Annotated in this window: 52 protein-coding genes (2 of these 52 running past the window's edge); 13 read left to right on the top strand and 39 right to left on the bottom strand. The window is 66.3% G+C overall.

Features of this window, described 5'->3' with window-relative positions:
• Together IFT58_RS14455 and hemF are read left to right on the top strand one after the other, a co-directional pair.
• Window positions 1-412: the 3' end of a hypothetical protein gene (locus tag IFT58_RS14455; protein WP_192095683.1), read on the top strand. The gene continues 872 nt to the left of window position 1, outside the view; only the last 412 of its 1284 coding nucleotides appear in the window; its start codon lies off the left edge, out of view; it ends in the stop codon at window positions 410-412.
• 310 nt (window positions 413-722) lie between these two features.
• Window positions 723-1619 (top strand): oxygen-dependent coproporphyrinogen oxidase, encoded by an 897-nt coding sequence (gene hemF, locus IFT58_RS14450; RefSeq protein WP_192095682.1) that lies wholly within the window; start codon window positions 723-725, stop codon window positions 1617-1619.
• Window positions 1620-2065: 446 nt separating this feature from the next.
• On the opposite strand, the gene polA is transcribed toward hemF, so the two are convergent.
• Window positions 2066-4840, bottom strand: coding sequence for a DNA polymerase I (polA, locus tag IFT58_RS14445; protein WP_192095681.1), 2775 nt, complete (start codon window positions 4838-4840; stop codon window positions 2066-2068).
• A gap of 97 nt (window positions 4841-4937) precedes the next feature.
• On the opposite strand from polA, the gene IFT58_RS14440 reads away from it, so the two are divergent.
• The 4 genes from IFT58_RS14440 to IFT58_RS14425 all read left to right on the top strand — a co-directional run bounded on the left by IFT58_RS14440 (window position 4938) and on the right by IFT58_RS14425 (window position 6962).
• Window positions 4938-5225 carry a DUF2782 domain-containing protein gene (locus tag IFT58_RS14440; RefSeq protein WP_188327383.1) on the top strand — a complete coding sequence of 96 codons (288 nt, stop codon included), beginning with the start codon at window positions 4938-4940 and terminating at the stop codon, window positions 5223-5225.
• Between the two features lie 16 nt (window positions 5226-5241).
• Window positions 5242-5484, top strand: coding sequence for a hypothetical protein (locus IFT58_RS14435; RefSeq protein WP_188325422.1), 243 nt, complete (start codon window positions 5242-5244; stop codon window positions 5482-5484).
• A 69-nt stretch (window positions 5485-5553) separates the two neighbouring features.
• On the top strand, window positions 5554-6045 hold the full coding sequence (locus IFT58_RS14430; RefSeq protein WP_192082322.1) for a helix-turn-helix domain-containing protein: 492 nt from the start codon (window positions 5554-5556) through the stop codon (window positions 6043-6045).
• A gap of 26 nt (window positions 6046-6071) precedes the next feature.
• Window positions 6072-6962 (top strand): type II CAAX endopeptidase family protein, encoded by an 891-nt coding sequence (locus tag IFT58_RS14425; protein WP_192082320.1) that lies wholly within the window; start codon window positions 6072-6074, stop codon window positions 6960-6962.
• A 37-nt stretch (window positions 6963-6999) separates the two neighbouring features.
• On the opposite strand, the gene IFT58_RS14420 is transcribed toward IFT58_RS14425, so the two are convergent.
• On the bottom strand, window positions 7000-7446 hold the full coding sequence (locus tag IFT58_RS14420) for a universal stress protein (RefSeq protein WP_188325425.1): 447 nt from the start codon (window positions 7444-7446) through the stop codon (window positions 7000-7002).
• A 130-nt stretch (window positions 7447-7576) separates the two neighbouring features.
• On the opposite strand from IFT58_RS14420, the gene IFT58_RS14415 reads away from it, so the two are divergent.
• Complete coding sequence (locus IFT58_RS14415; protein WP_192095680.1) at window positions 7577-8290, top strand: ThuA domain-containing protein; 714 nt, start codon at window positions 7577-7579, stop codon at window positions 8288-8290.
• A 7-nt stretch (window positions 8291-8297) separates the two neighbouring features.
• Here IFT58_RS14415 and IFT58_RS14410 read toward each other — a convergent pair whose 3' ends face one another.
• The 6 genes from IFT58_RS14410 to rpmB all read right to left on the bottom strand — a co-directional run bounded on the left by IFT58_RS14410 (window position 8298) and on the right by rpmB (window position 17089).
• The gene (locus tag IFT58_RS14410) at window positions 8298-11297 is read right to left on the bottom strand and encodes a hypothetical protein (RefSeq protein ID WP_192095679.1); all 3000 of its coding nucleotides are present in this window, start codon (window positions 11295-11297) and stop codon (window positions 8298-8300) included.
• A gap of 213 nt (window positions 11298-11510) precedes the next feature.
• Window positions 11511-13700, bottom strand: a complete 2190-nt coding sequence (gene uvrD / locus IFT58_RS14405; protein WP_192095678.1) for a DNA helicase II — start codon at window positions 13698-13700, stop codon at window positions 11511-11513.
• 9 nt (window positions 13701-13709) lie between these two features.
• On the bottom strand, window positions 13710-15113 hold the full coding sequence (locus IFT58_RS14400) for an FAD/NAD(P)-binding protein (RefSeq protein ID WP_192095677.1): 1404 nt from the start codon (window positions 15111-15113) through the stop codon (window positions 13710-13712).
• 34 nt (window positions 15114-15147) lie between these two features.
• On the bottom strand, window positions 15148-16566 hold the full coding sequence (gene cls / locus IFT58_RS14395; RefSeq protein WP_192095742.1) for a cardiolipin synthase: 1419 nt from the start codon (window positions 16564-16566) through the stop codon (window positions 15148-15150).
• 111 nt (window positions 16567-16677) lie between these two features.
• Window positions 16678-16842, bottom strand: coding sequence for a 50S ribosomal protein L33 (gene rpmG / locus IFT58_RS14390; RefSeq protein WP_042613882.1), 165 nt, complete (start codon window positions 16840-16842; stop codon window positions 16678-16680).
• A gap of 10 nt (window positions 16843-16852) precedes the next feature.
• Complete coding sequence (gene rpmB, locus IFT58_RS14385; protein ID WP_005411638.1) at window positions 16853-17089, bottom strand: 50S ribosomal protein L28; 237 nt, start codon at window positions 17087-17089, stop codon at window positions 16853-16855.
• A gap of 271 nt (window positions 17090-17360) precedes the next feature.
• On the opposite strand from rpmB, the gene IFT58_RS14380 reads away from it, so the two are divergent.
• Complete coding sequence (locus IFT58_RS14380; RefSeq protein WP_192095675.1) at window positions 17361-18584, top strand: glycosyltransferase; 1224 nt, start codon at window positions 17361-17363, stop codon at window positions 18582-18584.
• A gap of 328 nt (window positions 18585-18912) precedes the next feature.
• On the opposite strand, the gene IFT58_RS14375 is transcribed toward IFT58_RS14380, so the two are convergent.
• From IFT58_RS14375 to IFT58_RS14365, 3 genes are all read right to left on the bottom strand, one after another.
• On the bottom strand, window positions 18913-19785 hold the full coding sequence (locus IFT58_RS14375) for a hypothetical protein (protein WP_192082307.1): 873 nt from the start codon (window positions 19783-19785) through the stop codon (window positions 18913-18915).
• A 2-nt stretch (window positions 19786-19787) separates the two neighbouring features.
• Entirely contained in the window at window positions 19788-21062 is a 1275-nt protein-coding gene (locus tag IFT58_RS14370; RefSeq protein ID WP_192095673.1) for an AAA family ATPase, read from the bottom strand.
• 172 nt (window positions 21063-21234) lie between these two features.
• Window positions 21235-22143 carry a LysR family transcriptional regulator gene (locus tag IFT58_RS14365; RefSeq protein ID WP_192095671.1) on the bottom strand — a complete coding sequence of 303 codons (909 nt, stop codon included), beginning with the start codon at window positions 22141-22143 and terminating at the stop codon, window positions 21235-21237.
• Between the two features lie 127 nt (window positions 22144-22270).
• Here IFT58_RS14365 and IFT58_RS14360 point away from each other — a divergent pair, with 127 nt between their 5' ends.
• On the top strand, window positions 22271-22675 hold the full coding sequence (locus IFT58_RS14360; RefSeq protein ID WP_192082299.1) for a RidA family protein: 405 nt from the start codon (window positions 22271-22273) through the stop codon (window positions 22673-22675).
• 204 nt (window positions 22676-22879) lie between these two features.
• On the opposite strand, the gene IFT58_RS14355 is transcribed toward IFT58_RS14360, so the two are convergent.
• The 14 genes from IFT58_RS14355 to IFT58_RS14290 all read right to left on the bottom strand — a co-directional run bounded on the left by IFT58_RS14355 (window position 22880) and on the right by IFT58_RS14290 (window position 37395).
• On the bottom strand, window positions 22880-26047 hold the full coding sequence (locus tag IFT58_RS14355; protein ID WP_192095740.1) for a CusA/CzcA family heavy metal efflux RND transporter: 3168 nt from the start codon (window positions 26045-26047) through the stop codon (window positions 22880-22882).
• Window positions 26048-26075: 28 nt separating this feature from the next.
• Window positions 26076-27053 (bottom strand): efflux RND transporter periplasmic adaptor subunit, encoded by a 978-nt coding sequence (locus tag IFT58_RS14350; protein WP_192095669.1) that lies wholly within the window; start codon window positions 27051-27053, stop codon window positions 26076-26078.
• Window positions 27050-28321, bottom strand: a complete 1272-nt coding sequence (locus tag IFT58_RS14345; RefSeq protein ID WP_192095667.1) for a TolC family protein — start codon at window positions 28319-28321, stop codon at window positions 27050-27052. The genes IFT58_RS14350 and IFT58_RS14345 overlap by 4 nt, the downstream gene beginning before the upstream one ends.
• Window positions 28322-28379: 58 nt before the next feature.
• Complete coding sequence (locus IFT58_RS14340) at window positions 28380-28757, bottom strand: hypothetical protein (RefSeq protein WP_188325436.1); 378 nt, start codon at window positions 28755-28757, stop codon at window positions 28380-28382.
• Window positions 28758-28815: 58 nt separating this feature from the next.
• Window positions 28816-29430, bottom strand: a complete 615-nt coding sequence (locus tag IFT58_RS14335) for a hypothetical protein (RefSeq protein ID WP_192095665.1) — start codon at window positions 29428-29430, stop codon at window positions 28816-28818.
• 67 nt (window positions 29431-29497) lie between these two features.
• On the bottom strand, window positions 29498-31273 hold the full coding sequence (locus tag IFT58_RS14330) for a DUF885 family protein (RefSeq protein WP_192095663.1): 1776 nt from the start codon (window positions 31271-31273) through the stop codon (window positions 29498-29500).
• Window positions 31274-31418: 145 nt separating this feature from the next.
• Window positions 31419-31760 carry a lipid-A-disaccharide synthase N-terminal domain-containing protein gene (locus tag IFT58_RS14325; protein WP_188325439.1) on the bottom strand — a complete coding sequence of 114 codons (342 nt, stop codon included), beginning with the start codon at window positions 31758-31760 and terminating at the stop codon, window positions 31419-31421.
• Window positions 31760-32482, bottom strand: coding sequence for a glycosyltransferase family 2 protein (locus tag IFT58_RS14320; RefSeq protein WP_192082289.1), 723 nt, complete (start codon window positions 32480-32482; stop codon window positions 31760-31762). Before IFT58_RS14320 ends, IFT58_RS14325 begins: the two co-directional genes overlap by 1 nt.
• Window positions 32483-32572: 90 nt before the next feature.
• Window positions 32573-33538: an NAD-dependent epimerase/dehydratase family protein gene (locus IFT58_RS14315; protein ID WP_192082287.1), complete on the bottom strand. Its 966-nt coding sequence runs from the start codon at window positions 33536-33538 to the stop codon at window positions 32573-32575.
• Entirely contained in the window at window positions 33535-34263 is a 729-nt protein-coding gene (locus IFT58_RS14310) for a suppressor of fused domain protein (RefSeq protein ID WP_192082285.1), read from the bottom strand. Before IFT58_RS14310 ends, IFT58_RS14315 begins: the two co-directional genes overlap by 4 nt.
• 35 nt (window positions 34264-34298) lie before the next feature.
• A complete protein-coding gene (locus IFT58_RS14305; protein WP_188325443.1) occupies window positions 34299-35222 on the bottom strand; it encodes a ParB/RepB/Spo0J family partition protein in 924 nt (307 codons plus the stop codon).
• Window positions 35222-36019: a ParA family protein gene (locus IFT58_RS14300; protein ID WP_188325444.1), complete on the bottom strand. Its 798-nt coding sequence runs from the start codon at window positions 36017-36019 to the stop codon at window positions 35222-35224. The genes IFT58_RS14305 and IFT58_RS14300 overlap by 1 nt, the downstream gene beginning before the upstream one ends.
• 111 nt (window positions 36020-36130) lie before the next feature.
• Window positions 36131-36769 (bottom strand): 16S rRNA (guanine(527)-N(7))-methyltransferase RsmG, encoded by a 639-nt coding sequence (gene rsmG / locus IFT58_RS14295; protein ID WP_192095661.1) that lies wholly within the window; start codon window positions 36767-36769, stop codon window positions 36131-36133.
• Between the two features lie 38 nt (window positions 36770-36807).
• Window positions 36808-37395, bottom strand: coding sequence for a 4'-phosphopantetheinyl transferase superfamily protein (locus IFT58_RS14290; protein ID WP_223202935.1), 588 nt, complete (start codon window positions 37393-37395; stop codon window positions 36808-36810).
• Between the two features lie 96 nt (window positions 37396-37491).
• Between IFT58_RS14290 and IFT58_RS14285 the strand changes: the two genes are divergently transcribed.
• Window positions 37492-37743, top strand: a complete 252-nt coding sequence (locus tag IFT58_RS14285; protein ID WP_188325447.1) for a GlsB/YeaQ/YmgE family stress response membrane protein — start codon at window positions 37492-37494, stop codon at window positions 37741-37743.
• 73 nt (window positions 37744-37816) lie between these two features.
• Here the strand turns inward: IFT58_RS14285 and xth are convergent, their stop codons facing one another.
• The 8 genes from xth to oleC form a co-directional block, all read right to left on the bottom strand.
• Window positions 37817-38584, bottom strand: coding sequence for an exodeoxyribonuclease III (xth, locus tag IFT58_RS14280; RefSeq protein WP_192095659.1), 768 nt, complete (start codon window positions 38582-38584; stop codon window positions 37817-37819).
• Between the two features lie 43 nt (window positions 38585-38627).
• Window positions 38628-40040 carry a coniferyl aldehyde dehydrogenase gene (locus tag IFT58_RS14275; protein WP_192095658.1) on the bottom strand — a complete coding sequence of 471 codons (1413 nt, stop codon included), beginning with the start codon at window positions 40038-40040 and terminating at the stop codon, window positions 38628-38630.
• A gap of 120 nt (window positions 40041-40160) precedes the next feature.
• The gene (locus tag IFT58_RS14270; RefSeq protein WP_249405716.1) at window positions 40161-40910 is read right to left on the bottom strand and encodes a pseudouridine synthase; all 750 of its coding nucleotides are present in this window, start codon (window positions 40908-40910) and stop codon (window positions 40161-40163) included.
• Window positions 40907-42562 (bottom strand): ubiquinone biosynthesis regulatory protein kinase UbiB, encoded by a 1656-nt coding sequence (gene ubiB, locus IFT58_RS14265; RefSeq protein ID WP_188325450.1) that lies wholly within the window; start codon window positions 42560-42562, stop codon window positions 40907-40909. Before ubiB ends, IFT58_RS14270 begins: the two co-directional genes overlap by 4 nt.
• Window positions 42559-43194: an SCP2 sterol-binding domain-containing protein gene (locus tag IFT58_RS14260; RefSeq protein ID WP_192095655.1), complete on the bottom strand. Its 636-nt coding sequence runs from the start codon at window positions 43192-43194 to the stop codon at window positions 42559-42561. Before IFT58_RS14260 ends, ubiB begins: the two co-directional genes overlap by 4 nt.
• A gap of 500 nt (window positions 43195-43694) precedes the next feature.
• Window positions 43695-43850: a DUF1328 domain-containing protein gene (locus tag IFT58_RS14255; protein ID WP_083491872.1), complete on the bottom strand. Its 156-nt coding sequence runs from the start codon at window positions 43848-43850 to the stop codon at window positions 43695-43697.
• A 66-nt stretch (window positions 43851-43916) separates the two neighbouring features.
• Window positions 43917-44924 carry a 2-alkyl-3-oxoalkanoate reductase gene (gene oleD, locus IFT58_RS14250; RefSeq protein WP_192095652.1) on the bottom strand — a complete coding sequence of 336 codons (1008 nt, stop codon included), beginning with the start codon at window positions 44922-44924 and terminating at the stop codon, window positions 43917-43919.
• Complete coding sequence (oleC, locus tag IFT58_RS14245) at window positions 44921-46579, bottom strand: olefin beta-lactone synthetase (RefSeq protein ID WP_192095650.1); 1659 nt, start codon at window positions 46577-46579, stop codon at window positions 44921-44923. The genes oleD and oleC overlap by 4 nt, the downstream gene beginning before the upstream one ends.
• A gap of 104 nt (window positions 46580-46683) precedes the next feature.
• Here oleC and IFT58_RS14240 point away from each other — a divergent pair, with 104 nt between their 5' ends.
• Window positions 46684-47100 (top strand): YkgJ family cysteine cluster protein, encoded by a 417-nt coding sequence (locus tag IFT58_RS14240; RefSeq protein WP_188325453.1) that lies wholly within the window; start codon window positions 46684-46686, stop codon window positions 47098-47100.
• 64 nt (window positions 47101-47164) lie between these two features.
• Here the strand turns inward: IFT58_RS14240 and IFT58_RS14235 are convergent, their stop codons facing one another.
• The 6 genes from IFT58_RS14235 to IFT58_RS14210 form a co-directional block, all read right to left on the bottom strand.
• On the bottom strand, window positions 47165-48055 hold the full coding sequence (locus IFT58_RS14235) for an alpha/beta fold hydrolase (RefSeq protein ID WP_192082750.1): 891 nt from the start codon (window positions 48053-48055) through the stop codon (window positions 47165-47167).
• 88 nt (window positions 48056-48143) lie between these two features.
• The gene (locus tag IFT58_RS14230; RefSeq protein ID WP_274603070.1) at window positions 48144-49181 is read right to left on the bottom strand and encodes a Fic family protein; all 1038 of its coding nucleotides are present in this window, start codon (window positions 49179-49181) and stop codon (window positions 48144-48146) included.
• A gap of 214 nt (window positions 49182-49395) precedes the next feature.
• Window positions 49396-50412, bottom strand: a complete 1017-nt coding sequence (locus IFT58_RS14225; protein ID WP_188325455.1) for a 3-oxoacyl-ACP synthase III — start codon at window positions 50410-50412, stop codon at window positions 49396-49398.
• Between the two features lie 98 nt (window positions 50413-50510).
• Window positions 50511-50828, bottom strand: a complete 318-nt coding sequence (locus IFT58_RS14220) for a DUF4156 domain-containing protein (protein ID WP_188325456.1) — start codon at window positions 50826-50828, stop codon at window positions 50511-50513.
• A gap of 175 nt (window positions 50829-51003) precedes the next feature.
• Window positions 51004-52659 (bottom strand): MFS transporter, encoded by a 1656-nt coding sequence (locus tag IFT58_RS14215; RefSeq protein ID WP_192082752.1) that lies wholly within the window; start codon window positions 52657-52659, stop codon window positions 51004-51006.
• A gap of 58 nt (window positions 52660-52717) precedes the next feature.
• Window positions 52718-54139 (bottom strand): DcaP family trimeric outer membrane transporter, encoded by a 1422-nt coding sequence (locus IFT58_RS14210; RefSeq protein WP_188325459.1) that lies wholly within the window; start codon window positions 54137-54139, stop codon window positions 52718-52720.
• A 282-nt stretch (window positions 54140-54421) separates the two neighbouring features.
• On the opposite strand from IFT58_RS14210, the gene acs reads away from it, so the two are divergent.
• Window positions 54422-56365 (top strand): acetate--CoA ligase, encoded by a 1944-nt coding sequence (gene acs, locus IFT58_RS14205; RefSeq protein ID WP_192095646.1) that lies wholly within the window; start codon window positions 54422-54424, stop codon window positions 56363-56365.
• 82 nt (window positions 56366-56447) lie between these two features.
• Window position 56448, top strand: a 1-nt sliver of a protein-coding gene (locus IFT58_RS14200) for a response regulator transcription factor (RefSeq protein WP_188325461.1). Its footprint extends 665 nt past the window's final position; just 1 of its 666 coding nucleotides falls inside the window; the start codon is cut by the window's right edge — 1 of its three bases falls inside, at window position 56448; the stop codon falls past the right edge of the window.

Raw genomic sequence — 56448 nt, 5'->3', positions numbered from 1 at the left:
GGTGTTCAAGGCCGTGCCGCTGCCGCAGGACTGCCCCGGTGCGACCGCTGAGGGCGCGGCGGAGGCCTGTTGCGCGGCGGGGCGGCTGCAGGGCTGCAACGTGCTGGGGAACCAGCTGGCGCTGGATGAGCAGTGGCCGCAGGCTGCTGTTCACTACCAGACGGTATGCCGTGCCGGTGTGCGCGAAGGCTGCGAGAACCTGGTCAGCGCGCAGGACAGCAGTGCCGAGGTGGACGCGCGGGCAGCCCTGGAGCACCTGTGCAAGGCGGATGCCAGCGGCACGGCCGTGGCCTGCGACGTCCTGGCCACGACCAACTGGGACATGATCGCGATGGGCCGGATGCTGCAGGAAGCAGCCGACGACGTGGCCGAACCCGAGGCGCCTGCGCGCACCCGCAACCATAAGCGGTGAGCCACCAGCGGCGATGCGCAGGTCGGTAGCGCCGAGCCACGCTCGGCGAGCGCGCAGCGCGGCCTGCGTCGGGCACCGCAGGGCCTGAGCCACTCCGCCGAGCGCGGCTCGGCGCTACCGTCAGGATGCGGGCCTGCGTCGGGCACCGCGGGGCCTGAGCCACTCCGCCGAGCATGGCTCGGCGCTACCGTCAGGATGCGGGCCTGCGTCGGGCACCGCGAGGTCTGAGCCACTCCGCCGAGCGCGGCTCGGCGCTACCGTCAGGATGCGGGCCTGCAGGGGGTGACGGGCACCGGCTAAACTGCACGGCATGAACGAATTCGACCGCGTACGCGCCTACCTCACCGACCTGCAGGACCGCATCTGCGCCGCCATCGAGGGCGCCGACGGCCAGGCCCGATTCCAGGAAGACCAGTGGCAGCGCGCCGAGGGGGGCGGTGGCCGCACCCGTATCCTGCGCGATGGCGCGGTGTTCGAGCAGGCCGGCATCGGCTTTTCCGACGTGGCCGGCAGCCGCCTGCCGCCTTCCGCATCGGCCAACCGTCCGGAGCTGGCGGGCGCCACCTGGCGGGCCACTGGCGTGTCGCTGGTGTTCCATCCGCTCAACCCCATGGTGCCCACCACCCACGCCAACGTGCGCTTCTTCCAGGCGCAGCGTGATGGTGAGACGGTAGCCAGCTGGTTTGGCGGCGGCTTCGACCTGACGCCGTTCTACCCCTTCGACGAGGACGTGCAGCACTGGCACGGCACCGCCCGCGACCTGTGCGCGCCCTTCGGGCCGGAGCGGTATCCCGCCCACAAGCGCTGGTGCGATGAATACTTCTTCCTGCGCCATCGCAACGAGACACGTGGCGTCGGCGGGCTGTTCTTCGATGACCTGCACGGCGACTTCGAGCGGGACTTCGATTACCTGCGTGCGGTCGGTGATGGCTTCCTCGATGCCTACCTGCCGATCGTGCAGCGCCGCAAGGACACCGTGCATGGCGAGCGCGAGCGCGAGTTCCAGCTGTACCGCCGGGGCCGCTACGTGGAGTTCAACCTGGTCTACGACCGCGGCACGTTGTTCGGGCTGCAGAGCGGTGGCCGCAGCGAAAGCATCCTGATGAGCCTGCCGCCGCGCGTACGCTGGGAGTACGGGTTCGAGCCGGAGGCCGGCAGTGCCGAGGCGCGGCTGGCGGATTACCTGGTGCCGCGCGACTGGGCGTGAGGCAGGGGCGGTAGCGCGGCTGTGGCGGGTGATGGCGGGTGATGGCGGGGGGGAGACAGCTGAAGACAGCCGAAGGCAGCCAAAGACAGCCGACTGAAGTCGGCTCTACCGGTCGGCTCTACCGGTCGGCTCTACCGGTCGGCTCTACCGGTCGGCGCCATCAGTCGGCGCCACCGGTCGGTGCTGCGTACCGGAGCTGGAAATAAAAAGCCCCGCTGACCAGGGGGAGGTCAACGGGGCCGGGGAACGGGTGCTTGGGGAGGAGCCCCCGTTCCAAGATCTTCTCCAGGGGATGGGAGAGATCCACAACAGGCGTTGCGCCTGTTGATGGCTATAAAAGCACTACGAACATTGATGAATCGTGAAGGCGGCCCATTTAGCCTTTGCTGCCCCGTGCAATATTCATCGTTTAGTCAGACTGTCGGCGCAGCAGGCGTATTCAGGCTTCAATGCGCCTCGTCCCAGTTGAGTCCATGGCCCGTGTCGACCACCAGCGGAACCCGCAACTGAGCTGCTTGCGACATGTGTTTGACGACCTCGGTACGCAGCTCGTCGATGTAGCTCGCCTCGCATTCGAAGACGAGTTCATCGTGCACCTGCAGGATCATCTTCGCCGGCGCGGCCGACTCGCGAAGCCAGGTATCCACCTTCACCATCGCCTTTTTGATGATGTCCGCCGCCGTGCCCTGCATCGGCGCATTGATCGCGGCACGTTCCGCGCCTGCCCGCAGCCCCTGGTTGCGTGCGTTGATGTCGTTCAGGTACAGGCGTCGGCCGAACAGGGTTTCCACGTAGCCCTGCTCACGCGCCTGTTGCCGCATCCTCTCCATGAAATCGCGCACGCCGGGGTAGCGGCTGAAGTACAGCGCCACGTAGTCCTGCGCCTGCCCGCGGTCGATGCCCAGGTTGCGCGCCAATCCGAAGGCGCTCATGCCGTACATCAGGCCGAAGTTGATCGCCTTCGCCGCACGTCGCTCGTTGCTGGTGACCTCCTCCAGGGAACGACCGAACACTTCTGCCGCGGTGGCGCGGTGCACGTCCGCGCCCTGTTCGAATGCCCCCACCAGACCGGGGTCGCCGGACAGGTGCGCCATGATCCGCAGTTCGATCTGCGAGTAATCGGCCGCCAATAGCAGCTTGCCCTCCGGCGCGATGAACGCCCGGCGGATACGGCGGCCGTCTTCCGTGCGGATCGGGATGTTCTGCAGGTTCGGGTCCGATGAAGACAGGCGGCCCGTGGCGGCGCCTGACTGGTGATAGCTGGTGTGTACGCGGCCGGTATCGGCGTTGATCATTTCCGGCAGCTTGTCGGTGTAGGTGCTGCGCAGCTTGGCCAGTCCGCGGTACTCCAGGATCACCCGCGGCAGTTCATGCTGCTCGGCGATGGCCTCCAGTGCCTCTTCGTTGGTGCTCGGCTGGCCCTTGGGCGTCTTCACCAGCGCAGGCAGCTTCAGCTCGTCGAACAACACCGCCTGCAGCTGCTTGGGCGAATCCAGGTTGAAGCTGCGGCCGGCCAGCTCGGTGGCCTTCTGCTGGGCGGCCAGCATGCGCGTGGACAAGTCCTGGCTCTGTCGGCGCAGCTCGGCCATGTCCACCTGCACGCCATGGGCCTCGATGCGGGTCAGCACCGGTACCAGCGGCATCTCGATGTCGCGGTACACCTCGTCCAGGCTCGGCACGGCCGCCAGCTGCGGGCGCAGCGCGTGGTGCAGGCGCAAGGTCACGTCGGCGTCCTCTGCAGCGTAGCGGCTGGCTTCGTCGATCCCCACCTGCGAGAACGAAATCTGCTTGGCGCCCTTGCCGGCTACGTCTTCGAACTTGATCGTCGTGTAGCCCAGGTAGCGCTGGGCCAGCGAATCCATGTCGTGGCGGGTGGCCGTGGAGTTCAGCACGAAACTCTCCAGCATGGTGTCGTCGTGGTAGCCCTGCAACGCGATGCCGTGGCGACGCAGCACATGCAGGTCGTACTTGCCGTGCTGGCCCAGCTTCTTCTTCGATGCGTCTTCCAGCGCCGGACGCAACGCATCGAGCACCTGCTGCATCGGCAACTGCGCCGGCGCGCCAGGGTAGTCATGACCCAGCGGGATGTAGGCCGCCTTGCCCGGCTCCACGGCCAGGCTGATGCCCACCAGCCGCGCGCGCATGGCGTCCAGCGCATCGGTTTCGGTGTCGAAGCTGATCAGCTCCGCCTGCTGCAGCCGCTCCACCCAGGCCTGCAGCTGCTGTGGCTCGAGCACGGTCTCATACTCGCCGGGCACCGACAGCGACGGGTCCACGTCAGCGACTGCGGCCTCCTCGCCCGCGCCACGCGCGAAACCCGCCGCGGTGCCGCGCAGGCTTGGCACCACCTCGCTGACGGTAGGCGGCAAGCCCGCGCTGCCTTCCAGTTCCTTCAGTGCCTGGGTGAAGCCGTACCGTGCGTAAAGCTCGCGCAGGTCGTCAACATGGCGCTCGCGCAGCGGCAGGTCCTGCGGGCCGGCATCCAGGGCGACGTCGGTGCGGATGGTCACCAGTTCGCGGTTCAGTGGCAGTCGCTCCAGTGCCGCACGCAGGTTCTCGCCGATCTTGCCCTTCATGCCAGTCGCTGCGGCCATCACGCCGTCCAGGTGCTGGTACTCGGCCAGCCATTTCGCTGCGGTCTTGGGTCCGCACTTGTCCACGCCGGGCACGTTGTCCACGGTATCGCCCATCAACGCCAGCAGGTCGACGATCTGGTCGGCGCGTACGCCGAACTTTTCCATCACCGCCGCGTCGGAATCCATCCGGCTGCCGGTCATGGTGTTGACCAGTTCGATACCCGGCCGCACCAGCTGGGCGAAGTCCTTGTCGCCGGTGGAGATGGTCACCGACAGATCGCGCGCGACGCCCTGCAGGGCAAGCGTGCCGATCACATCGTCGGCTTCCACGCCGGGAATGCGCAGGATGCTGATGCCGAGCGCCTCGACGATCCGGCACATCGGCTCGATCTGGCTGCGCAGCTCATCAGGCATCGGCGGGCGGTTGGCCTTGTACTGGTCGTACAGGTCGTCGCGGAAGGTCTTGCCGGGCGCATCGACAACGAACGCCACGAACGCGGGGCGCTCTTTCAATGTCGACCGCAGCATGTTGACCACGCCGAACAGCGCACCTGTGGGTTCACCCTGCGGATTGGACAGGGGCGGCAGCGCGTGGAACGCGCGATACAGGTAACTGGACCCGTCGATAAGGACTAATCTGCTCATGCGACGATTCTACGCGCCCGTGGCATGCACGGCGCCCACACCGGGTGGGGCATAATCACCGTCCCCGTCCGGCCCCGGAGTCCCGTCCATGAAACGCATGATGCCTGCCACCCCGCTGGTCCTGGCGCTCCTGCTTGCAGGCTGCGCGACGTCCGGCGGTGCCGGCATGCCGCCGGTCGACGTGGCCGGTGCCGAGGTTGCCCAGCGCACGCTGGACAATGGCGACGTGGTGGAGGAATACCGCGTGTCCGGCCAGTTGCGCATGGTCAAGGTAACCCCGGCACGTGGCGCGCCGTATTACATGTACGACCAGAACGGCGATGGCCGAATGGATAATTCCAAGGACGGGGTGTCCCCTGTGTACTGGAAGCTCTACAGCTGGTGATGCCTGCTTTCCTGCGATGAGTACCGCCGACCGCCGCAACGCTGCCCTCGACCAGGTCGCCCTTCGCCAAGGGCTGACCGGCGAACAGCTGGCCGCAGTACAGACTCTTGAGCATTTCGGCTGGCAGCTGCGTTTCGTACGCCGGCCTTTGTTCCGCGAACCCATCCCGGTGCTGTTCGATCGCAGCGGTGAGCGCTATGTGGTGCTGCAGGGTGACGGCAGCCTGGATGAATCGCAGACCCTGAAACTTCGCGACTGAATCGGTGCAGCGACGGACCGTGACCTTTGTCCTGTTGCGGATATATAACAGCGCTTATACATTCACTGCATGTCATTGCCCTCCGCCACCCTCGGTACCCTGGTCCGCCATCTGATCGAGCTGCTCGACGGTGAGGTGGAGTCGGCCTACGTGGCGGCCGGGCTGGATTGGCGGCCCCGCTACACCCCGCTGCTGCGTGCACTGATGCGGTTGGGCCCGGTATCGATCAAAACGCTGGCGCTGCAGATCGGGATCAGCCATTCGGCCGTCAGCCAGACCGTTGCACAGATGCGCGCGGCCCGCCTGCTGGCCCTAAGGCCCGGAGTCGATGCGCGCGAGCGGATCGTCGCGTTGACACCCAAGGCAGTGAAGATGATCCCGGCGCTGCAGCGCCAGTGGGCGGCCACCAATGCAGCCGCCGCCCAGCTGGACGCCGAGCTGTCTTCGCCGTTGTCCGTGCTGCTCGACGAAGCCATCACGGCCCTGCACCAGCGCCCCTATGGCGAGCGCATCGCGGCCGCCGCGGCGACGCTGCCGGACGACGCTTCCACAATTCCCTGACTCAACCGCACCCGAGGATGTACCTGATGGCGATCTCTCTCTGTTCCCGCGTGCACCCGATCCAGCTGGGCGACCAGCGCGTGCTGCGGCCCGGCCGCTTCCGCTGGTTGCGCGCACTCGCCTGGGTGGTGGCGCTGTTCGTACTGGTGGTGATGAGCTCGATGTCCACCGGCCAACTGCTGGGTACCTTGCTACCGAAGACAAGCGGGCCAGCGCAACTGCTGGGCTATGTCGGCTCGGTGCTGGTCGGATTGGGAATCTATGCCTTGGCGGTGCGGTTCGGTGAGGGGCGCCGCCCGTCGGAGATCGCGCTGCGGTCGTTGCTGCCCGAGGTGCTGCTGGGACTGCTGCTCGGTGCGGCGATGTTCGCCGCGGTGATGGCGATCATGGCCGTATGCAGCCTGTACGACATCACGTTTACCGGCCCTGCGCCGGCCTGGATCGCCGCCGGCAAAGCGCTGCAGGCGGGGGTCATCGAAGAGTTGATGCTGCGCGCCATCCTGCTGCGTCTGGTCTGGCGCGCCTTTGGACCTTGGATCGCCTTTGCCGTCTCTGCAGCGCTGTTCGGCTTCGGCCACATGCCCAATCCGAACGCCACCGTCTTTGCTGCGGTCTGCATCGCGCTGGAGGCGGGCATCATGCTGGCTGCGTTCTACGCCCTGACCGGGCGTATCTGGATGTCGATCGGCGTGCACGCCGCTTGGAACTTCACGCAGGGCTATGTCTTCGGTGCCGCCGTATCGGGCAGCGAACTGGGTCCAGCGATCGCACGCAGCACGGCCGTTCCAGGTATGCCGGAATGGCTCACCGGCGGTGCCTTCGGCCCAGAGGCCTCGCTGCCCGGCCTGGCCGTCTGCCTTGCCATCGGCGCGCTGGTCATGTGGCGGGCGTGGCGGATGGGCCGCTTCGCACGATAAAGCCGACGCCAGTGGGCGGACCCCGGTCCGTTGGCGATCAACGGATGACCAGTACCGGCACCGAACTACGGGCCAGTACCTCGGCCGTCTGGCTGCCCAGCAGCACACGTGTCACGCCGCGTCGCCCATGCGAGGTCATCACGATCAGATCGGTGCTGCGCTCGTCAGCAATATCGATCACGCCATCGGCGGCGTAGCGGTCCAGCACGTGCACGGCATTCGCGCGCACGCCGTAGGCTTCCGCCTTGGCGACGGCCGGCTGCAGGATCTTCTGCGCGCTTTCTTCGCGATCCGCCTTGTACTCGGGACTGTTCATGTAGCCCACGCTCCAGCCCATGGCGTCGTACATGCCGACGGCCCATGGTTCGGACACGGTCACGATGTCCACTTCGGCGGACAGGTCCTTGGCCAGTTCGAGCCCTTTCATAAGACCTTTTTCAGCCAGCTCCGAACCATCGGTGGCGATCAGGATGCGTTTGTACATGGCGGGACTCCTTGCGGGATGGGCCAGGTGGGAATATCACCATTACACAGATAATGTGCAGGCCGCGCCTTGAGCTGGATCAGTGCAGTGCAGCATGGCCTGCCCGGCAGGCCGTGGCATGATCGGCCGCATGCGACGAGCTCTGCTGTGGTGTCTGTGTCTCGTGCTGCTGCCGCTACCGGCCGCAGCCGACGACGCGATCCTGGTGTTCACCCGCACCGCCAAATTTCGCCATGAGTCGATCCCGGTCGCCGTGCAGACGCTGCGCCAGCTGGCGAGTGACCAGCACCTGCGTACCGACCACAGCGAAGACAGTAGGATCTTCACTGCGGCCACCCTCGCCCCGTACAAGGCGGTGGTGTTCGCCAATACCACCGGTGATGTGCTCGATGCCCCCCAGCAGGCGGCGTTGCAGGCCTACATCGAAGGCGGCGGCGGGTATCTCGGGCTGCATTCGGCCGCTGACACCGAGTACGACTGGCCCTGGTATGGCGAACTGGTCGGCGCCTGGTTCGACAAGCATCCACCTGGCCTGCAGACGACACACGTCATCCTGGAAGGGGACGCTGTCGAACCCGTGCAATGGACCCTGACCGACGAAATCTACAACTACCGCCGCAATCCGCGGCCTTTCGTGCAGGTGCTGGCGACGGTGGATGAATCCCGTTACGAGGGCGGCAGCATGGGCGAGGACCACCCCATCGCCTGGTGCAGGGCGATGGGCAAGGGCCGCAGCTGGTACACCGGCTTCGGCCACGATGCGGCGGTATACGCCGATGCCAACGTGCAGGCCCTGCTGCGGCGGGGTCTGGCGTACGCCACCGGTATGACGCCTCGCTGCTGACGCTTGGCTATTTCTTCTCGCGCAGCGCACTGCGGGTACGCCCAGCCGATGCGCCTGCCGCCGCAGGTGCGTCACGCAGTGCCCGCAGGCGTGCTTCCAGTGGCGCGTTCAGGCGATCGTCCTGCAGTGCGGTCAGGCGCTGCGCGATCTGCGTGGTGGTCTGTCGCGACGAGGACGCGACGCCCCGCACGTCCGGCGCGCGCAGCAGGGCCAAGCGGGTATTCACTTCGTCCTTGAACTGGATGTTGCTTATCACCGCGTCGCGCGCCGCACGCGATGCGGCTTCATGTGCCGCTTTGTCCGCAGCGTGTTTCTGCGCGGCCTTGGCCGCCGCTGCCTGCGCATGCACCGCCACGGCAGTCGCCGCCAAGGAAGGCACCGCCTTCTTCGCCTGCTCCGCTGCGTGGGACTGCGCCGACTCTCTTGCCTGCTGGCTCGCCTGCGCGGCAGCCTGTTTCTGCGCTTGGCTCTGGGCCTGTTCCGCTGCCTGAACCGCTGCAGCCTCACTGGCCTGGCGGGCCGCGTGTGTGTGCACCTGCGATGCGATGGATGCGGTCTCCACCTGCGGAGCGATGGGAATCTCGCGCCCGCCCACCATAGAACCGATCTCATCTGAGGCCTGCTCGATGCACTGTTTCCACGCCAGGCCCCGCTCACTGCGGGTCATCTGCGGCTGCTCCAGCACCTGCGCTTCATAGCGCTTCCACGCACGCTGGATCCGGGTGGAGGCAGGGCCATGACGGTCCGCCTGCATCTGCTCGGTATACCCTCGCGCGGCCTCTTGTTGCTGCTGCTCCAACAAGCTTGCAGGCACAGGGACCCCGCGTAGCGCCGGATACTTGCGCAGCGCATCCCTCCATGCCCCTCCAACCGCGTCGGTCACGGCGTGATCGAGGGAATTCAACTCGTCATAAGAGACCAGTGTGACTTTAGAGAGAACGTCCTGCCGGAACAGCTTGGACTCCAGCAGCAACTGCTTGGCCGGGCAGTAAGCGAGGTCTACTTCCTCGACAAGCTGCTGAAGCTCCATCTTGGCGCGCACCACCGAGAAATTGGTCTCGCCAAGGGACGTATCACTGCCCAGCACTGCGTTTCGCAGCTTGAACATGCCGGACCTCAACTTGAACATGTTGGCTGCGTGCAGCGACCTGTGCTCGCTTACCTCGGCCGATGACGGCCACAATTGCGAAGCCTTGAGGCGGTCGATCCAGCCTTGCGCCGCGTCGGACTGCAGCAGTGCCGAAAAGTAGTTGGCTGTCCCGGGCTGCTTGGCTTTCAGCAGCTGAGCGCGCATCACCTCGCGCGTCATGCCGTTGGGGGCTTCAATCAGCGCTCCCAGCAACTGGATGAAGGCCATGCCTACCTCGGGACGGTCGACAGTATGAAAGCCGACACTGGCGGGATAGGCAGCGAACTCTATCGGCGTCATCAGCAACGCGGCCACCGCCTTCGCATCGACTCGCTGCTCTTGTACCAGCTTGCGCATCAGCAGCAGCCAGTCCTGGTTGGCGGTGAACGCAGCGACGCTATGTGGCTGGTAGCCAGGCCCAAAATCCAGGTTCTGCAGCAGTGACTGATACACATCCGGTGACATGAGCTCGGCGGCGGCTGCGCTGATCACCTTGCTGTTACCTGCATCCAGCCCTTCGCGCAACTGCCTCACTGCATTGTGGAACGCCTGCAACGAACGTATTTCGCGATGCTTGCTGTTGAGCGCCGGCGCCGCGCAGGGCTCGACAGTGCGTAGCAGCGCTTTGTGTCGGGCCTCGATCATGCGTTCCGCGTCATAGCCCGTTGACGCCTGCATCAGCGGCTGCATCGCCTTGCACATTTCGCTTCTCACCCGCTGCGCACGATCGGGATCTGCCTGGACCCATTCCACCAGCTGCCTGGTGTCGAATCGCCTCAGCATCGCGTCACGACGCTCGTTCAACAGCACGGCAAGTACTGAAGGCGCGGGCCATGCGTTGGATCGCGCCTGCGCAGGAGGTTGCCAGTACGTTTCGGTCACCGCTCCGATGGCCACTTCGGGGATCAGCGAGAGCCTATACCCCATCTCGGCCAAGGTATCGCAGACGGCCGAATCGGGGTCCGCTGGCGGACGGAAAAGTTCGACAATGGTTTCAGACTGGAAACCGTACGGCCAACGCAGTGTGTCGTGCAGCGGGCCGGGATCACAGTCCATTGCATCGAAATCATCTGCAAAGATCTTGAATTCAGGTGGCATCGGGAACAGTGACGGCGGTCGCTGGCAGATCGCCACGTCCTTGCTCGCCTCCTTGGGCATCATTGCGCCGGTGCGCATGTTGCGGAAACCCAGCGGTCCGCAGGCACCGAAGTCCAGGCTCATTCCCACCGGCTCACCATCCCGCATCGCGTAGCCGAAATTCTCCATCCGGTAATTCAGCTGGTCCCAGTTGGCCAGCCAGCGAGAGGCGACATAGTGGCGCAGCTGTTCACAGCGCAGCGCAAGGGGCAGCATGCGGTTCATCTGTTCCAGCGCGTTGAAGCGTGCCTGATCAATCTTGGCATGTGCCGCATGCAGCTCAGGGGGTAACTCCCATGGCTGGGCAACCTTGGCCTGTGCAAGCAGCTGACTACATGCAGCGGTCGCATCCTGATGCGCGAGCTGCAGTGCAGAGTAACGCTGCGCAGCTTGCGGATCCTTCTCGCCTACCCGTGCCAGCGCGTGCTCCGTGGTGAGAAATTTGCCGAGGTCATAGAACGTTTCCTCAAAGCGAGACGCGACGCCCGGGGCGGTACCCGCCTGCGTGCTCAGCGGGCTGGCCAGCGCGGTTTCCGGCACAGGCAGGCCGGTCAGCTGGAACAGCTTGGCCATGGTGACTTCCTGCGCACTGCAATCGGTCTGCTTTACCCGCCACTGTTCGCGATTGAGTTCGACCAGCATCGCCGCTCCACTACCGGCGCCCTGCCACTTGATGGCGTGCGCACCGGATAGATCGAGGATGGGCAGTGCGTTTCGTGGCAGCGCCGCCGCATTGGCCACCTGATGGGGAGCCGATGAGGGGCCTGCGGTCGGCTCTTGCCCCTGTCTCACAGACGGGTGGGGAGCATGAGCAGCCGCTGCGGCGCAGGTGGGCGATAGCATGGACAGTTCCGGTATTTACGGCGGGACACAATGCAGGTGTGAATCGCCACCGGCTTTCACAAACGTAGCCTTCGATTCATCCAATGAATCCACCGGGCCGCTACGCAGGTGTCATGCCGCCGTCAGATTCGCATACGCCATCACCAACCACTTGCTACCGGCGTCAGCGAACTCGACCTGCACGCGCGCGTGCGAACCGCTGCCCTCGTAATCAGTGACCATGCCTTCGCCGAACTTCGGATGCGTGACCAGCGTGCCCAGCTTCATCGGCGGCACGTCCAGCGACGCGTGGCCGGCAGTGCGGCTGGCGCCCAGCGAAGAGGGCCGCGACACCTGCACCTTCGGCCGCACTTCATGGAGCAATTCACGCGGGATCTCGCGCAGGAACCGCGAGGGCACGCCGTAGTTGTCCTGGCCATGGATGCGACGTGATTCGGCGTAGCAGAGCACCAGCTTCTGCCGTGCGCGGGTGATGCCCACATAGGCAAGCCGACGCTCTTCTTCCAGGCGCCCGCTTTCTTCCAGCGAGCGCGCACTCGGGAACAAGCCATCTTCCATGCCGGCCAGGAACACCAGCGGGAATTCCAGGCCCTTGGCCGAGTGCAGCGTCATCAGCTGTACGCCGTCCTCATTGGCCTGTGCCTGGCCTTCACCGGCCTCCAGAGCGGCGTAGGCGAGGAAGGCGACCAGCTCGTCCATGTCTTCGACTTCCTCGACATCGTCGGCACGACGCACGAAGCGCGAGGCCACCGAGACCAGTTCGTCGAGGTTGTCGGTGCGGGACTCCGAATCCAGCGCGTTGCGACTTTCCTTGCTCCAGTGTTCGCGCAGCAGCGAGCGCGACAGCACGTGGTCGATGCGCTCGGCGAGCGTCATCTCTGCGGTCTGCGCCTGCAGTTCGTTGACCAGCATCAGGAAGCCGGCCAGTGCGTTGCGTGCACGCCCGGCCAGCGCGCTGCCCTGGGTCACCAGCATGGTGGCTTCCCAGAGTGAAATGCCCTGCGCGCGCGCCTCGCGGCGCACTTCGTCGAGGGTGCGATCGCCGATGCCGCGCGTGGGCGTGTTGACCGCGCGCTCGAACGCTGCGTCGTCGTTGCGATTGGACAGCAGCCGCAGGTAAGACAACGCGTCCTTGATTTCCGCACGCTCGAAGAAGCGCATGCCACCGTAAACGCGGTAAGGCACCTGCTCGCTCAGCAGGACTTCTTCCAGCGCGCGCGACTGCGCGTTGCTGCGGTAGAGCACCGCCACTTCGCCGTGGCTGCCGCCATCGCGCACCCATTGACGCGCGCGTTCGACGACGTAACGCGCCTCGTCCATCTCGTTGTAGGCCGCGTACAGATCGATCGGGTCACCGTCGCCGCTGTCGGTCCACAGCTCCTTGCCGATGCGGTCCGGGTTGTGCGCGATGACCGCGTTGGCGGCGCCGAGGATGTTGGCGGTGGATCGATAGTTCTGCTCCAGGCGGATGGTCTGCGCTCCGGGGAAATCACGCAGGAACCCCTGCACGTTTTCCACCTTCGCACCGCGCCAGCCGTAGATTGCCTGGTCATCGTCACCGACCACGAAGACATGGCCGGTGTCGCCCGCCAGCACCCGCACGAAGGCGTACTGGATGGAGTTGGTGTCCTGGAATTCGTCGACCAGGATCTCGCGGAAGCGGGCGCGGTAGTGGGCCAGCAGGGCCGGGTTGTCACGCAGCAGCTCGTGGGCGCGCAGCAGCAGCTCGGCGAAGTCGACCAGGCCGGCGCGGTCGCAGCGCGCCTGGTACTCGATGTAGGCCTGGCGCATGGTTTCCAGCCACGCGTCATGCGGCTCGGGCTGGATGTGCTGCGGCCGCCGGCCCTCGTCCTTCTGCTCGTTGATCCACCAGGCGATCTGCTTGGGCGGGTACTTGCCATCATCGAGTTCAAGCGCCTGCACGACCCGCTTGACCAGCCGCAGCTGGTCATCCGAATCCATCACCTGGAAGGAATCGGGCAGCTTGGCGTCCGCCCAATGCAGGCGCAGCAGGCGGTTGGCCAGTCCGTGGAAGGTGCCGATCCACGCGCCGCGACTGCCATTGGGCAGCTGCGCGTCGATGCGGTGCCGCATCTCGCCGGCGGCCTTGTTGGTGAAGGTCACCGCGAAGATGCCATGGGTCGGCACGCCGAATACTTCGTGCAGCCACGCAATGCGGTGGGTCAGTACGCGCGTCTTGCCAGAGCCGGCACCGGCCAGCACCAGGTGGTGGCCGGGAGGGGCGGAAACGGCATCGCGCTGGGCCGGGTTCAGGCCATCAAGCAAGTGGGAGACATCCATGCCCCCATTTTACGGCATCGCTGCTTCGAGCTCCTGCACGGCGTGACGCGCGGCGTTCTGCGCTTGCTGACGCAGTTCAGGCACGGCCAGGCTCTCCCACAGGGTGCCGATGCGCAGGCTGCCGAGCACGGCGATATCGGCGTGGGCCGTGCCGTCTGCATCGACCAGCCGGTCACCCTGCGGCGCACTGTCCACACCCAGTCCGTGCGGACCGGGCCGCGCTAAGCCCTCGGCGAGCATCTGCCGCAGCAGGGGATTGCGCAGGCCACCGGCACGCGTCTCCACGCCCGTGGCGTTGACCAGGGCACCAAGGTGCCAATGCCGCAGCGTGTCCTGGGCGCTGTGCGCCGCCAGCTGCAGGCCGTCTTCGGTTTCCACCACGCCCTGCAGCCGAGCACGGTGCTGCTGCAGGCGCCCGTCGCGCATCGCGTCGCGCAGGTGGGCGTGTACATCGGGATCGATCCGGTGCCGATGCACATCCCACTGCCGCGCAACGTGGCGCAGGAAGCGGCGCTGGTCGGCGGCATCCAGGCTTTGCCACAGCGCTTGGCCGAGCGGACGGATGCGTTCCATCACGCTCTGCCAGGGAATGCCGCGCGCGGCCGCATCGCGGGCGTGCTGGCGCAGAGCGCGCATGCGGCCGCGCAGCGACAGGGCGAGCAAGGGCTGCGGGTCGAACTCTGCTGCGGCGCCGTGCGCATGCGGCAGGGGCAGCAGGCCGTGGCGGGAGAACACATGGATTACACCGGTCTGCCCCGCCGCCGACAGGGCCAGCACGCTGTCCACCATGCTCAGCCCGGAGCCGATGATGCCGATCGCGTCGTCACCCGCCAGCAGGCGCACGCCATCGTAGTCCCAGGCTTCTGCGACCTGCTCGTGCGGCAGGGCATCGGCACCGGCCACGGGCATCGGGCGGACGCTGTTGCCGCAGGCCAGGACAACCTGCCGCGCGCTCGCCGTACGCCCGTCGCCGAACTGCAGCTGGAGCCCATCGTCGGCACGACGCAGCGCAAGTATCGGCTGCTGTACCACCGCAAGCTGCGCGACGCTGGTCTGTTGCGCCTCGGACAGACGCTGCCGCAGGTAGGCCGCGTAGTGATGACGCGAGACGAAGCGGGTGGCGAGGGTTGCGTCGTCATCCTGTGGATAGGCCGCCACCGCGCGCAGATACGCGATGAAGTCCGCCGGCTGGTCCGGCAGCGCGCTCATCCGCCCGGCCGGTACGTTGAGCAGGTGCTGCGGCACGCGGGTGGCGTAGGCGATGCCTTCGGCCAGCGTGGAAGCGGGCTCGAACAGCTGCAGCTGCAGCGGGTGGCGCGCATGGCGGAGCGCCTGCAGGGCGACCATCACGCCGGCGGCGCCGCCCCCGATGATGGCCAGGTCGATGCGGTGTGGATGCGCTTGATCGTTCATGACTCGATTGTAGGCGATGGGCAGCGGGCTGCCTTTACATGAGCGCGTCGGCTAGGCGGGCGATGCCTTCACGGCTGCGACGCCAGGCGGCACGTCTGCGCCACTGGTCCAGTTCCAGTGGGCGGGAGTGGCGCAGGTATTCCGCTTCGATGTCCAGCAGCTGGCGGACGATCTTGCGGTCGTAGCACAGCAGGCCGATTTCGGCATTCAGCGCGAACGAGCGGATATCGAGATTGATCGACCCCAGCAAGGCGATGTCCTCGTCAACGCTCAAGTGCTTGGCATGCAGGAAGTGGGGTTCGTACAACGCGATGCGCACGCCACTGCGCAGCAGTTCATCGTAGTACGCCTCCTGCGCCCAGGCGGTCAGCACGGCATTGCTGCTGGCCGATACGATCAGCTGCACATCCACGCCGGACAGCGCTGCGATGCGCAGGGCACTGAGCGTGGCTTCATCAGGCACGAAGTACGGCGTTACCAGCACGATGCGGCGGCGGGCGAGGTGGATCAGCGCGTTGACCGCATCGCGTGCGTTGCTGAACGGATACGCCGGTCCGCTGGGCAGCAGCTGGGTGGCGATGTCCTCGGTGCATACCGGCACATCGGCCATCACGTCCAGGCGCTGGCCGGTTTCCATGTACCAGTCGCTGGCGAACACCGCTTCCAGATGGGCCACGGCGGGGCCGCGCACGCGCGCCACCAGTTCCCGGTTCGGATGGCCCGGCACGAAACCGGCATCGGCCAGGTTCTGCGAGCCGATGTAGCCGACCTTGTTGTCGATCACCGCGATCTTGCGGTGGTTGCGCAGATCCATGCGTCCGCTGCGGCGCCAACGCAGGCCACCCGGCAACATCGCGCGCACGTCGATGTCGCGCGCCAGCAGGCGCTTGCGGTACGCGCGCAGGCCGCGTTTGGCACCCACCGCGTCCAGCAGCAACCGGCAGTGCACGCCGCGCGCGGCGGCCCGCTGCAGCGCTTCGACGATGGCCTCGCCGACCCGATCGTCGAACATCAGGTAGTACAGCAGGTGCACCCGTTCCTCGGCCTGGTCGATGTCGGCGATCAGATGGGCCAGCGAGTCGTCATACCCGGTCAGCAGGTCGAGCGCATTGCCATGGACCGGCATGAAGTCGCCCTGGCGCTCCACCAGCGGCACCACCTCGGCCACCGCGGTGTCCGGGCAGGGTTGCCAGCGCAGCGCGGCCTGCAGCGCCTGTTCCTCGCGGATCACCTGCGAGGCCTCGGCCTGACGCCGCACGCGCTCGGCGGACAGCCACGGATGGCCGAACAGCAGGTACAGGGGCAGGCCCAGCAACGGCACGAAGCCCACCAGCAGCAGCCAACTGCGCGCTGCGCCCGGGGTGGTGCGGGTGGGGATCCAGAACAGCGCGGCCAGCCGGATCAACCAGTCCAGCAGCAACAACCATGACCCCAGCATCCACTCGAACAGCATCGCATCGCCCGTCGGAACATCGACCTGCATTCTGGCACGGGCGGTATGGAGGCAAAAAAAACCCGCCTCGCGGCGGGTTCTTTCTTCGGGAAGACCCGTAATCCGCAAGGATTACTTGATCTTGCCTTCCTTGTACGGGACATGCTTGCGCACGACCGGATCGTACTTCAGGAATTCCATCTTCCCGGGGGTGTTCTTCTTGTTCTTGTCCGTCGTGTAGAAGTGGCCGGTACCGGCCGTCGAAATCAGACGGATCTTGTCGCGCTTGCCTGCCATGATTTACTCCTCAGACCTTTTCGCCGCGCGCACGCAGCTCAGCCAGAACGGAGTCGATACCGTTCTTGTCGATGGTGCGCAGTGCATGCGCGGAAACACGAAGCTTGACCCAGCGGTTCTCGCTGGCAACCCAGAAGCGGCGCTCGTGCAGGTTGGGCAGGAAACGACGACGGGTCTTGTTGTTGGCGTGCGAGACGTTGTTACCCGTCTGCACTCGCTTGCCGGAAACTTGGCATACGCGGGACATTGCGCACCTCGATAGTAGTTGTTGTCAGCCCGTAGCCCGGGCGACGGCGGCCTCGATGGTTGCCCACCACACGTCAAGAGAATCAAAGGGTTACGCTGACCTGGGCGGACCGGAGGACGTGTTCCCGGCCCCGCCGCCCGGAATCAACCGGACACAGCGAGCCGCGAAGTATGCCGCGAACGAGCCCTTGGCGCAAGCGCGCTCCGGGCCACCCCGCAGGGGGCCGGCCGGTACACAGCGCCCTGCCCCGGCGCCTGCTACACAGAGCCCCATGAAACTGCTCGCACTTACCTACGGTACCGAAGGCGATACCCGCCCGCTGACCCTGCTCTGCCGTGGCCTGATGGACGCCGGCCACGAGGTGATGCTGCTCGCGGATGGCAGCACGCTGGGCAGCGCACGTCAGCTGGGTGTGCCGCATGCGGCACTCGACGGCGACATCCACGAAGAAGTGGTGGCGCTGCTCGCCCGCGGCAACAGCCCGCGCGCCGCCAGCCGCGGACTGGCACGCATGGCCCAGCGCCATGTCGCGGCCTGGATGCGTCAGGCCGATGGAGTGGCCAAGGAGTGTGATGCCGTGCTTACCGGCGGGCTGGCGGCCTTCGTCGGCATGAGCGTGGCGGAACACCATGGCCTTCCCCTGATCGGCACCGGCATGATCCCGATCACGCCCACCGGCGCATTTCCTTCACCGTTCCTGCCACCGGGCTGGACCCCGGCGCTGCTCAACCGGGCGAGCTATCGGCTGGTCAACCAGCTGATCTGGCGGCAGTTCCGCGGCCCGATCAACGACGCGCGCCGGGCAGTGCTGGATAGGCCTTCACGACGCAGCCCGTGGACGGACGTGCCGATGCTCTATGGTATTTCCCCCAGCCTGGTGCCGGCTCCGCCGGACTGGCCGTCCGACCATCGGATCTGCGGGCAATGGCGGATGCCGGAGACGCTGGAATGGGCGCCGGATCCGGCCTTGCAGGCGTTTCTCGATGACGGCGAGCGTCCGGTGTATGTCGGCTTCGGCAGCATGACCGGCTTTGATCGTGAGGCCGTGCTGACCGCGCTGTTGCGCATGTTGGAGGGGCGACGCGTGCTGTTGTCGCCTGGCTGGTCCGGCATGCCACAGGTGGCGTTGCCGTCCAGCGTCCATGTGATCGACGCGGTGCCCCACGAGAAGCTGTTTCCGCTCACCTCGCTGGCGATTCACCACGGCGGCAGCGGCACCACACACTCGGCCTGCCGGGCGGGCGTGCCGTCGATGGTGATGCCCTTCGCGGCCGACCAGTTCTTCTGGGCAGATCGCCTGCACCGCCTGCGCGTGGCCCCACGCGCGCTGTCGCCGAAGCGACTGGCCGCTGCATCGCTGGCGGAAGCGTTGGCCTTCGTCGAGCAGGCCGAAACGCGCACACGGGCCGCTGCGTTGGGCCAGCGCATGGCAGGCGAAGACGGCGTGGCCCACGCGGTGGCCGCGATGCAGGCGGCCCTCCCCACAGCCCGGTAGCGCCGAGCCGTGCTCGGCGAGCGCACAGCGCGGCCCGTATCCGACATCGCACCGCCGGACGGATTCCGCCGAGCGTGGCTCGGCGCTACAAAGATATGCCGCCAGCCCGGTAGCGCCGAGCCATGCTCGGCGAGCGCGCAGCGCGGCCTGTATCCGACATCGCACCGCCGGGCGCATCCGCCGAGCGTGGCTCGGCGCTACAAAGATATGCCACCAGCCCGGTAGCGCCGAGCCGTGCTCGGCGAGCGCGCAGCGCGGCCTGTATCCGACATCGCACCGCCGACCGCATCCGCCGAGCGTGGCGCTGCGCCAGGGGCGAGATGCGTGTTCACCGGCTCATGGCGGCGGCGGCTTCACCGAGTTGGTCGGCCAGCGCAGGATCGGTGGCATGCAGTGCGACGAAATCCCGTGCACAGGCCGCGAACTCTCCCGCAGCGGCCTGTGCCGCGTCCACGGCTTGCTGGTGGTACTGAATCAACAGCGCGGGCAGTCCGGGCGTGTCCCTGGTGCGCAACGAAAGCCACAGCGCCCCGATCAAGCGCGCGCGGCGACTGCACAGGTCCTGATGATTGAGCTGGAAGAACGCGATGGTCACCAGTGCGCGTTCGAAATCCCGTCCCCGGTCATGCCGCGGCACAGCCAGCACACCCGCAAAACGGATCAGGCTCGCCGGATCGACATCCAGATGGCCGAGGGGATAAATCAGCAGCGGATCTTCGGCCATTGCGGTGTCCGGATGGGCAGCGCGCGTGCTGCGCGCCCGGCGGACCGGGAAGTAATCCGCCTTCAAGGTCGAGTTGCAGCGCGTGCAGGCGATGACGTAGTTCAACGGATGGTAGGCGAGCAGGTAGTAGCCACGTCGGCTGGCCCGCCCCAACCGGCACGGCGGCACGAAGCCCACGGCGCCCTTACCTGTTGCCGGCGGCCACGTCTTCACCCGCGACTTGGGCCTGAAATGCTCTACCTCATGCACTTTGCTGCTCAGCTCCCTGCCGGCCAGACGGGTCTCGCAGTAGGCACATTTCTCGTGCTGCAGCTCGATGTAGATGTCTTTTATCTCGCCCCAGAAGTCCTGCCCTTCCACGTAGCGTCCTGTACGCCGATACATCGCTTTCCTGCTCTTGGCCCTGGCCAGCCACGACGGCCGATGGGCGGCAATGGCAGCGTACAGGACGTCGGTTTCGGTCTCGATCCGTATCATGCTCACAGCGCTCCGGAAGACAGCAGGTGCAGATAGTCGGCCGCAGCGCGCAGATCCCCCGCCTCGCTTGCGCGCCTCAGCTGTTCCAGCCGGTCCGCCACGCCCGGAGCGCGGGTGGACGCCAAGCCGAAGTAGGGGCTGAGCAGCACCTGTTCCGCACTGCGCCCGTGCACCTGTTCGGGCAGGCGGCGGCACTGGGCGCCGTCGTCATCGCTTTCATCAAGGACCAGCAGGTTCTGCGGCTGCAACGAGCCGACCACCAAGGGGCTGTGCGTCGTAACGATGAACTGGATGTTGGGTAGGGCGCGCGACAGCGTGGGCAGTAACGAGCGTTGCCAATCCGGATGCAGGTGCAGGTCGATCTCGTCGATCAGCACCACCCCGCGGTTGTCCACCAGCTTGCGGCCTGAGGGCGCACCCATGCACAGGTGGTACAGCATGTCGCCGATCCAGCCGATATACGCGCGATAGCCGTCCGACAGCGCGCGGAATGGCACGTGGACGCCGTGCATGCTGAAGCCAGGCGCTTCCGTATCGCCCCTGTTTTCTCCGGTCGCGTGCATGCGGCACGATTCGGGCAGCAGCCGGTTCATCAGGTTGATCACCTGCTTGCCGCGGCCTGGATTCTGCGTGGCATACGCGGGCCACCAGGCAGACAACGGCACCATGCTGTGATGGTCTTCGAACAAGCCTGCCACGCGCTCGTAGCGCGGGGCGCGGGTCTTGAAACGCTGCGCCGGGTCTGCGCCGTGATCGTGTTCAACACGCCGGGTCGCACCGTAGCCCACCAGAAAGAAGGCACTGGTCTGCCGCGTGTCCTGGAGTTCACGGACCTCGCGTGCAACGTGTGGGTCGTCAGGTGGAATCCACTGCAGCACTTCCGAGTCACCGACCTGCTCGACCTTCGCCTGCATCGTCAACGCCACGCTCGCCGAATCGCCGCCGAGTGCGCCATCCTGCGCGTCGACCCACACCGCCGTATCCAGCGTGGCCACCAGCGGTGCACGGCATGGGACGCCTGCCTTGGCGTCCGTGCCTGCGCGCAGGGTCCGCACCAGGCCATCGGCAAAGAACCCTGCGCCGCGTTCAAGCACCGGGGCGAGCACACTCAATGCGATGGCGCGCAGGACGCTCGATTTGCCGGCGCCGTTCACCCCCAGCAGAACGTTGACGTTGGCCAGCGCTGTCCCGTCCGGCGCATCACCCGGTCCGAGCAATGAAACGCTGATGTCCTGGATGGAACGGAAATTGCGGATGCGGAGGGACTGGATGTGCATGTGCGTGCCGATGCAGGGTGCCGACCCAGCATGGCAACCCACCGCAGCCGCTGCAGCAGGCAAACCCGTCGAGGTCGCCGTGCGGCGCTGCGATGGCGGTCGGATGCGTGCATCGCTGTCGTACCGCACGCGCGAGCAGCACGGAAGGCAGGAGGCAACGCATCCCGTCAGTTCAGCCCGTCGTGCCGGGTGCCATCGTCTGCGTCACCCACTCGATGAACACGCGCAGGCGGTGACTGACGTGCCGGTTGGGCGGAAACATCACATGCATCGGTATCGCCTGCAGGTGCCAGTCGTCGAACAGGCGCACGAGCTCAGAACGTCCTTCATGCGGGGCCGCCATATAGACGGGCACGCAGACGATGCCCAGACCCGCCAGGCCGGCAGCGAGATACGCATCGCCATCATCCAGGGCGATCACGTGACGGCCCTGCACGTCCATCCGTTCATCACCGCGCTGCAGGATGAAACGGCGGGTGCGTCCGGTGCGCGGGCGCAGGAAGCCGACGGTGAGGTGGTGCGGCCCGTCGAGGTCCTGCGGATGCGTCGGCGTGCCATGGCCTTGCAGATAGTCCGGACTGGCATACACCGCCAAGGGCAGCGCGCCGATGGGGCGGGCGACCAGCGACAGGTCGTCCGGCGTGCCGCCGCGGATCACGCAGTCCACGCTGTCACCGATCAGGTCCACCTCGCGGTCACTGACCCCGATATGCAGCTCGATGTCCGGATAGCGCGCGTGGAAGTCCGGCAGCGCCGGTACCAGCAGCAGCCGGGCGAACGGGCTGGGCACGTCGATACGCAGCCGTCCGCGCGGTGCCGCCGTAGCGGTGGAGAGACTCCCCTCGACCGCCTCCAGTTCAGCCAGCAGGCCCACCACGCGGGGGTAGTAGGCCTCCCCTTCCGCGGTCAGGTTGAGCCGCCGGGTGGTGCGGTTGAGCAGGCGTACGCGCAGGTGCGTTTCCAGCTGCTGCACCAGTTCGGTGACCCGGGTACGCCCCACCTGCAGGGTGTGCGCTGCCTTGGTGAAGCTGCCGGTTTCGACCACCCGGGCGAAGGCGCGCATTGCGTCGAAACGGTCCATGACGGTCTGTATCTGTCGGCTATGCCGAACAATCTAGGCGTGATTGGACGGTTTATCCAGCACACGAAGCGGTCCAGCATGCAGGCATCCCCGCTGCGCCGTGCAGCGATCCTGATGGAGCCCTTCCATGATCCGTGATGTCGTCTTTCCCGCTGGCCGCCAGGCCCTTTACGACCGTAATCGTTACTCCCCTGCCGTACGGGCCAATGGCTTCCTGTTCGTGTCTGGCCAGGTGGGCAGCCGCGAGGACGGCTCACCCGAGCCCGTGTTGGAAGATCAGGTGCGCCGCGCCTTCGACAACCTCAATGCCGTGCTGTCTGCGGCCGGGTGCACCTTTGATGACGTAGTCGACGTGACGGTGTTCATCGTCGACCCGGAAAAGAACTTCGAAAAAGCCTGGGCGATCGTGCCGGAGTATTGGGGCGAGGCGCCCTACCCCACCCTGACAGGGATCGGCGTGACCTGGCTGTATGGCTTCCAGTTTGAAATCAAGGTGATCGCCAGGGTGCCGGACAGCCAGCCCGCGCGTTGAAGCGCGCGGAACCGACTGGAACGGGTAGAGCCGACTTCAGTCGGCTGCACCATGAGAAGCCGACTGAAGTCGGCTCTACCATGCGTTTTTGGAAGCCGACTGAAGTCGGCTCTACCCTGCGTTTTTGGAAGCCGACTGAAGTCGGCTCTACCATGGCGGCAATTCGGGAAGCCGACTGAAGTCGGCTCTACCTTCGGCGGGTCACTACCGTTCGTTGCGGTGCAGCCAGCGGTACAGCACGGGCAACAGCAGCAGGGTCAGCAGCGTGGACGACACGATACCACCGATCACCACGGTGGCCAGCGGACGCTGCACTTCCGAACCGGCACCCACATTGAAGGCCATCGGCACGAAACCCAGCGAGGCCACCAGCGCCGTCATCAGCACCGGTCGCAGGCGTCCCAGAGCGCCTTCGCGTACGGCCTCGCTCAGCGGCATGCCCTGCGCGCGCAACTGGCGAACGAAGCTGATCATCACCAGACCGTTCAGCACCGCCACGCCGGACAGCGCGATGAAGCCGACGCCCGCGGAAATCGACATCGGCATGCCCCGTGCGGCCAGCGCCAGCACACCGCCGGTCAACGCCAGGGGTACGCCACTGAACACCACCACGGCATCGCGACCCGAACCGAACGCCCAGAACAGCATCGCGAAGATCAGTACCAGGGTGACCGGCACCACCACCGCCAGACGCTGGCTGGCCGATATGAGCTGCTCGAAACTGCCGCCATAGTCGATCCAGTACCCGGTCGGCAGCGGCACCTGCGCGGTGACCGCGGCCTGCAGATCGGCGACGAAACTGCCCAGGTCACGATCGCGTACGTTGGCCGTCACCACGATGCGTCGCTTGCCATTCTCACGATTGATCTGGTTCGGCCCCTCACTGGTCTCGATGCGCGCCAATTCCCGCAGCGGCACGGTCCGTGGCCCGCCCCCGGCAGCACCGACACCCCGGCTCAGCTCATCCGCGTTGCCGCCAGCGAGTGCGGCCTCCAGGGATATGGGCAGGTCGGCGAGGGCAGCCGGGTCCTGCCGCAGCGCTTCCGGAAGCCGCACGACGATGTCGAAGCGGCGGTCACCTTCGAACAGCTGGCCGGCCACCTGGCCCCCTACCGCCGTCGCAACGGTGGACTGTACCTGCCCAGGATTCAGCCCGTACCCCGCCAGCGCCTGGCGATCGGGCAGTACGGTCAGCAACGGCAAGCCACTGGTCTCTTCCAGACGTACATCCGCTGCCCCCGGTACCGCTGCAACCTGCTTTTCGATGCGTTTCCCGAGCTGCACCAGGGTGTCCAGATCATCGCCGTAGACCATCACGGCCACATCCGCGCGCACCCCCGAGATCAGCTCGTTCATGCGCATCTGGATGGGCTGGGTGAACTCGTAGTTGTTGCCCGGCAGCTGTTCCACCGCCGTTTCCAGTTCGCCCAGCAGGGCGGCCCGCGATTTGCGCGGGTCGGGCCATTCGCTGCGGTCTTTCATCATCACGAAGGTATCGGCCACCGACGGAGGCATCGGATCGGACGCGACTTCGGGGGTGCCGATCTTCGAGAACACCTTCTCCACTTCTGCGAACTGCAGCAGGCCCGTTTCGATCTGTACCTGCATCTGCACGGACTGGCTCAGGCTGGTACCCGGTATGCGCATGGCATGCATCGCGACATCGCCTTCGTCGAGGCTGGGCACGAACTCGCTCCCCAGCCGGGTCGCCAGCACACCACATCCCACGATCAGCACCAACGCACCGGCCATCACCCAGCGCGCGTGCTGCAGCACCCGGTCCAGCAGGGGGTGGTAGCGTCGCCGCAACCATGCCATCACCCGGTTCTCTTTTTCCTGGACCCTTCCGCCCAGGAACAGCGCGATGGCCGCCGGTACGAAGCTCAGGCACAGCAGCATCGCCCCGGTCAGTGCCAGCACCACGGTGATCGCCATCGGGTGGAACATTTTTCCTTCGACGCCGGTCAGGGCGAAGATCGGCAGGTACACGGCAGTGATGATGCCCAGGCCGAACAGGCTGGGGCGGATGACCTCGGCGGTAGCGCGTGCGGTCTCGTCGAAGCGCTCGGCGGCGGTCATGTCGCGGCCCAGCGCGTGCTGGCGTTCGCCGAAGCGACGCAGGCAGTTTTCGATGATGATCACGGCACCATCGACGATCAAGCCGAAGTCCAGCGCGCCCAGGCTCATCAGGTTCGCGGACACACCGCCGCGGGCCATGCCGGTCAGGGTGAACAGCATCGACAGCGGAATCACCGCCGCGGTGATCAGCGCGGCCCGGAAGTTGCCGAGCAGCAGGAACAGCACCACGATGACCAGCAACGCGCCTTCCAGCAGATTCTTCGCCACGGTATGGATGGTGCGGTCCACCAGCGCGGTGCGATCATAGCTGGCGGTCACGGTGACCCCATCAGGCAGGCTGCGTTGTGCCTGCGCCAGCTTCGCCGCAGCGGCCTGCGCGACGTTACGGCTGTTGCCGCCGACCAGCATCACCACGGTTCCCATCACGACTTCGTGGCCGTTCTGGGTGGCCGCACCACTGCGCAGCTCTGCGCCTTCGGCCACGCGCGCCACGTCATGCACATGGATCGGCACGCCTTCCCGGCGGTCCAGCACGATGTCGCCGATCTCGTCCAGGTTGGCGACCTGCCCCGGTATGCGCACCAGGAACTGCTGGCCATTGCGCTCGATGTAGCCGGCACCGACGTTCTGGTTGTTGGCCTGCACGGCGGCGACCACGTCGTCCATGGTGAAGCCCAGCGCGCGCAGGCGCGCAGGATCGGGGGTGACGTGGACCTGACGCTGGAAGCCGCCGATGGTGTTGACCTCGGTGACGCCCGGGACGTTGCGCAGCTGCGGCCGGATCACCCAGTCCTGCAGGGTGCGCAGATCGGTGGCGGTGTACGCCGTCCCGTCAGGCTTGCGGGCCGTGGGCGCCGCATCCAGGGTGTACATGAAAATCTCGCCCAGGCCCGTGGCGATCGGACCCAGCTGCGGATCCACTCCCTCCGGCAGCTGCGACTTGACCTGTTGCAGACGTTCGGCCACCTGCTGGCGGGCGAAGTACAGGTCGGTGCCGTCTTCGAACACCACGGTGACCTGGGACAGCCCATAGCGCGACAACGAGCGCACCTGGTCCAGTGCTGGCAAGCCGGCCATCGCGGTTTCGACGGCATAGGTGATGCGCTGCTCGCTCTCCAGCGGCGAATAGCCCGGCGCGGCCGTGTTGACCTGCACCTGTACGTTGGTGATGTCCGGGGTGGCATCGATCGGCAGCCTGCTGAAGCTCCACGTTCCGACCAGCACCAAGGCCAGGGTGAGCCCCATCATCAGCCAGCGCTGGGCAATGGCGCCGCGGACCAGGCGCTCCAGCAGGCCGTGCGGGGTGCCATCGAGAGACGGTTCAATGCTCATGGGCCGCCCCCGCCTTGCCGATGTCCGCCTTCACCGTGTAGCTCTGCTCGACCACGACCTGCTCGCCTGCGCGCAGTCCATCGGTCACCGCGACCTGGCGGGCATCGCGCGCGCCCAGCTGCACGGGGCGTGCGGTGTAGGTGTCGCCGTCGCGCACGAATACCACTTCGCCACCGTCCAGCGTCTGCAGCGCGGTCAGCGGTACGACGATGGGCGCCGGGGTGCTCGCCACCACGATGCGCGCCCGCACGGCCGCGCCGGGCCGCCACAGGCCGTCCGCGTTGTCGATCAGGGCGCGGGCGACCGTGCTCTGGCTGGCGGTCGCGGTGCCGGGCAGCACCCGTTCCAGGGTGACGGTCTGGCTGGCACCGTCGGTCATGCGGGTCACCGTGACCGGCACGCCCGCGGTGATGTGCTGCGTGTCGGAACCGAAGATGTGGAGGTCCACCCACAGCTGCGACAGGTCGCCGATATCGAACAGGACCTGGCCCTCGGCAGCGACGGCACCGAGCTGCACCTGGCGTGACAGCACGACACCGGAAATGGGGGCGGCTACGCTGTAGGTCGACAGGCTGAGGTTGCTTTCGATGCTGGCCAGCGGCTGTCCGGCGCGTACGCGGTCGCCGACATTCGCCCGTAGTGCGCGCACCGGACCGGGGAAGCGTGCAGTGACCTGGGCGCTGCGTCCGTCGACGGGTGCCAGCAGACCCTGCACTTCGTGCTCATCGGCAATCGTGCCCGCCGCAGCGGGCGCGGTGACGATGCCCGCTGCACTCGCCTGTGACGCGGCGATGTGGGTGGTGGCCGGTGCCTCTTCTTCGTCATGTGCTTCCGCTGCGTCATGGTCCACTGCGGGCTTGCCCGCACCCGGGGCCCCGTCGTCCACCTTGCCGGTGCACGCGGCAAGCGCGGAAAGCAGCAGCAACGACAACGCGCTGCGCGCCAACATCGTGAGGGTCAGGGTCATGGGGCGGTTCCTTGGATGGCAGGGGCAACCAGCGGTTGCCCGGTGAGCCTCTGGATTTCAATGAGAGCGGTCTGTCCCGCCAGGGCCGCATCCAGCTGGCGCTGACGCGCTTCGATGCGCATGGCCTGCAGCTGCGACCATTCGAGGTAACTGATGGCACCCGCGCGCCATGCGGTTTCGGCTGCCTTTTCGGCACGGCGCAATTGCGGCACGACGTCGCTGTCCATCCGCGTGACCTCCAGCCTGGCGTTGCCGTAGCGTCCATGTGCCTCAGCCAAGGTGGCGTGCAGCTGCAGCGCGCGCCCTTGGCGTTCCAGCGCGCTCATCGCCAGTTCGCTGCGTGCGGCCCGGATCTCCGGCTCGGCCCGCCGTGCAGCGCCCAGCGGGATGCTGAAGCCGCCCACCAGCGATGCATCGCGGCTGGCCCGGTCGTGGCGCACGCCGAGCTGCCAGGACATGTCACCGCGCAGTTGGGTACTCGCCAACTGCAGCTGTGCCTCACGCACACGTTGTTCGCCGGCGATCACCGCAAGCTCGGGTGTGCGCTCGAGCAGATCGGCCAGTTGGGCGAAGTCCTGCAACGCAGGCAGCTGCAGCGGATCGCCGCTGACCACATCGAACGCAACGCTGCGCTCGTTCCACAACGCGGCCAACGAAAGCCGCGCTGCCTGGGCCTCTTGCACGGCACGGTCACGATCCAGCTCTGCCTGCGCCAGGGCGGCCTGTGCGGTCATCAGGGTCGAAGCCGGTGACGCACCGGCGGTCAGGCGCCGCTGTGCTGCGTCCACCGCGCGCCGACGCTGTTCGATGTCATCCCGGGCAATCCGCTCGCGGGCGGCGGCGGCGGTGATGGCCAGGTAGCGGCGTGCCACCTCCGCCATCATGTCCAGGCGGGTGATCTCCCGCTGCGGGGCCAGTGCATCGAGGTTGGCCTGCGCGACCGCACGGCGCGCATCCAGCTTGCCTCCTCGCTCCAGCACGCCGGCCAACGACACGGTGGTCTCCAGTGAGCGGACACCGCGGCTGTCACCGGTGCCGAGGGCGTTCTCGACGTCTGCGCCGAACACCAGCGGCGGTGCGAGCCCGGCGGCATCGCGTCGTGCCTGCGCGACATCCTGCTGCAAGGGCAGAAGTCGCAGGTCAGGATGGGTGCGCGCAACACGCTCGATGGCGGCATCGAGTGTCAACGGGACAGGGGGCGGCGTCACCTGTGCAGGGGCGCACGGTGCCATCGCCAAGGCCGCCAAGGCGGCCAGGCATTTCCACATGGGGTCTCTCCGAAGGACGTATCAGGGATCAGATCACCGGCTGCGGGCCGGCGGTGGATCAGCCCTGGATCGGAGGACGCAGCAGACTATCGGGCATCATCGATGTCCCGCCGGCGTCGTACACCGCGTCAAGCAGAACGACGCCGGGAGACAAGCTGCACCAGCCAGCGTGCCCCATCGGCAGCTGCCCGCCCTGCCCGTGGCAATGGCCACAATGCACAAGCGCATGCAGCAGCCGGTCGCCGACATCTTCATCGTCGTGACCGCTATCGCTTTCCAGGCTGCCATGCGGCACGGCCGGATGATCCGCGTGGGACAGCTCGTGCAGGTCACCCAACGCCGATGCCAGCGCGCCGCCGGCGGTACCCAGCGCCACCACCACCAGCATCAGCAGGCGGAGCAGGAACAAGCGGCGGTGGCGGGGTGGACGGATCATCACCCGCAGGGTAGCGGGCGCATCGGGCGTTACACAATCGCAGCGACCGCATGCGCCGCTACAGATGGGTCGCCTCGATATCGCCAAGCGACGCACCGGTCACCTCCTTCATGCCGGGCGGCAGCGCCGCTTTCAGCGCGTCCAGACTGGAGAAGTGCACATCGCGTACGCCATTCCATGCCGAGCGAGCTGTCTCCGGTACATGAAGGCGCCAGCCCTGTGCCGAAAACTCCAGCGGCGTACGCACCAGCGGCACCAGTGCACCTGCCCCCGCAGCCGGCCGCGGACGATGCACCAGTACGAAGCTACCCGCCTCATCACGACGCACGCAGAAGCTGCCCGGCTCGCACAACTGCCGGTAGGTCAGGTGAGCCTCGGCCTGGTCCGGGCGCACCGCGATGATGCGCTCCGGATCGGCGAGTGCGGAAGAATGTACGGCGTAATCCAGGTAGAGGGTACTGCGCTCCGCGTGGGTCAACAGGTCCATGACACTGGTGCGCAGCCCATGCTGGTAGCACGGCATGCCGCACATTGTCGTGGTGGTGGTCATTGCTGGCGCGTTGGTCACCGAGAGCGGCGCCCATGCCGGTGGCTCGCCCGAGGGCTGCACGACCCCCTGCGATACGCTGAAGGTTCGCCAATGAATGGAGAAATCATCCGGAACGTTGTTCATGCGGCAGCCTTTTGGAGGTGACCCCCCAAGGCTGCCGCATCCCTGCTGCGGCGCTACCGTGGATCGCTCATGCGCGCTTGCGCTCTGCAATGAACGCCTGGATCTGCTGCTCAAGCACCGGCAACGGCACTGAGCCCTGTTCCAGCACGGCGTCGTGGAAGGCCTTGATGTCGAACTTTTCGCCCAGCTCCCGTTCGGCCTGTGCGCGGAGCCGGACGATGGCGATCTCACCCAGCTTGTAGCTCAGGGCCTGTCCCGGCCAGGAGATGTAGCGGTCGACTTCGGTGGTGACCTCGTGCTCGCTCAGCGCCGTATGGTCACGCAGGTAGGCGATGGCCTTGTCACGTGACCAGCCCTTGCTGTGCACGCCGGTATCGATCACCAGACGCGCCGCCCGCCACATTTCGTAGGTCAGACGGCCGAAGTCTTCGTAAGGGGTCTCATAGATGCCCATCTCGATGCCGAGCTTTTCGCAGTACAGCCCCCAGCCTTCACCGTAGGCGGAGATGTAGCTGGTGCGACGGAACGCCGGCAGGTCACCCTGTTCGGCCGCCAACGCACCCTGCAGCGCATGGCCGGGATCTGATTCGTGCAGGGTCAGTGCGGGCAGGTTGTAGAGCGGGCGCGCCGGCAGGTTGTAGGTATTCAGCCAGTAGGTGCCCATGCCACCGCGGCCGGCGGTCCAGAACGGCGCGATGTCCGGCGGCACCGGCACGATGGTGAAGCGCGCACGCGGCAGCGTCATGTACTTGCCGATCACCCCGTCCACGCGCTTGGAGATCCACGCCGCACGATGCAGCAGCTCATCCGGGGTCTTCGCGTAGAACTGCGGATCGGTGCGCAGGAAGGTCAGGAACTCATCGAAGCTGCCCTTGAAACCGACCTGCTGGATGATGGCGTTCATTTCCTTCTGGATGCGTGCCACCTCATCCAGCCCGATGCGATGGATCGCATCCGGGGTCAGGTCCAGCGTCGTGTATTCGTGGATCTGCTGCTTGTAGAACGCCTTGCCATCGGGCATGGCTTCGGCCGCCAGCGTAGTGCGCGCCTGCGGCACGTAGTCCTGCAGGAAGAACGTACGCAGTTGCTGGAACGCCGGGATGACCTTGCCGCTGATCGCCTCGCGTGCCTGCGCCTGCAACGCGGCCTGGTCCGCCTGCGGCATGCTGGCGGGCAGCTTCTTGAACGGTGCGTACAGCGGGGATTCGGTCGGATCCTTCAGGTCGGCAACGTTGGAAATGGCCACCTCACGTCCATCCAGCACCGCGCGCGGCACGCTGAAGCCGCGCTTCAGGCCGGCCCGCATGTTGTCGGTCTGCTGGCCGAAGTAGCGCGGTACGTCATTCAAGCGGGCGATGTAGTTGCGGTAGTCCTGCGCGGTCTTCATCTCGCGCCGTGCCATGAAGGACAGGTTGGACCAGAACGACGAGTCGGAGTTGAACGGCATCTCGTAGGTCCGCAGGCGCACCTCCTGGGCCAGGTTGAAGACCTGGTCGCGATAGATCGCGAAGTTCACCTGGTTCACCGGGGACAGCGCCTTGACGTCGGTGCGGTCCAGCTGCGCAAGCACCTCGTCCCAGACCTTCAGCCGGTCCTGCTGCGCGGCGGGGCCCACGTCGGGCAGCCGTGCCGCGCTGGCCGGCGCATCGCCGTCTTCGCTGGCTTCACCGCCGCCCTCCTGGCGCCAGGCCCATTCCTTTTCATAGATAGCGCGGAACGCGGCATCGGCAGCGCGTTCGTTGGCGACGCTGGCCGGCGCGGTCGTGGCAGTGGGCACGGCGGCATGGACGGCCAACGGCGAGGAAAGGGCAATCAGCAGGGCAACGGCGAGACGGTTTTTCACGAGCGACAGGTTCCCGGGAAGGCAGACCACCGATCATGGCACCGTTGGCTGCCTGCGACATGGGTCGAATGTCCTGCCCGTGCCGGGCAATGGCGTCGATCGCGTCTATGCAGGGGTGGCGGATGCAGGGGTGTGCGTCGCGCCGTCAGTGCGCGGCTTTGTCGCGCTTCCAGCCGCGGTGGTCGATATCCAGTTTCAGGCTGTACAGGGCAGTGAACGCCGGGAACAGATTCTGCAGCACACCGACGGAGTCCTGCTTGGCCGAGAACAGAAAGTAACTCAGCGTCATCAGGCTGCCGACCACGCTCATGTACCAGAACAGGCGCGGGATCACCGGTTTGCCGGCACGCCGCGAGGCGACGAACTGGACCAGCCAGCGGCCCCCGAACATCAGCGCGCCGGTATAGCCGATCAGCTTCCAACCCGTCACATGCAGCCCGGTCCAGTACAACCAGGTCAGCGGCTGGTCCAGCCAGTGCAGTTCCATCAGGCTTCTTCCACGACAGTACGGCGGCTGCGGGTGATCAGCCAAGCCACGCCGCGCAGGTCGCGGATGCCGACCAGCGCGCGGCCCAGGTTGGTGTACTTGGACACGCCCGTGGTGCGATGGCGGTGGTTGACCGGCACGCTGGTGGTCTGCCAGCCGGCACGCTGCATCAAGGCCGGCAGGTAGCGATGCATGTGATCGAAGTACGGCAGGTCCAGGAAGGCCTCGCGCTCGAACAGCTTGATGCCGCAGCCCGTGTCCGGCGTGTCATCGCGCAGCATGCGCGCACGGATCGCATTGGCCCAGCGGCTGGCCCAGCGCTTGCTGCCGCTGTCCTTGCGGTTGACCCGCCAACCGGCGAAGAGCTTGACGCTGGCATCAGCCCGCGCACGCGCGTCGAGCAGCCCGGGAATATCGGCTGGATCATTCTGGCCGTCACCGTCCAGGGTCGCGATCCACGCGCCCCGCGCATGTTTGACCCCGTTGCGCACGGCCGTGCTTTGCCCGCTCTGGCTGACATGGTGCAGCACGCGCAGTTCCGGCGTCTGGGACTTCAGCGCCCGCAGCACCGCCAGCGTGTCGTCGCGTGACTGGTCGTCGACGTAGACGATTTCAAAGGCGATGCGTCCCCGCAGGGCGGCGGTGATTTCAGCCACCAGCGGCGCGACATTATCGCGTTCGTTGAACACCGGGACCACAACAGACAGCTCGGGATGGCTCATGGGGCACTCGGCCGGGGTGAAAACAAAGAGCGCGCATTCTCCGCTGCCGAGGTTAGCCGAAGATGAACCCGGCTGCCCAGCAACGGTGGATCAGGCACGATCGCCGAAATAGTCGCGGCACCATGCCACCACCGGGGGCAGGCCCTGCTCGATCGGCAGGGCCGGCTCATAGCCGAATGCGTCATGGGCGCGACGCGTATCGGCCATGGTGCGGACCATGTCGCCCGGTTGCATGGGCTTGTAGATCTTGGTGGCGGGGCGGCCTGCGGCCTGCTCGATCACACTGATGAACCGCTCTAGCTCCACGGGGGTGTGGTTGCCGAGGTTGAACACCCGGTGCGGCACAGGACCGTCGCCGGGATGTGCGAGCGCGCCGAGAATACCGGCGACGATGTCGGAAACATGTGTGAAGTCACGCTGCATGTGCCCTTCGTTGAACACGTCGATCGATCGGCCCGCCAGCACCGCACGCGAGAACAACAGCGGCGCCATATCCGGTCGCCCCCATGGCCCGTACACGGTGAAGAACCGCAGGCCGGTGGCCTTCAGCCCGAACAGCTGTGCGTAGGTATAGGCCATCAGCTCGTTGGCTGCCTTGGTGGCCGCATACAACGAACGCGGCTGGTCCACGCGCTGGTCTTCGGAAAAGGGCGGCGTTGCCGAGTCGCCGTACACCGAACTGCTGCTGGCATAGACCAGATGCTGCACGTTGTGGTGGCGGCACAGTTCCAGGATGTTGACGAACCCGCTGATGTTGCTGTCGACGTAGGCGTGCGGATTCTCAAGCGAATAGCGCACGCCCGCCTGCGCTGCCAGGTGGATGACCGCGGTGGGCCGCACCTCGTCGAACAGCGCGCCCAGGCCGTCGCGATCGGTGAGATCCAGCGTGCGCAGGTCGAGCTGCGGACACAGCGCGGCGACCCGATCACGTTTGAGCTGTGGATCGTAATAGTCGTTGAAGTTGTCCAGCCCGACCACGGGGCGACCGGCCTGCAGCAGGGCCTGCGCGGTATACGCACCGATGAAGCCGGCCGCGCCGGTAAGCAGGATCGTCATGAGTGCAGGCCGTAATGCGTTGCGCCGACGTTGAGCCGGAAGGGCTCGATGATGTCGCTGATGCCTTTGGCGCTGAAGCGGGCCAGCAAGGCTTCCGCATCGTCTTCCAGCTTCAATGCCATCTCTTCGGGATAGACCGGCACCACCGCCATGAAGCCGATCAGCGTGCCATCGTCAGTGGTCAGGTGGGCGAAGGCATCGGGTGCACTGGCGGGCGGCAGGATCAACGCCCCTTGGAACCCTACCGTCGTCGCATAGGGTTCGGCGGGCATGCCGTTGGGAATGCTGTGGCCAAAGCCCAGCCAGGTATCGTACTTGTGCGGCAGCCGCGCCAGGGTCTTCAACAGCCGCAACGGCCAATAGCTGCGTTCGTCGGCAAGCGCCGTCTCACTGAGCGGCCATGTGCCGGGAAGGGTCACCATCAACTCGAGGCGGTCAGGCGATTCGGCGCCTTCCGGCACATCCATCGGCAGATCGCTCATGCCCGAGGTGACGATGCGCAGGAAAGGGAACGCGTCCGTGGCCGCCACGACATGCAGGTCGATGCGCACCGTGTCGGAGATGATCTCGTGGTACACACCCGCAACCGGCCCCAGATGCTGCGCGATGTGTGCCGCGATCGCGGCAACGTTGGGGCCCTCGGATGCGGCGGTGAAGGCGTTCTCGTCACGGTGCCGATGGATCGGACTGCCGCCCGGACTGACCTCGTCGTAGTCGTTGCTCATGGACGGCTCCTGGCCAGGCGTGCGCTGTCGAACGCTCACGCGCGCTGGGCGCGCAGCCGTTCGAGCACGCCGTCCAGCGTATCCAGGTCAGAGTAATGGATGATCAGCTTGCCCTTGCCACCGCGGCCGTGCGTGATCGCCACCTTGGCGCCCAACGACTCGCTCAGTTCGGTTTCCAGCGATGCGATGTCGGCCTGCGGCGCGGTTTTCGCTGCCGCCTGCGGCCGGTTGCTGGGCACCTTGCCGGCCGCGAAGGCCTGCGCACGGCGCTCCACCTCGCGCACCGACCAGCCTTCGTCTGCCGCCTCCTGCGCAAGCTTGCTGGCCAGTTCCGGCGCCAGCGTCAGCAATGCACGCGCATGCCCCATCTCCAGGCGGCGCGACTCCAGCAGCACGCGGATGGCGATCGGCAGTTCCAGCAGGCGCAGCAGGTTGGACACCGCCGCACGCGAGCGGCCAACCGCCTCGGCCGCTTCGGCATGGGTCAGGGTGAACTCGCTGATCAGCCGCTGCAGGGCTTCGGCTTCCTCCAGCGGGTTGAGGTCTTCGCGCTGGATGTTTTCGATCAGCGCCATCGCGATGACGGTGCGGTCTTCCAGCTCGCGCACCACCACCGGTACTTCATCCAGCCCGGCCAGCTTCGATGCACGCCAGCGGCGTTCGCCGGCGACGATTTCGTAGTTGCCGCCCGGCAGCTGACGCGCCAGGATCGGCTGGATCACGCCCTGCGAGCGGATCGAATCGGCCAGCTCGGCAAGCTTGGTCTCGTCCATCTCGCGCCGCGGCTGGTACTTGCCCGGCTGCAGCTGGCCGATGGGCAACCTGCGCAGCACTTCGCCCGGCAACGGCTCGATCACCGCGGTGGCCTGCACCTGGCTGACCGATGCCTTCGGTCCCAGCAGGGCATCCAGGCCGCGGCCCAGGCCACGCTTCTTCCCTGCTGCGGGCTTGGTGCTCATCAGACGGTCTCCACGGCCGCGACGGCCTTGTTGCGTTCGTTGTTGCGTCGAATGATCTCGCCGGCCAGGCCGAGGTAGGCCACGCCGCCGCGCGAAGCGCGGTCATAGCCGACGATGCTCTGCCCATGGCTGGGCGCCTCGGCCAAGCGCACGTTGCGCGGCACGATGGTGCGGAACACGAGGTCGCCGAAGTGCTCGGTGAGCTCGCCGGACACGGCATTGGCCAGGTTGTTGCGCACATCGAACATGGTGCGCAGCACGCCTTCGATTTCCAGCGTCGGATTGAGGTTGCCACGCAGCGCTTCGATGGTTTCCACCAGCGCGCTCAGGCCTTCAAGGGCGTAGTACTCGCACTGCATCGGCACCAGGATCGAATCGGCGGCGGCCAGTGCGTTCAACGTCAGCAGCGAAAGCGCCGGCGGGCAGTCGATCAGGATGTAGTCGTACTCATCGCGGATCGGTGCCAACGCGCGCTTGAGGCGTTGCTCGCGCTCGCCCTGGCCCATCAACTGGATCTCGGCGGCGGTCAGGTCGATGTTGCCGGGCAGCAGGTCGTAGCCCTCGGCCGCTTTCAGCCGAACTTCCACGGCCGTGCTTTCGCCCAGCAGCAGATCGCAGGTGGACGCTTCCAGCTCGCGCTTGTCGACGCCGCTGCCCATCGTCGCGTTGCCCTGCGAATCGAGGTCGACCAACAACACCCGCTTGGGCGCGTTGGCCAGGGCGGCGGCCAGGTTGACGGCGGTCGTGGTCTTGCCGACGCCACCCTTCTGGTTGGCGATGGCGATGATGCGGGCCATGCGGGTGAGCCTCGTCGACGGTTGCTGGGGCTGGTCATTATGCGTACAACCGGCCCCGGGCGGAAATCGGGCTTCATCCCGGCCTTGTCCAGCAGGCAAGCGCGGCGCCCTTCAGGGGCCGCCAACGCTGACCAGATGGCGCTCTCCCGCCAGGCCGGGCACTTTCAGCGCCACGACCTCGCGCACCTGCCAACCCGCGGGCAGCGCGGCGATCTCATCGTGCGGGTGGACCCCTTTCATCGCCAGCAGCACGCCGCCGGGGCGCAACAGATGGCCGCCGACGCGCACGATGCCTTCCAGCGTATCCATCGCACGCGCGGTCAACTGATCGTACTGGCCGGGCTCATCCAGCGCCTCTGCCCGCGACTCGGCGACGCGCGCGTTGGTCAGTCCCAACTGGCGCACGACTTCACGCATGAAGCGCGCTTTCTTGCCGTTGCTCTCCACCAGGGTGACCTGCAGGCCGGGGCAGGCAATGGCCAACGGAATGCCTGGCAGGCCGGGACCGGTACCGAGATCGGCCAGCGACCCGTCCACCACATGCGGTCGCATGGCCAGCGAGTCGAGCAGGTGGCGGGTCACCATCTCCTGCGGATCGCGGATCGCGGTGAGGTTGTAGGTCTGGTTCCAGCGGTGCAGCAGGGCCAGGTAACGCAGCAGGGGCGGCGCCACATCGGCCGCCAGGCCCATGTCGGCCAGGCCACGCTGCAGCGTGTCGGCGACGGCAGGTGGAAGGGTAAGTTCGTTCATGTGGGCATTATCGCCGGTTTCCTGCTGCGGTAAGCAGGTCAGGCGACATGCCACGCCAGCGCGGCGCGGAAGTTGGCGCTGGCCTGCCACTCGTGCAGGTGCCAGCGCGCGGCGTGGCCCAACGCCGGATCGCACCATTGCAGCTGCAGCGTGCCGTCGTCGGCCGGGCCGAACTGCAGGCGGTGCAGGCCGAAGGAAATGCCCTGCCCGTCCGCTTTCAGCATCGCTTCCTTCGCACACCACACGCGGAAGAACCACTGCACGCGGGCTTCCTCGGCAAGGCCCTCCAGCCACGCGATCTCTGCAGGATGGAAGAACCGGCGGATGATCTCCAACATGCGCGGGCGCGGGCGCAGGAGCTCCAGGTCAACGCCGAGCCGGACCCCTTCGCCCAGCGCGACCAGCAGGACATCGCCGCTGTGGCTCCAGCCCGTGCCGAAGCGCGACAACGCAGCCGACAGTTCCGGGCGGCCACGGGGGTCGCGAACCAGCGGCAAGGCCAGCGGATCGCCCCCCAAGGCCTGCGCCAGCACCTGTCGTGCCTGCGGCTCACCGCGCTGGCCGGGCACGTGCGGGCGACGCCACACCGTGACGGGACCGAACCGCCACCTTTCCTGCCCTGACATCCCCGCGCTCATGCCAGCGCCCCGTCAACGCCACTGCACAGCGGTTTCACGGCCATACGCGTCAACTGGAATCTCTTTGAGATAGGAGATGGGGCAATGGGCATCATTATCTGGTTGATCGTCGGCGGCATCGTAGGCTGGCTTGCCAGCATCATCATGGGACGCAATGCCCAGCAGGGCATCATCCTCAACGTGGTGGTCGGCATCGTCGGTGCACTGATCGCCGGGTTCCTGTTCGGCGGCGGCATCAACGAAGCGATCACGGTACGCACGTTCCTGTTCTCGCTGATCGGTGCGGTGATCCTGCTGGCCATCGTCAACCTGTTTACCCGCAAGAGCATCCGCTGACGCTGCGGTAAGGTCGGCCGCTGGCCGGCAGACACATCAGGACGGGGCCCGGCCAAGGTCGGGCCTCGTCGATTCAACCCAGCTGCACCCATGCCGGTGCATGGTCGCTGGGACGCTCCCAGGTCCGCGGCTCGCGGTCGATGCCCGACGCAACGGCGGATGCCTTGAGGGCATCAGACACCAGGGTCAGGTCGATCCGCAGGCCGAGATTGCGGCGGAATCCCGCGGCGCGATAGTCCCACCAACTGAAGATCCCGGCCTCGTCGCTGTGCAGGCGGAACGCGTCGTGCAACCCAAGTTGCAAGAGCTTGTTCAACGCCCCGCGCTCGGCGGTCGAGGTCAGGATGTGGTTCTCGTTCCACACCAGCGGATCGTTCACGTCGCGCTCGTCCGGGGCGATGTTGAAGTCCCCCATCACGATCAGTTTCGGGTACTTCTGCAGTTCGGTTTCGATCCACGCATGCACCGCCTCCAGCCAGCGCAGCTTGTAGGCGTATTTGTCCGTGCCGATGTCCTGGCCGTTGACCACGTAGAGATTGATTACCCGCAGGTCGCCGAAGGTGCCCGCGATCACCCGCTTCTGTTCGTCCTCGAAGCCGGGGATGCCGATCTGCACGTCCTCGGCCGGTTGACGCGACAACAGCGCCACGCCGTTATAGGTCTTCTGCCCGGCGAACACGCTGCGGTAGCCGGCGCTGGCCAGCGCGGCATCCGGAAACTTATGGTCTTCCAGCTTGGTTTCCTGGATGCCCACGATGTCCGGACCGGCATCCTTGAGCCACTGCTCCAGGTGCGGCAGGCGGACGTTGAGGGAGTTGACGTTCCACGAGGCGATTTTCATGGCGGGAATTGTACCTGCCCTGCCCGCCACCCTCCCGTTCGTGCTACCCGACCAGCCGCTTGAGCAGCCCCTGTATCCGCGCGTACGGCGGCCGCAGGAAATCGGTCGCGGCCCAGCGGGACTGCCACAGCACCGGCATCGGCCGACTCATGGCATCAAAGCCGGCGCGTGCGTGGTACGCGCCCATGCCGCTGGCACCCACACCACCGAACGGCAGGCCATCGGCAGCGAAATGCAGCAGCGTGTCGTTCACCGTCACTCCGCCAGCCACCACCGTAGCAAGGATGCGATCCACCTTGGCGTCGTCATGGCTGAAGGGATACAGCGCCAGCGGCCGATCCCGTGCCACCACATCGGCCAAGGCGGCATCCAGGTCCGCATAGGCGCGCACCGGCAGGATCGGGCCGAAGATTTCCTGCTGCATCAGGTCCAGGTCGTCCGGCGGATCCAGTACCACGGTAGGCACCAGCAACCGTTCGCGGGCTGCACGCAGCGGATCGATGGTGGCCAACGGAATGACCTCCACGTTGCGGTCCCGCGCCTGCTGCAGATAACCGAGCAGCCGCTGATACTGCCCTTCATTGATGATCCGGGTGTAATCGGTGGCGTCGCTGAAATCCCCGTAGCGCTGGACGACCTGCTCCTGCAGTGCCTGCACGAACGCGCGTTGGCGCGGGCCATCAATCAGCACGTAGTCCGGTGCGATGCAGGTCTGTCCGGCATTGAACCATTTACCGGTGGCCAACCGCGCCGCCGCTTTCTGCAGGGGAAAGTCGCTGCACACGATGGCCGGCGACTTTCCGCCCAGTTCCAGGGTCAACGGCACCAGGTGTTCGGCCGCCGCCGCCATGACCTTCCGGCCGATGGCTGTGGACCCGGTAAACACCAGGTGGTCCAGCGCCAGACTGGCCACCGCCGAAGCCACGTCCGCACCGCCCTGCACCACCGTTACGCGTGCGGCGGGGAACACGCTGGCAAGCAGCTCCGCCAGGAAAGCGCTGCTTCGCGGCGTGTGCTCTGAGGGCTTGAGCAGCACGTGGTTGCCGGCCGCGATGGCCGTGGCCAGCGGCACCAACGCCAAGGTGATCGGATAGTTCCAAGGCGAGATGACGCCGACCACGCCCAGCGGGGTCGGGCGCAGCTGCGCACGCGCTGGCCACAGCTTCCAGCCCGCACTGGCACGCCGTGGCCGCGACCACCGACGCAGGTGCTTGAGCAGATGATCGATGGCCGACAGCACGCTCATGCCGTCGGCGATGCGCGATTCGGCGTGCGAGCGGTGGCCGAAATCCGCGGCGATGGCGGTGGCCATGTCGTCCATCCGCGCTTTCAATGCCGTGCGCAGGCGACGCAGGTCGTCCTCGCGCTGGTCGATCGAGGGACGCTGCGCCTGCCACGCGATCCGCAGTGTCTGCAGCAGGGCAGGAAGGTCGGCGGGGTCGGTATCTGCTGTCATGCCCCACTATAAAGGGCCTGACAGGAGCGCGTGGTAGCGCCGAGCCATGCTCGGCGGCGGTTTGCCGAAACGACGGATACACTCCGCCGAGCATGGCTCGGCGCTACGGGCTACCGACGCTCAGGCGGACGGCACGGCCCAGCCGAACAGGTCCAGCGCCTTCTGGAACTCACGGTCCAGCGGGGCGCGCGCGTCGACCACGCCGCCTTCCGGATGCGGAAAACGCAGCCGCTCGGCGTGCAGCAGCATGCGGTGTACACCCTGCATGCGGAATATCCGGTTGTGCCGCCCGTCGCCGTGGCTGGTGTCACCGATCATGTGGTGAGACAGGTGCTTGAGATGCCGACGGATCTGCCGGAAGCGCCCGGTCTGCGGCTGGCAGCGCAGCATCGCATAGCGTGAGGTGGTGAACTCCCCGCTCGGCACGCCCAACTCGCCGGTCTGCAACCGCTGGAAATCGGTGATGGCCTGCTTTTTCACCGGCTTGCCCGGGCCGCCATCCAGATCGTGGTCCACGCGCCAGGCCGCTTCGGCCGGCCAGCCACGGCAGACCGTCAGGTAATCCTTCATCACCTCGCCGCCCATCAGCGACTTGCCCAGCGCGCTCGCGGTATCGCGATCAAAGGCCAGCAGCAGGCACCCACTGGTCGCGCGATCCAACCGGTGGACCAGGAAGATCTGACGGCCCAGCTGCTCACGCAGTCGATCCGCGAGGAAATCATCCTCGCCGCGCGCCAGCTTGCTGTCATGGACCATCAACCCGGCGGGCTTGTTGACCACGGCCAGGCGCTCGTCCTGATGAAGCAGCTGCAGCGGCGGCGGCGCGACCGCCGTCACGGCCTCATCGGCCGCCGATTCGCCCGCCATCATCGCCACCATGCCCGCGCCAACGCGAACGCACCCAGTGCGCCGGAGACCCAGCTCCACACCGGCATGTCGCCGATGTACCAGCCCGGTGGCTGCAGGACATACATCAGCGCGGCGATCGCCAACAGGCCGACACCGGTGATCGCGCCCACGGCGTGCTTCTGCAGGCGCTGCACACTGACATCCAGCGCGGCCAGGTCGCGCGAGCGCATCGACAGTTCATGCCGGCCTTCGACCTGTTGGCTCAGCCAGGCATGCACAAGGCGCGGCATGTCCGGGGCGTGGGTCATGATCTCCGGCACCCGCTTGCCGATCTCGCGCAGCACCCGGCGCGGGCTGTAGCGCTCGCGCAGGATCTTCGACAGCACCGGCTTGGCCACTGCCCAGATATCGATCTGCGGATCGAGCTGTCGGCCGACGCCTTCGATGTTCAGCAGGGTCTTCTGCAGCAGGATCAACTGCGGCTGCAGGGTCAACTGGTAGCGCTGCGCCACGCGGAACAGCTTCATCAGCACTTCGGCCAGCGAAATCTGCGACAGCGGACGGGTGAAATAGGGCTCGCACACCGAGCGTACCGCCGCTTCCAGATCGTCGATGCGCACGTGATCGGGCATCCAGCGTGCCTGTACATGCAGCTCGGCGATGCGCCGGTAATCGCGGTTGAAGATGGCCATGAAGTTCTCGGCGAGGTAGTACTGATCCTCCTGCGAGAGCTGGCCCATGATGCCGAAGTCCAGCGCGATGAAGCGCGGATTCGCCCGCCGTGCCGGATCGACGTCGACCCAGATGTTGCCGGCGTGGGCGTCGGCATGGAAGAAATTGTCCCGGAACACCTGGGTGTAGAACACCCTTACTCCCTTGGCCGCCAGCGCCACGCGGTCGATGCCGGCGCGGTCCAGCGCCTCGATGTCATCGGAGGGAATGCCCCAGACGCGCTCCAGCGTCAGCGCGCGTTCGGCGGTGTGGCTCCAGATCACTTCCGGCACGTACAGATCGTCAGAGTGCTCCCAGAACCGGCGCAGCACGCTGGCATTGGCGCCTTCGCGCTGCAGGTCCAGTTCGGCCGACAACGTGTTCTCGATCTCGGCCACCACTTCGCGCGGACGGATCTTGTCCGCACGCGGGTGGGTGCGCTCGACCAGTGTGGCGAGCGAATTGAGCAACGCGATGTCGGCGACGATCTGCTTTTCGATGTTCGGCCGCAGCACCTTGACCACGACCTGGCGTCCGTCGCCCAACGTCGCCGCGTGGACCTGCGCGATCGACGCCGAGGCCAGCGGCTCGGTATCGAAGCTGGCGAAGGCTTCGGTGACCGGCATGCCCAGTGTGTCTTCGACGATGCGGCGCGCGGTTTCACCGTCGAACGGCTTGACCCGGTCCTGCAACAGGGTCAGCTCGACCGCGACGTCCGGCGGCACCAGGTCACGGCGCGTGGACAGGATCTGGCCGAACTTGACGAAGATCGGACCCAGATCCTGCAGCGCCAAGCGGAGCCGGGCACCACGCGACTGTGCGGCGATGTCGGCCGACGCACGCGGCACGAAAGGCTTGGCCAGGCGCAGCCAGCGTTCGGCCGGCGTGTCCTGCAGCAGGTCATCCAGGCGATAGCGCAGGATGATGCGGCCAATGCGGCTGGCCCGCAGCAGGGCCTTCATGCGACACCCCGCAGGCGCTGCACGCGCGCCGACAGACGCTCGACGTCGTCGCGCAGCACGTCCACGTCGTCATGGAACGCGTCCAGCTCGCCACGCGGCACCACGTCGCGGGACTCCTCGGTCACGTACTCCGCCGCCGTATGGGCCAGATCGGAGACGCCGCGGCGTGCGTGCTGCAGCGCGCTGCGCAGTGCGTTGGCCACCTGCACGCCCAGCACCTCGCCGAAGACGCGCACGAACGGCAGCTGCCAGTCCGGATCAAAGCCTTTGGCCAGTTGCTGCAGACGGCGGGCCAGTTCGGCATCCCCGGCCACCCGTACGCGGCCCGCCGGGTCGCCCTGTTCGCTGCGCGACCTGGCCAGCAACGGCAACTGGGCCAGCACACCGGCCAGGCTGCTGCGCACCGCCAGATCGGCTTCGCGGTGGTCGACCGGGCCGACCTCAAGCTGCTCGCCATGCACACTGATCCGCATGGCCAGCGCAGGGGCGTCCAGGGTCAGGTCGATATGTCGGCCATCCAGCGCGGTCAACGCCTGACGGGTATCGGGATCCAGCGCCAGCGCACGATTCAGCGCGGCTTGCAGGGCGCGGCCGGCGACCGGCTTGAGCGACTTGAGCAGGGAAAGAGGCATGGTGCGCATTCTACCTGCCTGGTGGCAGATCGCTGCGGAATCCTGTCCGCGCGGCGCGCTCGCCGAGCGTGGCTCGGCGCTACATGCCCCGCTCGGTAGCGCCGAGCCGTGCTCGGCGGAATCCTGCCGGTGCCGCGACGGCGGACGCACACCGCGCTGCGCGCTCGCCGAGCGTGGCTCGGCGCTACATGCCCCGCTTGGTAGCGCCGAGCCGTGCTCGGCGGAATCCTGCCGGTGTCGCGACGGCCGACACACACCGCGCTGCGCGCTCGCCGAGCGTGGCTCGGCGCTACATGCCCCGCTTGGTAGCGTCGAGCCGTGCTCGGCGGAATCCTGCCGGTGTCGCGACGGCGGACGCAGGCCGCGCGGCGCGCTCGCCGAGCGTGGCTCGGCGCTACATGCGCCGCTCCGGCGTAACTCACCCATCGACAGGAACGACGAAGCCGGGCAATGCCCGGCTTCGTTTCAAGCGCTCACCGAGGTTACTCGGTGGTGCAGCGTCAGGTTCGCTTGCGGAACATGGAGATCACAGCCAGCACCAGGAAGACCACGAACAGGATCCAGGCGATGTTGCTGGCGGCACCGGCAATACCGGAGAAGCCGAGGACGGCGGCGATAAGGGCGATGACGAAAAAGATGACGGCGTAGTGCAGCATGGCGATCCTCGCGGTTACGTGCCGGGGGTGGCGTTGGGGTCCATCCTCCCGCGTCGCCGGTGTTCATCAAGTGATGGAAAAATCGCCTTTTGATGAAGCCTTCAGTCGCGTGAGTCCTTCGTCAATGCTCACGATCGGTACGTAGCCGAAGTCGCGGCGTGCCGGTTCCATGCTGTACCAGTGCGGCGTACACAGCTGTTCGGCAAGGAAACGGGTGAGCGGCGGCTCGCCCGGCAAGCGCAACAGCGGCCACACCCGCTCGCAGATCGCGCCGATGCGATACGCCGTCTTGAAGCTGATCGTCCGGTGCACGGGCGGGGCCCCCACTGCACCCAGCAGCTTGTTGAGCAGCTCACGCATCGGCAGCGGTTCGCCGTTGGAGATGAAGTACGCCTTGCCCGCACAGGCGGCTCCCGGCGCCAGTGCGTCCAGCGCAAGGAAATGGGCAAGCGCTGCATTGTCGATGTAGGTCGTGTCGACCTTGTTGCTGCCATCCCCCACCAGCCGCAGGCGGCCGGCACGGGCGCGCTGGGCCAGCCGCGGTACCAGTTGCAGATCGCCCGGACCCCAGATCAGGCGCGGACGCAGCGCGACGGTGGCGAGCGTTGCATCGTTGGCCGCCAGCACGCGCTGCTCGGCAATCGCCTTGGTCGCGGCGTACGGGGCCTGGAAGTCCTCGCCATAGGGCACTTCGTCCGCACCCAGCCCTTCCACGGGATGCGTGGCGCGGTGGGTCACACTCGGCGTGGAGGTATAGACGAGCTTGTGCACGCCCTGCGCGCGGCAGGCCGCTAGGACGTTGTCGGTGCCGACCACGTTGGCCTGGTGGTAGCTCTCGTAGCTGCCCCAGGCGCCCGCTTTGGCCGCGTTGTGCAGCACCGCGTCCATGCCGGCCACGGCATGCAGCACCGCCTGCGCATCGGCCAGGTCGCCCTGGATCTGGCCCACGCCCATCGCCTGCAGCGCCGGGTAGTGGCCCCGGTTGAAACTGAGCACCTGATGGCCTCGCTCGGCCAACCCGGCACAGAGTGCCTGGCCGAGGAAGCCGCCGCCGCCGGTGACAAGGACCTTCATGCTTTTTTCTCCAGCTCGGCGGCAGCCCAGATCGCCAGCTTCTCGCGGCCGATCTTGGCATTGTGGCGGATGTCCACCGGGAAGCCGGGATGGACGAGATAGTGCCGCAGGCCAGCGTCAGGCACGCAGACCGCCGCCTTGGCCCGCAGCGCGTCGACCAGTGCGGGCGAGCTGGACTGCCCACGTGCAAGCTCGATGCACAGCACCGGCACCTGCTGCCCCGGTGTACCGACGCCGACCAGCGCGCTGCGGGCAACGCCCGGGACGGTGTTGAACACCGGCTCGATCTGCTCGGTGTAGAGCGGTCCGCGTGCCGTCTCCACGCGCTGGGTCTTGCGGCCGCAGAACCACAACTGGCCCTGTGCATCGAAATAGCCGACATCGCCCATGCGATGCACCACGCGCAGATGACCGTCGGCCAGCGTCTCGCTGATCTTGGCGGCCGCCGTTGCCTGTGGGCGGTTGAAATAACTGTCCGTGGCGGTGGGTCCGGCCACGGTGATTTCGCCGATCTCGCCGACCGGCATCACCCGTACCCGGCTCCAGTCCGGCAGCGCGGCATCGTCGATGGCGATGATGCGCACCTCGTTGGGCGCCACCACACTACCCACGCAGGTGCCGGCCCCGGCCTCGGTCGCGGCACGGGTGTCTTCCAGCGCGCGGCCTTCGATCACCGCCACCGGCAGGCACTCGGTGGCCCCGTAGGGCGTCCAGAACTGGGCATCCGGCGGCAACAGGCGGCGGATCGTCGCCACCACGTCCGGCGGCACCGGCGCACCGGCCGACGTCACCCGCTTGACGCCCGGCAGGGGCTGTCCATGATCGGCCAGCACCCGCATCAAGGCGGGCGAGCCAAACAGTTGGGTCACGCCGTGGCGCTTGATCGCATCGTGCAGGCGGCGGGGGTCTGCCGACGCCGGTCGGGTCGGATCCATGTCCGGGATCACCGAGGTCAGGCCCAGTGCGGGGTCGAACAGGGCGAACGGCGGGAACGTGGGCAGGTCCACGCCACCCGGCTCCATGCCGAAGGCCGAACGCAGCAGCTCGATCTGGCCGACGAAGTGGCGGTGGCGGTAGACCACGCCCTTGGGCACCCCGGTGGAGCCGCTGGTGAACAGGATCGCGGCCGTGTCCTCGCCATCGGTATCGGCCAGCATGGGCGGCGTGCCTGCTCCTGCCCGCTCCAGCGCAGCCAGCGTGGTGCCACCCCACCCAAGCTTGCGCCCCACGGTGACCAGCCGCTTGGCCGACGGTGACCAGCGCAGCGCAAGCCGTGCCACATGGGCCAGCGGAATCCCGATGAAGGCGTCCGGCTGCGCCTCGTCCAGGCACTGCTTCAGCGCGCGCTTGTCGATGCCCGGATCCACCAGCACCGGCACCGCGCCGATCTTGAACAACGCGAACATCAACAAGAAGAACTCCGGCGACGGCCGGACCATCACCACCGCACGCACGCCGCGGCCGATGCCGTAGGCGGCCAGTCCAGCGGCCATCGCATCACTGCGCGCGTCCAGTTGGCGGTAATCCAGGGTGACGTCGTAAGACGCCATGCCATTGCCCGGGCCGCGTCGGCCGGGGCAACGAATGGCGATCTGGTCAGGCCGCTCACGGGCCAACTCGGGCAATCGGGCGGCAATATTGCAGGATCGGTTCATCCGTTCATTGTCGCCGCGTCCGGAATTTCTTGCACGGCGCTCCGCTTCGTGGAAAATCCGCACTCTCTTTCAACGACGCGACTGCCGCCTGGGGCGGCTTGCCCATGCAACACCCCTGCATGACCTGTGGTGCCTGCTGCACCCAATACCGCGTTGCCTTTCATTGGATGGAATCGGACGAAGTCACGCCCGGTGGCGTGCCGAACGCACTGACCGAGGTGCTGGACCCGCATCGCCTGTGCATGCGCGGCACCCACAGCGCGCCGGTGCGCTGCGTCGCCCTGGATGCGCAGATCGGCGTGTATTCCCGTTGCACGATCCATCCCAACCGGCCCAGCGTGTGCCGCGAGGTGGATGCGTCGTGGGAATACGGCAAGCCCAGTGCGCAGTGCGAAAAGGCGCGCATCGCCTATGGCCTGGACCCGCTGACGCCCGCCGATTGGCGCTGGCGCGATGCGCCTGGCAGCAATGACGACCATCCGGACGACAACGGCTCGCCACAGGCCCCGATCGCGGCGTGAGCCGACGATTCGCCGGCGCGGTCGCGCCGAGCCCTGCTCGGCGGCCGTTTTTCCGCGTCCCCGCTCAGCTCAGCGGATGGGCATCCAGGAAGGCGCGGATCGCCGGCACCAGTACTTCATGCTTGTCTTCCAGCACGTAGTGGCCTGCGTCGTTGAACGCATGCACCTCGGCCTGCGGCAGCGCCGCCTGGAAGGTTTCCAGGAAATGATGATCGAACACGAAATCGCGCAGTCCCCAGCCGATGAACGCCGGGCGGTCCGCAAAGGACGGCAGCGCCTTGCCGGAGCGCTCCAGCAACGGCCACGCCTTGTCGGCCGGTGACAGCGGGATGTCCTGCATGAAGCGGATGGTGCTGATCCGGTTGGCCCAACTGTCATACGGGGCAACATAGGCGCGGCGCACATCGGCGGGCATCTTCCGCTCCACCCCCAGTCGCGAGGCGCCGGCCGAGAATGCATTGAAGGTGCGGATGATCCATTCCCCCACCTTCCAGTGCCGGCCCAAGCCGATCTGCCACGGCATCTTCTTCGCCGCCGGCATCGGGAAGGCGGCGGTATTCAACACCACCAGCCGCTTGACCTGCGCATGGTGGGACAGCGCCCAGCCGAAGCCGATCATGCCGCCCCAGTCGTGCACGGCCAAGGTGACCGGACCGGTGATGCCCAGGTGCGCCAGCAGCGCATCCAGGTCGTCCACGCGGCTCTGCAGGGTGTAGTCGTAGCGGTCATCGGCCGGCTTGTCGGACAGGCCCATGCCGATGTGGTCCGGCACGATGCAGCGGTACCGGTCCGACAGGCCGGCCACCAGCGTGCGCCAGTAATAGCTCCATGACGGATTGCCATGGACCATCACGACCACCTCGCCATCGCGCGGGCCTTCGTCGATGTAGTTCATCGACAGGCCGGGGCGGACGTCGAAGCGGTGGGTGGTGCTGGGGTAACCGGGTAAATTCATTGAAGCCGCAACCTGTCGATGCTGAAGGCTTCGTCGCCTTCTGGTTTCTTGACCAAGTCCATGCCACCGCACGGCCTCACGTTTACTTTCACTGCAGCACACGATACGGCTGTACGGCATGCGTGTTATCTGCCAACAGGCGCAGATAGGCAGGATGCAGGAACAGCTTCTCCTTGCCCATGCGTTGTTCCTGCAGGACCCCTACGTCGACGAGTTCGCGCAGATAACGCGCGGCGGTCTCCCGCTTTGCAATACCGGCCTCGACGACATTCTGGATGCGGCAATACGGTTGACTGAATATTACGTCGACAAGCTCACGACTATAGGTCTTCGGGCTGTGCTGCCGGATCCACTCACAGGCCTGATCGTGCAAGGCCCGTATCGCGTCGATCTTCGCTCCGGTCCAACGGGCAGTATCCGCTACCGCGTCCAGCATGTAAGCGATCCATGGGGCCCATTGACCATCGCGGGTCACCGCTTGAAGCAAGCGATAATAGTCGGCCTTTCGTTCGATGATGTACCGCGAGAGATAAAGCACAGGGCGATCAAGAAGGTCCTGCTCCACCAGCATCAGCAGATTGAGCACGCGACCGGTACGCCCGTTGCCATCGGTGAACGGATGGATGGCCTCGAACTGGTAATGGGCGACGGCCATGCGGATCAGCGGGTCTATCTCACGCCCGTCATGAATGAACTGCTCCCAATTGGCGAGCTTGGCCCGCAGCAGATCTTCGCCCACCGGCGGCGTATAGATGACGTGCCCCGTCTGTTGGTTCACCAGCGAAGTGCCCGGTACCCGGCGCACGCTCATCTGCACATCCTTGATGCGACTGCAGACGATTTCAGCCGTCCGGGTCGACAATGGCCTCTCACGCAGCGAATGAAAGCCTTCCTGCAACGCGCTGCGATAGCGGAGCGCTTCCCGGGTAGCAGGTGAGGCAGCGTCCTGATGCTCGGCGTACCGGAAGAGTTCGTCGGTGGTGGTGACGATGTTCTCGATCTCCGAGCTGGCCTGTGCTTCCAGTAATGGAATGGTATTGATCAGAACAGCTGGATTAGGCAGGTGCCCTGTCGCCTGGCGAAGAGACGCCAGCGCCTTGTGTGCCTCGATGCATGCCTTCAGCAGCTCACGCGTCTCAAGTTCGGCGCGGGGTGGAAGCAAGGGCAGCTCGTTGTAGGGGCGTTGGACATCCATGCGGGGCGGCTCGTGTCGATGACGTCGACATGGTGCCACCGTCATGTCGAAATAAAACACTTTTTACGCATGAATAGGCAAAACCTGTGAACTGACCGTGTCGCAGTGACTGGGCCAATCCAGCTCGCTGGATTGGCCGACGGGATCACCAGACCACTTCAGCCATCGAGCAGTTCAGCCCCGAGCCGATGCCGAGCAGCGCGATGCGGTCGCCCTTCTTGAGCTTGCCCAACTGCTTCAGCTTGCTCAGCACGATCGGCACCGAGGCCGGGCCGATGTTGCCGTGCTCACCGAAGATGGTCATCACCTTCTTCGGGTCGATGCCGAAGTTCTTGATGAACGCAGCGGTGTGCGGCTGGCTGACCTGGTGGATCACGAACTGGTCCAGCTCCTCCACCGCCCAGCCCAGCGCGATCTTCGCCGCGGCGAACGTCTTCTGCGCCAGCTTGATGCCCTCGATCAACAGCACGCGGGTGTCGGTGACCATGCGGTCCAGGTTACCCAGGCACAGCTGGTTCCACTCGGTGGCCGAACGGGTGACGCCGCCCTTGTAGCGCGGGGCGTCGGGCACCAGGTCCGAGCGCGCCATCACCATCGCCGCGGCACCCGAGCCGGTGGTCAGCGCCGCCAGCTCGTTGCGGAAATCTTCGGCAGTGACATCCGGCGCCGTCATGCGCTCCAACGTCTTTTCATACACCAGGTTCGCGGTTTCGCCGTCGACGACCAGCGCGTATTTCAGCTCGCCGCGCTCGATCATGCGGGCGGCGATGTCCATGCCGTTGATGAAGGCCAGGCAGGCGTTGGCGACGTCGAAGGTCACGCACTCCTCGCCCACGCCCAGGTTGCCGGACACGATGCTGGCCGTGGACGGTTCCAGGTAGTCGCGGCTGACCGAGGTGTTGATCACCAGGCCGACATCGGCCGGGCCGATGTTGGCGTCCTCCAGCGCCTTGCGGGCCGCCATGGTGGCCGCATCGGAGGCCAGCGTGCCGTCGTCCCACAGGCGGCGCGCATGGATGCCCGCCACATCCCCCAGCACGTCGGTACGGATACCGAGGCGGTCCAGGGTGGGCTGCAGGCGTTCGTTTATTTCCTTGGTCGTTAGCGTGTGGGGCGCGTCGACATGCGCCAGGCCGGCGATCGAGACATTCTTGAAGAGCATCGAGTTAGCGCCAAGGCTCAGGCAAAGGGGGCGTCATTCTATAACCCTCTTGGCCTGTCCGCACCTTTACGGGTTCAGCTTGGTCCGCGAGGGGATTTTCAGCGCGGCGGACACTGGTAGGCCGCGAAGCGCTGGCTGCCGTCCGCAGGGGGGGCCGAGGCCTGCAGCGCATTGGCTCCGGCACTTGGCGCTTCGTTGCGTGCCAGCGTCTCCAGCTCTTCCTGCACCCGCAAGGGGTTGCGGTTGTAGAAGCCGACCTTGTTCTTCACGGTGACCGCCACCTCGCCCTTGTTCACGCAGCCCGCAGGGACCGCGCCTGCAGGCAGCACCCGGACGCTGGTTCCGGCGGGCTCGATCGGCACCCAGGTGCAGGCAGTGGTGGCGAGCAGCAGGGCGGAGATCAGCAGGATGCGCATGGGGTCTACCAGAGAAGGTTTCCCCGATTGTGCCTGAACAGGCTGAACGACAGGTAGCGCCGAGCCCTGCCCGGCGAGCGCGGCGAAACTGCTGCCCCACGGTCGCCTCTCCGCGCAAACAGAAAGGGCCGCGGATTTCGCCGCGGCCCTTCTGCCTACACCGTGAGCATTCCCGTTATTTGGTGATGTCCACGTTCTTGGTATCGCGCAGGAACAGGCCACCGATGACCACGGTCATCAAGGCGATGGCGATCGGATACCACAAGCCGTAGTAGAGGTTGCCCGTGCCGGCCACCAGCGCGAAGGAGATCGCCGGCAGGAAGCCACCGAACCAGCCATTGCCGATGTGGTACGGCAGCGACATCGAGGTGTAGCGGATGCGGGTGGGGAACAGTTCCACCAGGTAGGCGGCGATCGGGCCGTACACCATGGTCACGTACAGCACCAATATCCACAGCATGAAGATCGTGCCGGGGATGTTGATGCGCGCATTGTCCGCCTTGGCCGGGTAACCGGCTTCGACCAGCGCGGCCTTCAGCTCGGTACCGAACGCATCGCCCTTGGCCTTGCCCTCGTCCTTCGCCAGGCCGGCGGCCTCGTAGGAACTCACCTTCGCCGTGCCGACGTTGACCACCGCCAGCGAGCCCGCTGGTGCCGGCTGCACGTCATACGGCACACCCGCCTTGGTCAGCGCGGCCGTTGCCACGTCGCACGAGCTGGTGAACTTGCGCAGGCCCACCGGATCGAACTGGAACGAGCAGGTGTTCGGGTCGGCCACGACCAGCGCCGGCGAGTTGGTGCGTGCTTCTTCAATGGCCGGATTGGCGAAGTGGGTCAGGCCCTTGAACACCGGGATATAGGTGATGGCGGCCAGCAGGCAGCCGGTCAGGATGATCCACTTGCGGCCGATGCGATCGGACAGCCAGCCGAAGAAGATGAAGAACGGCACGCCCAGCGCCAGCGCGGCAGCGATCAGCAGGTACGAGGTGGTCGGATCGACCTTCAGCATGCTGCTGAGGAAGAACAGCGCGTAGAACTGCCCGCCGTACCACACCACGGCCTGGCCGGCGGCAGCACCCAACAGCACCAGCAGCATCAGCTTCAGGTTGCCGTCTTTCAGGCTGTCGCGGAACGGCGTCTTGGAGCCCTTGCCTTCGGCCTTCATCTGCTGGAACAGCGGCGACTCACTCAGCTGCAGGCGGATCCACACCGAAATGCCCAGCAGGACGATCGACACCAGGAACGGGATGCGCCAGCCCCAGTCTTCGAACGCCTCGTTGCCCAGGAAGTAGCGGCAGGCAAGGATGATCAGCAGCGACATGAACAGGCCGAGCGTCGCGGTGCACTGGATGAAGCTGGTGTACAGGCCGCGCTTGTCGGCCGGTGCATGCTCGGCCACATAGGTCGCCGCGCCACCGTACTCGCCGCCCATTGCCAGGCCCTGCGCCAGACGCAGGATGATCAGGATCACCGGTGCGGCAAAGCCGATCGAGGCGTAGTTGGGCAGCACGCCGACCAGGAAGGTCGAGATGCCCATGATCAGGATCGTGACCAGGAAGGTGTACTTGCGGCCGATGCGGTCACCGAGGCTGCCGAAGAAGGCCGCACCGAACGGACGCACGAAGAAGCCCGCCGCGAAGGCAAGCAGGGCGAAGATCATGCCCGTGGTTTCATTGACACCGCTGAAGAACTGCTTGGCGATGATGGCGGCGAGTGAGCCGTACAGGAAAAAGTCGTACCACTCGAACACCGTGCCGAGGCTCGATGCAAAGATGACTTTCTTGTGGCCGTGCGTCAGTGACACAGGCGCGGTACCAGGTGTTGTCGACATGAGACGCTTCCCCTCCGAAGCAGGATGACTGTGGTGCCGGCGTCAGCCGGCACCCGCGTTAGAAACTGTATTTGGTGGTGAACTGCACGCGGTTGATGTCGCCCTTGCGACCATCTTCGATCTCGCGCACGCCGTACATGTACTCCGCACCGATATCGACCTTGGGCATCGGCGTGTAGAACACATTGCCGCGGATGCTCTGCACGCTCTTGGTGACCAGTGGGCCGAGCGTGCCGTCGTTGTCATAGTCGCTGCGCGCATAGATCAGGTTGGTGCGCAGCTTCGGGGTGAAGGCATGGCGCCAGCCGACATAGCCCGCCAGCACGCCCGTCGTTGCCAACTCGTCGCGGGCGACGTCGTAGGCGGTATCGGCGGTGATGCCCAGGCCGATGTAACGCGAAATGCCCTCGCCCCCGGTCAGCTGGTAGTGCAGCGTATCGGTGTCGGCCATCACCCACTTGCCGCCCAGGGTCAGGCCGCCGGCGATCTTGTCCGCGTCCGCACCGGTGGTCTGGTTGTCCACCTTCAACTGGCGCACCAGGCCGGCCACGCCGAAGGTACCCCAGTCACCCTTCCATCCGTATCGCACGGTCAGGTCGGGCAGGCTGCCGCGATCAGAGTTGGCACTGGCGTTGGTCCACGCCCCGGTGACCGGATTGCGCACGCCGGTGAGCGTGGTCGTCTCCGGATTTTCCAGTGCCACGCTCAAGCCGCCGGTGGTATAGCGGATCTGTGCCTGGCGGACGAACACCACACCGTCGGTCGGACCGACGAAGTCGGCGGCCTCGGGAATCGAGGCGGCATCCATGAAGTTGGTCCAGGTCTGGCCTGCGGTCCACTTGTTCCAATACATGTACGCGTGGCGCAGGGTGACACCGTAGGTATTGGTGGCCGTCTGGTTGCCCAGCGAATTGCCGAAGAAATCCATCTCGAAGAACGCACCGGCCTTGTCACCGGACGCGCTGACGTTGTCGATGCCCAGGTTGAAGCGCGAGAACTTGGCATGGGCATTGAAGTCCACGTCCGAACGCTCGCCGCTGCCGCCCGCACCGGCCACCGGGGTCTGGCCCGGCAGGTACAGCGCACGGCCGGTGGCATCGTCGGCCAGTTGGCCATCGCCGGTCTGGGTGGCCATGAAATCAGCCTTGATGAAGCCGCCGATCTTGACCGTGGTGCCCGGTGCCGCGCCAGGGGTGATGGTGGTGACCTGGATCGGCTGCTTGCCTGCCGGCACGACCGGCTTCTGCTCGGCCTGCACCGTCCTTACCTCGGTGACGGCCTGCTGGGTCTGGCTGAGCTGGGTCTGCTGCTGTTGCTGCGATGACAGCAGCAGCTGCACCTGGCGCTCGAGCTCGCCCACGCGTGCTTCCAGTGCTTTCTCTCTCGCGGTTTCCGCGAACGCCATGCCCGGTGCCGCCAGCGCAACCAGCATGCAGGCAGCCAACGGCTTACGCAGCGTCTTCAACGTACGGTGATTCATGTTGCCCTCTCTCCCAAGTGGCAAATCGAAAGACGCGCGTGGGGCACGGTCGAAGCCGAGGGTGCGTCCGCTTGACGCACCGCCGCTATTGGCCATTAGTCGTACCTGCCCGATGACGGCCGTCCCCGGAGCAGCCCAGTGCACCCTTGCCGGCCTGCAGGTTTCGACCATGGTCTAAGGGGTACGGTGTCGCGGCTGGGGACGGATGGGGCAAACTGGGTGTCAACGGTTGCCGCGCATGCTGCAACTGCACATAAAAGTCCACGTGCAAGTGAGGGTGCCATGGTTGATCTTTATCCCGTCGATCCGCAGTTCGCCGAAAAGTCGCGGATCAACAAGACCACTTACCAGCAGCAGTACCAGACGTCGGTCGATGACCCCGACGCGTTCTGGGGCGCGGCCGCGCAGCGCCTGGACTGGTTCAAGCAGCCGACGATCATCAAGAACGTCAGCTACGACCTCGCCGACTTCCACATCAAGTGGTTCGAGGATGGCGAGCTCAACGCCAGCGTGAACTGCCTGGACCGCCAGCTCGCTACGCGCGGTGACAAGACCGCGTTGCTGTTCGAGCCCGACAGCCCGGATGCGCCGGCGCAGCACGTCACCTACCGCGAGCTGTACGAGCGCGCCTGCCGCCTTGGCAATGCGCTGCGCAACCTCGGCGTCAAGAAAGGCGACCGCGTCACCATCTACCTGCCGATGATCGTCGATGCGGCCGTCGCGATGCTGGCCTGCGCGCGCATCGGTGCCATCCACTCGGTGGTATTTGGTGGGTTCGCGCCCAATTCCATTGCCGATCGCGTGAGCGACTGTGCCAGCAAGTTGATCATCACCGCCGACGAGGGCCTGCGCGGTGGCAAGAAGATTCCGCTGAAGGCGAACGTCGATGCCGCCCTGAAGCTGCCCGGCACCAACACCGTGGAAACCGTGCTGGTGGTACGCCACACCGGCGGCGCGGTGGACATGCAGGCGCCGCGCGACCGCTGGTTCCATGATGTGGTGGACAGCCAGCCCGCCGAGTGCGAGCCGGAACGCATGAACGCCGAAGATCCGTTGTTCATCCTCTACACGTCCGGCTCTACCGGCAAGCCGAAGGGCGTGCTGCATACCACCGGCGGCTACCTGCTGTATGCGGCCTACACGCACGAGGCGGTGTTCGATCTGCGCGAGGACGATATCTACTGGTGCACCGCCGATGTCGGCTGGGTCACCGGCCACAGCTACATCGTCTACGGGCCACTGGCCAACGGCGCGACGTCGCTGATGTTCGAAGGCGTGCCGAACTTCCCCAGCACCTCGCGTTTCTGGGAAGTGATCGACAAGCACAAGGTGAGCATCTTCTACACCGCGCCCACCGCCATCCGCGCCTTGATGCGCGAGGGCGAAGAGCCGGTCAAGAAGACCTCGCGCAGCTCGCTGCGGCTGCTTGGCAGCGTCGGCGAGCCGATCAACCCGGAAGCCTGGCGCTGGTACTACGAGGTGGTGGGCGACAGCCGCTGCCCGATCGTCGATACGTGGTGGCAGACCGAAACCGGTGGCATCCTGATTTCCCCCCTGCCGGGCGCAGTGGACCTCAAGCCCGGTTCGGCCACGGTACCGTTCTTCGGCATCCAACCGGCGCTGGTCAATGCCGATGGCGAGATCAAGGACGGCGCCACCGAGGGCAACCTGATCATCCGTGATTCGTGGCCGGGCCAGATGCGTACGGTCTACGGCGACGACCAGCGCTTCATCGACACCTACTTCCGCACCTATCCGGGCGCCTACTTCACCGGTGACGGCTGTCGCCGCGATGAGGATGGGTATTACTGGATCACCGGGCGGGTGGACGATGTCATCAACGTCTCCGGCCATCGTATCGGCACGGCCGAGGTGGAAAGTGCACTGGTATCCCATCCGAAGGTGGCCGAAGCCGCAGTCGTCGGCTTCCCGCATGACGTCAAGGGCCAAGGCATCTATGCCTATGTCACCCTGATCGCCGACGAGGCCCCCAGCGACGAACTGCATAAGGAGCTGGTGGCATGGGTACGCAAGGAGATTGGCCCGATCGCCACGCCTGACCACCTGCAGTGGGCGCCGGGACTGCCGAAGACACGCTCGGGCAAGATCATGCGCCGCATCCTGCGCAAGATCGCGGAGAATGCGCCGGACCAGCTCGGCGACACGTCCACCCTGGCCGATCCATCCGTGGTGGCCTCGCTGGTCGACGAACGCAAAGTGAAGTAACGGCCAGCGGGGGGCAGCTCGGTTTCGCTGCACGATACGGATCTGCCCCCTTCCGCCCTCCTGTTTTCCCTAAGCTGACGCCA

Origin of the sequence: Stenotrophomonas sp. CFBP 13718 (genome assembly GCF_014842145.1) — a bacterium.
Taxonomy (GTDB): domain Bacteria; phylum Pseudomonadota; class Gammaproteobacteria; order Xanthomonadales; family Xanthomonadaceae; genus Stenotrophomonas.
The sequence above is the reverse complement of the archived record's forward strand: the minus strand, read 5'-3'. Positions and strand labels throughout refer to the sequence as shown.

What these genes read in the sequence shown, in the direction of transcription:
- uvrD (WP_192095678.1), bottom strand. Translation starts at nt 13,700, where the DNA reads ATGGATGTCTCCCACTTGCTTGATGGCCTGAACCCGGCCCAGCGCGAT.
- polA (WP_192095681.1), bottom strand. Translation starts at nt 4,840, where the DNA reads ATGAGCAGATTAGTCCTTATCGACGGGTCCAGTTACCTGTATCGCGCG.
- IFT58_RS14335 (WP_192095665.1), bottom strand. Translation starts at nt 29,430, where the DNA reads ATGAACAACGTTCCGGATGATTTCTCCATTCATTGGCGAACCTTCAGC.
- IFT58_RS14290 (WP_223202935.1), bottom strand. Translation starts at nt 37,395, where the DNA reads ATGTCAGGGCAGGAAAGGTGGCGGTTCGGTCCCGTCACGGTGTGGCGT.
- IFT58_RS14435 (WP_188325422.1), top strand. Translation starts at nt 5,242, where the DNA reads ATGAGTACCGCCGACCGCCGCAACGCTGCCCTCGACCAGGTCGCCCTT.
- IFT58_RS14220 (WP_188325456.1), bottom strand. Translation starts at nt 50,828, where the DNA reads ATGCGCATCCTGCTGATCTCCGCCCTGCTGCTCGCCACCACTGCCTGC.
- IFT58_RS14430 (WP_192082322.1), top strand. Translation starts at nt 5,554, where the DNA reads ATGTCATTGCCCTCCGCCACCCTCGGTACCCTGGTCCGCCATCTGATC.
- IFT58_RS14275 (WP_192095658.1), bottom strand. Translation starts at nt 40,040, where the DNA reads ATGACAGCAGATACCGACCCCGCCGACCTTCCTGCCCTGCTGCAGACA.
- IFT58_RS14315 (WP_192082287.1), bottom strand. Translation starts at nt 33,538, where the DNA reads ATGACGATCCTGCTTACCGGCGCGGCCGGCTTCATCGGTGCGTATACC.
- IFT58_RS14345 (WP_192095667.1), bottom strand. Translation starts at nt 28,321, where the DNA reads ATGTGGAAATGCCTGGCCGCCTTGGCGGCCTTGGCGATGGCACCGTGC.
- IFT58_RS14400 (WP_192095677.1), bottom strand. Translation starts at nt 15,113, where the DNA reads ATGAACGATCAAGCGCATCCACACCGCATCGACCTGGCCATCATCGGG.
- IFT58_RS14340 (WP_188325436.1), bottom strand. Translation starts at nt 28,757, where the DNA reads ATGATCCGTCCACCCCGCCACCGCCGCTTGTTCCTGCTCCGCCTGCTG.
- IFT58_RS14225 (WP_188325455.1), bottom strand. Translation starts at nt 50,412, where the DNA reads ATGCTCTTCAAGAATGTCTCGATCGCCGGCCTGGCGCATGTCGACGCG.
- IFT58_RS14310 (WP_192082285.1), bottom strand. Translation starts at nt 34,263, where the DNA reads ATGAGCAACGACTACGACGAGGTCAGTCCGGGCGGCAGTCCGATCCAT.
- IFT58_RS14375 (WP_192082307.1), bottom strand. Translation starts at nt 19,785, where the DNA reads ATGATACGGATCGAGACCGAAACCGACGTCCTGTACGCTGCCATTGCC.
- IFT58_RS14320 (WP_192082289.1), bottom strand. Translation starts at nt 32,482, where the DNA reads ATGAGCCATCCCGAGCTGTCTGTTGTGGTCCCGGTGTTCAACGAACGC.
- rsmG (WP_192095661.1), bottom strand. Translation starts at nt 36,769, where the DNA reads ATGAACGAACTTACCCTTCCACCTGCCGTCGCCGACACGCTGCAGCGT.
- rpmG (WP_042613882.1), bottom strand. Translation starts at nt 16,842, where the DNA reads ATGGCAGGCAAGCGCGACAAGATCCGTCTGATTTCGACGGCCGGTACC.
- xth (WP_192095659.1), bottom strand. Translation starts at nt 38,584, where the DNA reads ATGAAAATCGCCTCGTGGAACGTCAACTCCCTCAACGTCCGCCTGCCG.
- IFT58_RS14240 (WP_188325453.1), top strand. Translation starts at nt 46,684, where the DNA reads ATGCAACACCCCTGCATGACCTGTGGTGCCTGCTGCACCCAATACCGC.
- cls (WP_192095742.1), bottom strand. Translation starts at nt 16,566, where the DNA reads ATGCTGTTCGAGTGGATGCTGGGGTCATGGTTGTTGCTGCTGGACTGG.
- ubiB (WP_188325450.1), bottom strand. Translation starts at nt 42,562, where the DNA reads ATGAAGGCCCTGCTGCGGGCCAGCCGCATTGGCCGCATCATCCTGCGC.
- rpmB (WP_005411638.1), bottom strand. Translation starts at nt 17,089, where the DNA reads ATGTCCCGCGTATGCCAAGTTTCCGGCAAGCGAGTGCAGACGGGTAAC.
- IFT58_RS14215 (WP_192082752.1), bottom strand. Translation starts at nt 52,659, where the DNA reads ATGTCGACAACACCTGGTACCGCGCCTGTGTCACTGACGCACGGCCAC.
- IFT58_RS14380 (WP_192095675.1), top strand. Translation starts at nt 17,361, where the DNA reads ATGAAACTGCTCGCACTTACCTACGGTACCGAAGGCGATACCCGCCCG.
- IFT58_RS14210 (WP_188325459.1), bottom strand. Translation starts at nt 54,139, where the DNA reads ATGAATCACCGTACGTTGAAGACGCTGCGTAAGCCGTTGGCTGCCTGC.
- oleD (WP_192095652.1), bottom strand. Translation starts at nt 44,924, where the DNA reads ATGAAGGTCCTTGTCACCGGCGGCGGCGGCTTCCTCGGCCAGGCACTC.
- acs (WP_192095646.1), top strand. Translation starts at nt 54,422, where the DNA reads ATGGTTGATCTTTATCCCGTCGATCCGCAGTTCGCCGAAAAGTCGCGG.
- IFT58_RS14370 (WP_192095673.1), bottom strand. Translation starts at nt 21,062, where the DNA reads ATGCACATCCAGTCCCTCCGCATCCGCAATTTCCGTTCCATCCAGGAC.
- IFT58_RS14255 (WP_083491872.1), bottom strand. Translation starts at nt 43,850, where the DNA reads ATGCTGCACTACGCCGTCATCTTTTTCGTCATCGCCCTTATCGCCGCC.
- IFT58_RS14425 (WP_192082320.1), top strand. Translation starts at nt 6,072, where the DNA reads ATGGCGATCTCTCTCTGTTCCCGCGTGCACCCGATCCAGCTGGGCGAC.
- IFT58_RS14360 (WP_192082299.1), top strand. Translation starts at nt 22,271, where the DNA reads ATGATCCGTGATGTCGTCTTTCCCGCTGGCCGCCAGGCCCTTTACGAC.
- IFT58_RS14325 (WP_188325439.1), bottom strand. Translation starts at nt 31,760, where the DNA reads ATGGAACTGCACTGGCTGGACCAGCCGCTGACCTGGTTGTACTGGACC.
- IFT58_RS14365 (WP_192095671.1), bottom strand. Translation starts at nt 22,143, where the DNA reads ATGGACCGTTTCGACGCAATGCGCGCCTTCGCCCGGGTGGTCGAAACC.
- IFT58_RS14260 (WP_192095655.1), bottom strand. Translation starts at nt 43,194, where the DNA reads ATGCCTCTTTCCCTGCTCAAGTCGCTCAAGCCGGTCGCCGGCCGCGCC.
- IFT58_RS14440 (WP_188327383.1), top strand. Translation starts at nt 4,938, where the DNA reads ATGATGCCTGCCACCCCGCTGGTCCTGGCGCTCCTGCTTGCAGGCTGC.
- IFT58_RS14285 (WP_188325447.1), top strand. Translation starts at nt 37,492, where the DNA reads ATGGGCATCATTATCTGGTTGATCGTCGGCGGCATCGTAGGCTGGCTT.
- IFT58_RS14300 (WP_188325444.1), bottom strand. Translation starts at nt 36,019, where the DNA reads ATGGCCCGCATCATCGCCATCGCCAACCAGAAGGGTGGCGTCGGCAAG.
- IFT58_RS14415 (WP_192095680.1), top strand. Translation starts at nt 7,577, where the DNA reads ATGCGACGAGCTCTGCTGTGGTGTCTGTGTCTCGTGCTGCTGCCGCTA.
- IFT58_RS14235 (WP_192082750.1), bottom strand. Translation starts at nt 48,055, where the DNA reads ATGAATTTACCCGGTTACCCCAGCACCACCCACCGCTTCGACGTCCGC.
- IFT58_RS14270 (WP_249405716.1), bottom strand. Translation starts at nt 40,910, where the DNA reads ATGATGGCGGGCGAATCGGCGGCCGATGAGGCCGTGACGGCGGTCGCG.
- oleC (WP_192095650.1), bottom strand. Translation starts at nt 46,579, where the DNA reads ATGAACCGATCCTGCAATATTGCCGCCCGATTGCCCGAGTTGGCCCGT.
- IFT58_RS14305 (WP_188325443.1), bottom strand. Translation starts at nt 35,222, where the DNA reads ATGAGCACCAAGCCCGCAGCAGGGAAGAAGCGTGGCCTGGGCCGCGGC.
- IFT58_RS14420 (WP_188325425.1), bottom strand. Translation starts at nt 7,446, where the DNA reads ATGTACAAACGCATCCTGATCGCCACCGATGGTTCGGAGCTGGCTGAA.
- hemF (WP_192095682.1), top strand. Translation starts at nt 723, where the DNA reads ATGAACGAATTCGACCGCGTACGCGCCTACCTCACCGACCTGCAGGAC.
- IFT58_RS14350 (WP_192095669.1), bottom strand. Translation starts at nt 27,053, where the DNA reads ATGACCCTGACCCTCACGATGTTGGCGCGCAGCGCGTTGTCGTTGCTG.